Annotated in this window: 48 protein-coding genes (2 of these 48 cut by a window edge); 22 read left to right on the top strand and 26 right to left on the bottom strand. The window is 69.6% G+C overall.

The features are described from left to right. The 6 genes from ACGF7Y_RS14075 to mftA form a co-directional block, all read right to left on the bottom strand. Positions 1–5,209 carry the 5' portion of a non-ribosomal peptide synthase/polyketide synthase gene (locus ACGF7Y_RS14075; RefSeq protein ID WP_393233373.1) on the bottom strand. Its footprint begins 12,590 nt before the window's first position, so the window shows 5,209 of its 17,799 coding nt (coding positions 1–5,209); the start codon lies at positions 5,207–5,209; the stop codon falls past the left edge of the window. Between the two features lie 478 nt (positions 5,210–5,687). Further along, positions 5,688–7,055 (bottom strand): GAF domain-containing protein, encoded by a 1,368-nt coding sequence (locus ACGF7Y_RS14070; RefSeq protein ID WP_357122328.1) that lies wholly within the window; start codon positions 7,053–7,055, stop codon positions 5,688–5,690. Positions 7,056–7,179: 124 nt separating this feature from the next. Continuing rightward, positions 7,180–8,631, bottom strand: a complete 1,452-nt coding sequence (gene mftG / locus ACGF7Y_RS14065; protein WP_393233370.1) for a mycofactocin system GMC family oxidoreductase MftG — start codon at positions 8,629–8,631, stop codon at positions 7,180–7,182. A 55-nt stretch (positions 8,632–8,686) separates the two neighbouring features. Next, on the bottom strand, positions 8,687–10,087 hold the full coding sequence (gene mftF / locus ACGF7Y_RS14060) for a mycofactocin biosynthesis glycosyltransferase MftF (RefSeq protein WP_040870178.1): 1,401 nt from the start codon (positions 10,085–10,087) through the stop codon (positions 8,687–8,689). Positions 10,088–10,318: 231 nt separating this feature from the next. Further along, positions 10,319–11,860: a mycofactocin radical SAM maturase gene (gene mftC / locus ACGF7Y_RS14055; RefSeq protein WP_393233368.1), complete on the bottom strand. Its 1,542-nt coding sequence runs from the start codon at positions 11,858–11,860 to the stop codon at positions 10,319–10,321. A gap of 16 nt (positions 11,861–11,876) precedes the next feature. Continuing rightward, positions 11,877–11,975 carry a mycofactocin precursor MftA gene (gene mftA, locus ACGF7Y_RS14050; RefSeq protein WP_157107015.1) on the bottom strand — a complete coding sequence of 33 codons (99 nt, stop codon included), beginning with the start codon at positions 11,973–11,975 and terminating at the stop codon, positions 11,877–11,879. A 401-nt stretch (positions 11,976–12,376) separates the two neighbouring features. Between mftA and mftR2 the strand changes: the two genes are divergently transcribed. Next, positions 12,377–13,015, top strand: coding sequence for a mycofactocin system transcriptional regulator MftR2 (gene mftR2 / locus ACGF7Y_RS14045; RefSeq protein ID WP_393233365.1), 639 nt, complete (start codon positions 12,377–12,379; stop codon positions 13,013–13,015). 61 nt (positions 13,016–13,076) lie between these two features. Beyond that, positions 13,077–14,132: a 2Fe-2S iron-sulfur cluster-binding protein gene (locus tag ACGF7Y_RS14040; RefSeq protein ID WP_393233363.1), complete on the top strand. Its 1,056-nt coding sequence runs from the start codon at positions 13,077–13,079 to the stop codon at positions 14,130–14,132. Positions 14,133–14,202: 70 nt separating this feature from the next. On the opposite strand, the gene ACGF7Y_RS14035 is transcribed toward ACGF7Y_RS14040, so the two are convergent. The 3 genes from ACGF7Y_RS14035 to ACGF7Y_RS14025 form a co-directional block, all read right to left on the bottom strand. Next, positions 14,203–14,940, bottom strand: a complete 738-nt coding sequence (locus ACGF7Y_RS14035; RefSeq protein ID WP_393233361.1) for a DNA alkylation repair protein — start codon at positions 14,938–14,940, stop codon at positions 14,203–14,205. Positions 14,941–15,366: 426 nt separating this feature from the next. Next, positions 15,367–16,128, bottom strand: coding sequence for a glutamate racemase (locus ACGF7Y_RS14030; protein WP_040870185.1), 762 nt, complete (start codon positions 16,126–16,128; stop codon positions 15,367–15,369). 416 nt (positions 16,129–16,544) lie between these two features. Beyond that, positions 16,545–17,741 carry an NAD(P)/FAD-dependent oxidoreductase gene (locus ACGF7Y_RS14025; RefSeq protein WP_393233358.1) on the bottom strand — a complete coding sequence of 399 codons (1,197 nt, stop codon included), beginning with the start codon at positions 17,739–17,741 and terminating at the stop codon, positions 16,545–16,547. 217 nt (positions 17,742–17,958) lie between these two features. Between ACGF7Y_RS14025 and ACGF7Y_RS14020 the strand changes: the two genes are divergently transcribed. From ACGF7Y_RS14020 to ACGF7Y_RS14000, 5 genes are all read left to right on the top strand, one after another. Next, positions 17,959–18,315 (top strand): SPW repeat protein, encoded by a 357-nt coding sequence (locus ACGF7Y_RS14020; protein WP_040870186.1) that lies wholly within the window; start codon positions 17,959–17,961, stop codon positions 18,313–18,315. 5 nt (positions 18,316–18,320) lie between these two features. Next, positions 18,321–18,944, top strand: coding sequence for a TetR/AcrR family transcriptional regulator (locus ACGF7Y_RS14015; protein WP_357122355.1), 624 nt, complete (start codon positions 18,321–18,323; stop codon positions 18,942–18,944). A gap of 88 nt (positions 18,945–19,032) precedes the next feature. Continuing rightward, positions 19,033–19,989 (top strand): type IV toxin-antitoxin system AbiEi family antitoxin domain-containing protein, encoded by a 957-nt coding sequence (locus ACGF7Y_RS14010; protein WP_393233355.1) that lies wholly within the window; start codon positions 19,033–19,035, stop codon positions 19,987–19,989. Between the two features lie 267 nt (positions 19,990–20,256). Beyond that, positions 20,257–21,267 (top strand): adenylate/guanylate cyclase domain-containing protein, encoded by a 1,011-nt coding sequence (locus ACGF7Y_RS14005; RefSeq protein WP_393233352.1) that lies wholly within the window; start codon positions 20,257–20,259, stop codon positions 21,265–21,267. A gap of 48 nt (positions 21,268–21,315) precedes the next feature. Beyond that, positions 21,316–22,083 (top strand): RluA family pseudouridine synthase, encoded by a 768-nt coding sequence (locus ACGF7Y_RS14000; RefSeq protein ID WP_393233350.1) that lies wholly within the window; start codon positions 21,316–21,318, stop codon positions 22,081–22,083. Positions 22,084–22,280: 197 nt separating this feature from the next. Here ACGF7Y_RS14000 and ACGF7Y_RS13995 read toward each other — a convergent pair whose 3' ends face one another. Beyond that, complete coding sequence (locus ACGF7Y_RS13995; protein WP_393233348.1) at positions 22,281–22,883, bottom strand: TIGR03086 family metal-binding protein; 603 nt, start codon at positions 22,881–22,883, stop codon at positions 22,281–22,283. 51 nt (positions 22,884–22,934) lie between these two features. Between ACGF7Y_RS13995 and ACGF7Y_RS13990 the strand changes: the two genes are divergently transcribed. From ACGF7Y_RS13990 to ACGF7Y_RS13980, 3 genes are all read left to right on the top strand, one after another. Next, on the top strand, positions 22,935–23,372 hold the full coding sequence (locus ACGF7Y_RS13990) for a MarR family winged helix-turn-helix transcriptional regulator (protein WP_393233345.1): 438 nt from the start codon (positions 22,935–22,937) through the stop codon (positions 23,370–23,372). Between the two features lie 168 nt (positions 23,373–23,540). Further along, positions 23,541–24,326, top strand: a complete 786-nt coding sequence (locus tag ACGF7Y_RS13985; RefSeq protein WP_393233343.1) for a metallophosphoesterase — start codon at positions 23,541–23,543, stop codon at positions 24,324–24,326. Between the two features lie 67 nt (positions 24,327–24,393). Beyond that, entirely contained in the window at positions 24,394–25,071 is a 678-nt protein-coding gene (locus ACGF7Y_RS13980; RefSeq protein ID WP_357122378.1) for a phosphodiesterase, read from the top strand. Here the strand turns inward: ACGF7Y_RS13980 and ACGF7Y_RS13975 are convergent. After that, positions 25,068–26,129, bottom strand: a complete 1,062-nt coding sequence (locus ACGF7Y_RS13975) for an AraC family transcriptional regulator (RefSeq protein ID WP_393233339.1) — start codon at positions 26,127–26,129, stop codon at positions 25,068–25,070. The genes ACGF7Y_RS13980 and ACGF7Y_RS13975 overlap by 4 nt on opposite strands. Positions 26,130–26,214: 85 nt before the next feature. Between ACGF7Y_RS13975 and ACGF7Y_RS13970 the strand changes: the two genes are divergently transcribed. The 4 genes from ACGF7Y_RS13970 (at position 26,215) to ACGF7Y_RS13955 (ending at position 31,942) form a co-directional block, all read left to right on the top strand. Continuing rightward, on the top strand, positions 26,215–27,681 hold the full coding sequence (locus ACGF7Y_RS13970) for a flavin-containing monooxygenase (protein WP_393233336.1): 1,467 nt from the start codon (positions 26,215–26,217) through the stop codon (positions 27,679–27,681). Positions 27,682–27,756: 75 nt separating this feature from the next. Continuing rightward, entirely contained in the window at positions 27,757–29,874 is a 2,118-nt protein-coding gene (locus ACGF7Y_RS13965) for an ATP-binding cassette domain-containing protein (protein ID WP_393233333.1), read from the top strand. Then, the gene (locus ACGF7Y_RS13960) at positions 29,874–30,611 is read left to right on the top strand and encodes an energy-coupling factor transporter transmembrane component T family protein (protein WP_393233330.1); all 738 of its coding nucleotides are present in this window, start codon (positions 29,874–29,876) and stop codon (positions 30,609–30,611) included. The genes ACGF7Y_RS13965 and ACGF7Y_RS13960 overlap by 1 nt, the downstream gene beginning before the upstream one ends. Before the next feature lie 593 nt (positions 30,612–31,204). After that, positions 31,205–31,942 carry an ammonium transporter gene (locus tag ACGF7Y_RS13955; protein WP_393233327.1) on the top strand — a complete coding sequence of 246 codons (738 nt, stop codon included), beginning with the start codon at positions 31,205–31,207 and terminating at the stop codon, positions 31,940–31,942. Positions 31,943–32,118: 176 nt separating this feature from the next. Here ACGF7Y_RS13955 and ACGF7Y_RS13950 read toward each other — a convergent pair whose 3' ends face one another. After that, positions 32,119–33,375, bottom strand: coding sequence for a lipase family protein (locus tag ACGF7Y_RS13950; RefSeq protein WP_393233325.1), 1,257 nt, complete (start codon positions 33,373–33,375; stop codon positions 32,119–32,121). A 250-nt stretch (positions 33,376–33,625) separates the two neighbouring features. Here ACGF7Y_RS13950 and ACGF7Y_RS13945 point away from each other — a divergent pair, with 250 nt between their 5' ends. After that, on the top strand, positions 33,626–34,270 hold the full coding sequence (locus ACGF7Y_RS13945; RefSeq protein WP_393233322.1) for a cysteine hydrolase family protein: 645 nt from the start codon (positions 33,626–33,628) through the stop codon (positions 34,268–34,270). Between the two features lie 42 nt (positions 34,271–34,312). Here the strand turns inward: ACGF7Y_RS13945 and ACGF7Y_RS13940 are convergent, their stop codons facing one another. Genes ACGF7Y_RS13940 through ACGF7Y_RS13920 form a run of 5 tightly spaced genes read right to left on the bottom strand, consistent with a single transcriptional unit; the run spans position 34,313 to position 38,999 of the window. Further along, the gene (locus ACGF7Y_RS13940; RefSeq protein WP_245549109.1) at positions 34,313–34,489 is read right to left on the bottom strand and encodes an antitoxin; all 177 of its coding nucleotides are present in this window, start codon (positions 34,487–34,489) and stop codon (positions 34,313–34,315) included. A 43-nt stretch (positions 34,490–34,532) separates the two neighbouring features. Further along, positions 34,533–36,836, bottom strand: coding sequence for an ATP-dependent DNA ligase (locus ACGF7Y_RS13935; RefSeq protein ID WP_393233320.1), 2,304 nt, complete (start codon positions 36,834–36,836; stop codon positions 34,533–34,535). A 47-nt stretch (positions 36,837–36,883) separates the two neighbouring features. After that, positions 36,884–37,090: an antitoxin gene (locus tag ACGF7Y_RS13930; RefSeq protein ID WP_062968466.1), complete on the bottom strand. Its 207-nt coding sequence runs from the start codon at positions 37,088–37,090 to the stop codon at positions 36,884–36,886. Between the two features lie 38 nt (positions 37,091–37,128). Beyond that, positions 37,129–38,271, bottom strand: a complete 1,143-nt coding sequence (locus ACGF7Y_RS13925) for an MBL fold metallo-hydrolase (RefSeq protein ID WP_393233974.1) — start codon at positions 38,269–38,271, stop codon at positions 37,129–37,131. Next, a complete protein-coding gene (locus ACGF7Y_RS13920) occupies positions 38,271–38,999 on the bottom strand; it encodes an enoyl-CoA hydratase (protein WP_393233318.1) in 729 nt (242 codons plus the stop codon). The genes ACGF7Y_RS13925 and ACGF7Y_RS13920 overlap by 1 nt, the downstream gene beginning before the upstream one ends. An 89-nt stretch (positions 39,000–39,088) precedes the next feature. Here ACGF7Y_RS13920 and ACGF7Y_RS13915 point away from each other — a divergent pair, with 89 nt between their 5' ends. Then, positions 39,089–40,192, top strand: coding sequence for an NAD(P)-binding domain-containing protein (locus ACGF7Y_RS13915; RefSeq protein ID WP_393233316.1), 1,104 nt, complete (start codon positions 39,089–39,091; stop codon positions 40,190–40,192). Positions 40,193–40,213: 21 nt separating this feature from the next. Here the strand turns inward: ACGF7Y_RS13915 and ACGF7Y_RS13910 are convergent, their stop codons facing one another. The 6 genes from ACGF7Y_RS13910 to ACGF7Y_RS13885 all read right to left on the bottom strand — a co-directional run bounded on the left by ACGF7Y_RS13910 (position 40,214) and on the right by ACGF7Y_RS13885 (position 48,168). Next, complete coding sequence (locus ACGF7Y_RS13910) at positions 40,214–41,071, bottom strand: aldo/keto reductase (protein ID WP_393233314.1); 858 nt, start codon at positions 41,069–41,071, stop codon at positions 40,214–40,216. An 82-nt stretch (positions 41,072–41,153) separates the two neighbouring features. Beyond that, positions 41,154–42,749 carry a carboxyl transferase domain-containing protein gene (locus tag ACGF7Y_RS13905; RefSeq protein WP_393233311.1) on the bottom strand — a complete coding sequence of 532 codons (1,596 nt, stop codon included), beginning with the start codon at positions 42,747–42,749 and terminating at the stop codon, positions 41,154–41,156. A gap of 51 nt (positions 42,750–42,800) precedes the next feature. Beyond that, entirely contained in the window at positions 42,801–43,403 is a 603-nt protein-coding gene (locus ACGF7Y_RS13900) for an ATP/GTP-binding protein (protein ID WP_174186021.1), read from the bottom strand. Continuing rightward, positions 43,384–43,758 (bottom strand): DUF742 domain-containing protein, encoded by a 375-nt coding sequence (locus ACGF7Y_RS13895; protein WP_014981573.1) that lies wholly within the window; start codon positions 43,756–43,758, stop codon positions 43,384–43,386. Before ACGF7Y_RS13895 ends, ACGF7Y_RS13900 begins: the two co-directional genes overlap by 20 nt. Positions 43,759–43,765: 7 nt before the next feature. Next, the gene (locus ACGF7Y_RS13890) at positions 43,766–44,179 is read right to left on the bottom strand and encodes a roadblock/LC7 domain-containing protein (protein ID WP_011207200.1); all 414 of its coding nucleotides are present in this window, start codon (positions 44,177–44,179) and stop codon (positions 43,766–43,768) included. Then, the gene (locus tag ACGF7Y_RS13885) at positions 44,176–48,168 is read right to left on the bottom strand and encodes an ATP-binding protein (RefSeq protein ID WP_393233308.1); all 3,993 of its coding nucleotides are present in this window, start codon (positions 48,166–48,168) and stop codon (positions 44,176–44,178) included. The genes ACGF7Y_RS13890 and ACGF7Y_RS13885 overlap by 4 nt, the downstream gene beginning before the upstream one ends. Before the next feature lie 320 nt (positions 48,169–48,488). On the opposite strand from ACGF7Y_RS13885, the gene ACGF7Y_RS13880 reads away from it, so the two are divergent. The 6 genes from ACGF7Y_RS13880 to ACGF7Y_RS13855 all read left to right on the top strand — a co-directional run bounded on the left by ACGF7Y_RS13880 (position 48,489) and on the right by ACGF7Y_RS13855 (position 55,223). Next, positions 48,489–50,552, top strand: coding sequence for an AMP-binding protein (locus tag ACGF7Y_RS13880; RefSeq protein WP_393233305.1), 2,064 nt, complete (start codon positions 48,489–48,491; stop codon positions 50,550–50,552). 124 nt (positions 50,553–50,676) lie between these two features. Then, complete coding sequence (locus ACGF7Y_RS13875; RefSeq protein ID WP_393233302.1) at positions 50,677–51,063, top strand: hemophore-related protein; 387 nt, start codon at positions 50,677–50,679, stop codon at positions 51,061–51,063. 138 nt (positions 51,064–51,201) lie between these two features. Then, a complete protein-coding gene (locus tag ACGF7Y_RS13870) occupies positions 51,202–51,906 on the top strand; it encodes a response regulator transcription factor (RefSeq protein ID WP_393233300.1) in 705 nt (234 codons plus the stop codon). Beyond that, entirely contained in the window at positions 51,903–53,273 is a 1,371-nt protein-coding gene (locus ACGF7Y_RS13865; protein WP_393233299.1) for a sensor histidine kinase, read from the top strand. Before ACGF7Y_RS13870 ends, ACGF7Y_RS13865 begins: the two co-directional genes overlap by 4 nt. Before the next feature lie 301 nt (positions 53,274–53,574). Beyond that, complete coding sequence (locus tag ACGF7Y_RS13860; RefSeq protein WP_393233296.1) at positions 53,575–53,985, top strand: nuclear transport factor 2 family protein; 411 nt, start codon at positions 53,575–53,577, stop codon at positions 53,983–53,985. 68 nt (positions 53,986–54,053) lie between these two features. Beyond that, positions 54,054–55,223, top strand: coding sequence for a YhgE/Pip domain-containing protein (locus tag ACGF7Y_RS13855; protein ID WP_393233293.1), 1,170 nt, complete (start codon positions 54,054–54,056; stop codon positions 55,221–55,223). 88 nt (positions 55,224–55,311) lie between these two features. On the opposite strand, the gene ACGF7Y_RS13850 is transcribed toward ACGF7Y_RS13855, so the two are convergent. The 3 genes from ACGF7Y_RS13850 to ACGF7Y_RS13840 all read right to left on the bottom strand — a co-directional run. After that, on the bottom strand, positions 55,312–55,671 hold the full coding sequence (locus ACGF7Y_RS13850) for an FKBP-type peptidyl-prolyl cis-trans isomerase (RefSeq protein WP_062968485.1): 360 nt from the start codon (positions 55,669–55,671) through the stop codon (positions 55,312–55,314). Between the two features lie 37 nt (positions 55,672–55,708). After that, positions 55,709–57,022, bottom strand: coding sequence for a citrate synthase (locus ACGF7Y_RS13845; RefSeq protein ID WP_084467116.1), 1,314 nt, complete (start codon positions 57,020–57,022; stop codon positions 55,709–55,711). Between the two features lie 181 nt (positions 57,023–57,203). Next, positions 57,204–57,671, bottom strand: partial view of an MFS transporter gene (locus ACGF7Y_RS13840; RefSeq protein WP_393233290.1) — the final stretch only. The gene runs 813 nt beyond the window's last position; only the last 468 of its 1,281 coding nucleotides appear in the window; its start codon lies off the right edge, out of view — the gene reads right to left on this strand; it ends in the stop codon at positions 57,204–57,206.

The raw sequence follows: 57,671 nt of genomic DNA, 5'->3' as shown, positions 1-57,671 counted from the left end.
CTTTGGGACGGCCGGTGGACCCCGAGGTGAAGATGACGTACGCCGCGCCGGACGGGTGCGAGGGAGCCAGGCGGTGTGCGTCGGTGACCGGGGCGTCGGAGTAGTCCGCGAGATCCGGGGAATCGGCGGCGATGATCGGTGTCGCGGGGCGCTCCGCGAGCGCGCACCGATCCGCGAGTTCCGCCCCCAGGTCGTCACCGGAACGCGCGAGCACGCAAACCGGGCGCGCCTCCGCGATCACCTGCGCGATCCGGGCCGCGGGCTGGTCGGGGTCCACCGGCACGTACCCGCCGCCCGCGGTCAGCACCGCGTACGCGGCCACCACGAAGTCGGCCGAACGCCGCATGCCCAGTACGACCGTCCGCTCCGGGCCGACGCCAGCGACGATCAGCCTGCGCGCCAATCGGTTGACCGCGCCCGCGAACTCCGCGTAGGTCAGCCGCCGTCCATCGTCCAGTACCGCGACCGCGTCCGGGGTGCGCCGCACCTGCGCCTCGAAGGCGGTGAGCAAGGTCTCCGCCGGATCTCGGGCGCCCGCCTCGGCCTGCCCCGCCGCGAGGGCGCGCGCTTGCTCCGCGTGGTCGAGAAGGGGCAGGTCGCCTACCGCGATCCCGGGATCGGCGGTGGCCGCCCACAGGAAGCGGATCAGCGCGCGAGCGTAGCCGGCGATGGTGGCTTCGTCGAACAGATCCGTGGCGTAACAGAATTCCGCGGGAACCCCCGCCGGTGCCGAACCTTCCCCGAGTCCGGCGCCGGCGGAGTTCTCGGTGACCGTGAGCTGGAGATCCAGCTTGGTCACTCCGGTGTCCAGGGTACTGGTGGCGACCGACAGTTCGGGCAGTTCGAAGGCGATTGGCTCGGCATTGTCGAAGGCGAGCAGCACTTGGAACAGCGGGTGACGCGCCTGCGAGCGCGGCGGATCCAGCGCGGCGACCACCTGCTCGAACGGCAGCTCGGCATGCCCGAAGGCGGCGAGGTCCTGTTCCCTGACCCGCGCCAGCAGGGCGGAGAACGGCTCGGCGACGTCGACCCGGGTGCGCAGTGCCAGGGTGTTGACGAACATGCCGATGAGGTCGTCGAGGGCGCGCTCGCCACGACCGGCGACCGGGGTGCCGATCACGATGTCTCCGCTGCCGGACAGTCGCGACAGCAGCGCGGCCAGCGCGGCGTGCGTCAGCATGAAGGTCGAGATGCCTTGTGCGCGGGCGAGTTCGCTCATCCGAGCGGCCAGTTCGCCGGGTAGCTCGAAGCCGAACACCGCGCCCCGGCCGGAGGCGACCGCCGGGCGGGGGCGATCGGCGGGCAGGTCGAGCTGGTCGGGCGCGCCCGTCAGCGTCCCGGTCCAGAACGACAGCTGGGTGGCCGCGAACGGATCGTCCGGGGAGCCGAGCAGTTCGTGCTGCCAGAGGCTGTAGTCGGCGTACTGGACCGGTAGCGGGGCCCAGGCGGGGGCGAGGCCGCCGCGGCGCGCCGCGTACGCGCTCATCACGTCGCGGGCGAGCACGCGCAGCGACAGACCGTCGGCGGCGATGTGGTGCAGGACCAGCGCGAGCGCGTAACCGCCGTCGTCCACCGCGAAGATCCGGGCGCGAAGAGGAATCTCGCGTTCCAGGTCGAAGCCCTGCGCGGCGACCGCGCTCAGCCGCACGTCGAGCTCGGCGGCGCCGATCGCCTCCGGCGCGCCCGCCACCTCCGCCACCGACAACACGACCTGCCGTGCGGCCGGGCCGCCGCTGTCGCCGGGCAGCAGCGCGGGGAAGATCGTGCGCAGCACCTCGTGCCGGATGACCACGTCCTCGAGCGCCTGCCGCAGGGCGGTGACGTCCACCGCGCCGCGCAGGCGCACCACGAACGGCATGTTGTAGCTCGCGGCGGATCGCTCGAACCGGTTGAGGAACCAGATGCGCTGCTGCGCCGGAGAGAGCGGAACCAGCGGCGGCCGTGGCCGTGCCCGCAGCTGCGCGACCAAGGACGCGCCGCCGGATCCACCGGCCCGCTCGACGAGTGCGGCGAGTTCGGCCACCGTGCAGGCGGCGAACACGTCGCGGACTCCGAGCGGGCAGTTCAGGTCGGCGGACAGCCGGGCGGCGACCTGCGTGGCCACCAGACTGTTTCCGCCGAGTGCGAAGAAGTCGTCGTCGCGACCGACCAGCTTGTTACCGAGCACTTCGGCGAACACCCGCGCGACCGCGAGCTCCACGGCGGTGGCGGGCGCGTTGTAGCCGGTCGAAGTCCTGCTGGGAGCGGGTAGCGCGCGGCGATCCAACTTCCCCGAGGCGTTCACCGGCAGTGTGTCGAGCACCACGTAGGCGGCGGGCACCATATATCCGGGCAGCGCCTCGGCCGCCGCGGCGCGCAGCCGGTCCATGCGCACCGCACCCGGCTCCGCTTCCACGACGTAGGCCACCAACTGCTCGCCGACGCCCGCGTCGTCACGCAGTACGACCGCCGCGCGGTCCACCGCGTCCACCCGGCCGAGCACGGCCTCGATCTCGCCGAGCTCGATGCGCAGGCCGCGCAGCTTCACCTGGAAGTCGGTGCGTCCGAGATACTCCAGTTCGCCGTGGGGAGTCCACCGCACCAGGTCACCGGTGCGATACATCCGCCCGCCCGCCCGCGCGGGCCGGCCGCCGAACGGGTCGGCCACGAACCGCGCCGCGGTCAGCTCCGGTCGCGCGACGTAGCCCCGGGCGAGCTGTACCCCCGACAGATACAGCTCACCCGGCGCCCCGACCGGTACCGGCCGCAGCCGCGAATCGAGGACGTAGAGCCTGGTGTTGAACACCGGCGCGCCGATCGGCACCGAGAGGGTATCGGTGTCGGTGACTTCATGGAAGGTGACGTCTACCGCCGCTTCCGTGGGACCATACAGATTGTGCAGGCGCGCGCCGGTCAGGGCGCGCAGCCGCTGGGCGAGCGGGGCGGGCAGCGCCTCCCCGGAGGCGAACACCGTGCGCAGCGACGTACGGTACGCCTCATGCCGGTCCGCGAGGAAGGCCGCGAGCATGGACGGCACGAAATGTGCTGTGGTGACGCCGAATTCGTCGATCGCGCGGCGCAGATAAGCGGGATCGCGGTGCCCGTCCGGCTGGGCGAGCACCAGCGTCGCGCCGATCTGCAGCGGCCAGAAGAATTCCCACACCGACACGTCGAACGTTGCCGGAGTCTTCTGCAGCACAACGTCTTTCGCGGATAGTCGATAGGTCTGCTGCATCCACACCAACCGGTTCACGATCGCCCGGTGGGTGATCGTGACCCCCTTGGGCAGACCGGTCGATCCCGAGGTGAAGATCACATACGCCGGATGCTCGGGTCGCAGGGCAGCGACGCGTTCCCGGTCCCACACCGGCGCGGCGGCGACGGCTTCATCGACCCGGTCCACCCGCAGCACCGGCAGGCCGGTCGATACGGGCGGATGAGCGTTCCCCGCGGTCAACACGCAGGCCGGACGGGCCGTGGCCAGGATGTGCGCGGTGCGCTCCGGCGGGTGATCCGGGTCCAGCGGCAGGTAGGCGCCGCCCGCCGCGAGCACCGCGTACATGGCGATCACCAGTTCCGGCGAGCGCGGCAGGTGCAGCGCCACCACCGTTTCGGGTCCGACACCCAGCGCGATCAGCGCGCGCGCTAGCCGGTGGCTGCGCTCCGCGAGTGCACGGTAGGTCAGGTCCGGCGCACCGGCGGACCGCAGCGCCACCGCGCTCGGCGTGCGGGCCGCCTGCGCCTCGAACATCGACACCAGCGTCGCCGTGGGAGCCGAGCCCGCCGAGCGGCCCGGCAGTCGCGCTTCCACGTCGAAACCCGTCTCGTTCCAGATCCGGGTGCTGACCTCGAGTTCCAGCTCGGTCGCGACGTCGACGGCGGCGAGCGCGGTATCCGGCTCGGTGGCGACCAGGCGCTCCAGGTAGCGCAGGAACCGGGCGTGCTGCCGTGCGGTGTCGTCGGCGGTGTACAGGTGCGGGTTGGCCTCGAAGTCGACGTGCACCCGGTCCCGGTCGCCGTAATAGACATTGAGGCCGAGATCTTCCACCGGGCCGGTGGACAGCACGTGGTAGCGCCCCACGGTCGCGCCGAGGGTGAGATCGCTGCGGAACAGCATGATGTTGGCCAGCGGCCCGAACAACCCGCGGTGCGCGAGACCGGCGACGTGCTCGGCGTCGCGCTGGATGTCCTCGTGCCGGTAGCGCTGGTGGCGCAGCGCGCCCGCGACCTCGACGCGGGTGGCGCGCAGCAATTCGCCCCAGCTTCCGCCGACGGGTAACCGCAGCGGCACGATGTTCGACAGCATGCCCGCCGAGCGCCGCAGCGCCGCGGTGGTGCGCGCGGTCACCGGCAGGCTCAGCACCGCCTCGTCCCGGTCGGTCAGCCGTCCGAGGTAGGCGGCGAACGCCGCGAGCAGCACCACCGCGATCGTCGAATCCTGGCTCGCGGCAAGGGAGCCGATCCGCTCGACCAGCTCAGGGGCGAGCGCTCGCCCGGCGATCCGGTTGGTCGCGCAGCGCGGCGCGCAGCGACCGGCGAGGCTGGTCGCGCCGTCCAGCCCGGCCACCCGCCCCGCCCAGTGCGCGCGATCGGACTCGAAACGGGGGCTTTCCCGGTAGGCGAGTTCGGCCTGGGTCAGCGAGGCGAGCGTCCCGGGCCGCACGGCCTCGGGTTCGGCGCCGAGCACCCGGGCGGTGTACAGCTCGGCCGCGCGCATGGTGTTGGTCAGCGCGCCGTAGCCGTCCAGCACGATGTGGTGGACCCGCAGGTACCAGAAGTACCGGCGCTCGGCGACGCGCAGCACAGCGCCCGCGAACAGCCGGTCGGCGCGCAGGTCGACCGGCGAACTCGCGTCCGCGCGCATCCAGTCGTGCGCGGCGGCCACCGGGTCGGCCTGGTCGCGCAGGTCGATCAATGGGATGTCGACCGAGAGCCCGAAGTCGACGTACTGGTGCGGGACGCCGCCGGATTCGCCGAGCCGCACCAGCGCCGACTCGTACTCGCGCGCCGCCTCGACCGAGACCTCCTGCAACAGAGCGGCATCCAGCTCACCGCGCACGTCCACGTACTGCGCGACGTTGATCGGCACGTCCGGCTCGAGCAGCTGTGCGTACCAGACGCCGAGCTGGGCGGGCGCCAGGGCGAACGGCTCGGATGCGGCCCGGGACGGCTTCGGCTCGACGGAACGCTGCGGCAACGCGCTGTACCCACCCAACTCCGTATCGTGCACCAGAGCCTCCTACTCGGCGAAAGAACCGCTGTCCGAACGCTTTTGGGCAGCACGAACAAGCCGCTACACCCGGCTGCCCAGTCCGGGCGCATGGCGTGAACACCACGTGCGATTCGATGAGAAGCGCGAACGATGCGAAGGGCATCGCGCGGAATTCGGCAGATTTACGCGAGATCGGCGACCGGGTGGTCACCGCCGCGGCGAGCGTCGCGTCCGCCGACGTGCTCGCCTAGCGTTCGATCGATCCTCCAACGTCATCGCCGTGGAGCGGACGCCACGGTTATGTCAGCTACGTCACACGGTCGTCATCCGTGCAGTGCGAACATTAGGCGCTTCGGTAATAAAAAGGAACTATTTGCACTAAAAACTTCTGGACAGACGTCCAATGCGGCTACCAGCGGCGGAAGTCCAGGACAGACCTGGGCGCGCGACCGCGTTCGATCACGGCGAAGCGTTCACACACCGATGGCTGTGCAGATTATGAGCCGAAACGTTGCATTCGCGTTGCATCGGCGCCGAGGCGGCGATCCAGCACCCGAATCTTGGCCTCGATCTGCGCATACAGCGGCGAGTCACGATCCACCGTGGCCCGGTAGGCCGCCCATGCCGCGGCGTCGTCGCGCCCCTCCGGGCAAGCGGTCCACCGGCGCAGCGCGGCGGCGTCTCCCGATCCCAGCACCGCGGTGCGCAATCGCACCCGCAGTTCGTCGCGAATGTCGATGATCCCCGGCGCGGTCGAACGCGGCAGTACCGGCCCGGCATAGAGCCGTAATGCGGAATCGACATCACCGGAGTCGAGCGCGGCGCGCAGCGCCTCCACATCGGTTGCGACCGGAACGCAGAGACGGTAAGGCCGGGAGCCGAACACGGTCGGGCCGACCACCGCCCGCAACCGGGACACGGCCGCGCGAATGGTGCCGTTGTCCAGATCGGTGTCGTCGAGCAGCAGCGCGAGATGATCGGCGCCGAGCCCCTCCGGATGTTCGGCCAGCAGCAACAGGATCTCGGCATGCCGCTGCGACAAGGGCACCCGATCGTCCGCGACGCTCAATTGCGGCTGCCCGAGGCCGAGCACGTCGAGCGCGAGCCTGCCCGCCGGGTGCGGCGGCGCCGGGTCGCGTCGGCCGCGACCCGTTCCGCGCTCCCCGGACCGCATCGCGGTGAGCAGCAAGTCCATTTCCGCGGCGGTGGCGGTGGCCTTGACCAGCGCGAGGATCTCCGGTTTGGCCACGCGGACGCCGCCCGCGATCATCAGCACGCCGACCAGCCTTCCGTCCGGATCGTGCACCGGCGCCGCCGCGCCGGTGAGCTGGTGCATCCGGTGCAGGAAATGTTCCGGACCGTGGATCCAGGCGGCGCGCCCGGTGCGCACCACCAGGCCGACCGCATTCGTGCCGATCCGGCGCTCGCTCAGATCGTCGCCTGCGCGCAGGCCGATCTCCGCGGCGGCCGCGACCTGCTCGGCGCCGCCGTGCACCGAGAGCACCCGGCCGAACTGATCGGCGACCACGACGATCAAACCCGTTCTGGCCGTGTCCTGTACGAGCAATTTGTCGATCAGCGGCATCAGGGCGGCAATCGGATGGGCCTGGAGATAGCGCTGCAAATCGGCCCCGCGCAAGCCGCGACCGTCGACCGCGTCCATCGGATCGATTCCGCCGCGCACGCTGCGCAGCCAGGACTCCAGCACGGCGGGGCGCAACAAACCGGCGAGCCGGGCAAGTTGATCGCCGCCCGCGCTGAGATATCCGTGCGCCTGCGCGGCGTAGACTTCGAGCGCACCGAGTTGGGCGCCCGGCTCGACGCCCGGCCGTGGGGGTCGCCCACCTGCGATGTTGCTGACCATTTGCCTTTCTTTCCGCCCCAAACTGTACCGGCGCATACAGGGCGGCACCGACCGATGTTCGGGTTTGTCCGCCAGGTCACACCCGAAGCCGACCCCGGCAAATTGTGACCTAACCGTCTTTCACTTATGAGACCAGATGCGCGGCCGCCTTTTCCGCGATCATCATGGTTGTGGCCTGCGGCCCACGCCCCAGCGACACCGGTACGACGGACAGATCCACTATCGACAACCCGGTTACTCCGTGCACCCGGCACAGCTCGTCCACCACAGCCGCCGCGTCGTTTTCCCGGCCCATTCGGCAGGTGCCGGATAAATGTTGCGAAGTGGCGAGATTCGCGCGTAACCAAACGTCGAGATCCCCGGTCCGCGGAATCGGATCGACCGCCCGCGCGTTCATCCGGCGCAGCAGCTCACCCGCGGTCGCCACCGCTTCGCACAGCCGGGCACGATCCGCCTCCGCGGCGAGGTATCGGTAATCGATAAGCGGCGCGACGCCCGGTTCGGCCGACCGCAAGCGGAGCGTCCCGGAGGACCGCGGGCGCATCAGCGCGACGCCGAGCCTGCGCACCCCGGGGGTGAAGGACACGGCGTACGGGCGGATTTCGACATCACCGACCTCGAGCACGGCCTCCAGCGGGACGGCCGGAGGTTCGGCCAGGTCGAGCAGGTAGGAGATCCCCACTTCCGGATGGTCGCCGAGCCGGGCGCCGACCGGCGCGGCGTGCACGACCGGGATGCCGAGCGGTCGAAGCTGCCGCGGGTCGCCGATGCCCGAACGCAGCAGCAGCGCGGCCGACTCGATCGCACCCGCGCAGAGCACGATGCGGTCGGCCCATTCGACGCCGCTCTCGCCGTCGCGGAGCCACTCGACGCCGACCGCCCGCGTCCCGTCGAAACGGATGCGCGTGACCAACGTTTCTCCGCGCACCGTCAAGTTCGGGCGGGCCAGAGCGGGCAGCAGATAGCCGATGGCCGGGCCGATCCGCCTGCCGTGGTCGCAATTGCACGGCACGACGCCGACACCCTCGCCGCTGTCGGGGGCATTGAGATCGGGCACCTCGGCGAACCCGGCGGCGAGGCAGGCGTCCGTGAACACCGCACTGACCGGGGCGGGATCCGCGGTGCGCGCCACCGGAATCGGGCCCTCGTCACCGTGCCAAGGTCGATCGCCGAAGTCCAGGTCGCGCTCGGTCCGGCAGTAGAACGGCAGCACCGCGTCCAACGACCAGGTGTCCGAGCCGCCGAGCACCCGGCTCCAGTCCTCGAAGTCCGCCGCCGTGGCACGGACGAAGTAGCCGCCGTTGACCGCGCCGGACCCGCCGATCACCTTGCCGCGCACGATGGTTCCCGGCACGGGCGGATCCTCGGCGAGAACGACCTCGTAGCGCCACAGCCATCCCACTTCCGGACCGATCGGCAACGCCGCCGCGTCCAGCAACTCGGCGGGCATCGCGTCGAGGCCCGTCCACAGCGGACCGGCCTCGAGCAGCCGCACCGCGTGCGCCGGATCGGCGCTCAACCGCTCCGCGAGGACACACCCGGCGGTACCGCCCCCCACGATGAGTGTGTCGGCCATTCGGACTCCCGTTCAGTAGCCAAGATCCAGGGTCGTCGCGGGTCGTACGAGTCGATCAGCGCGAGGGCGTGGTGGGTTTCAGCGCTTCCACGCTGCGCGCGCGGAACGCGCCGAGCCACAGGCCGGTGCCGTAGGCGATGTCGTCGAGACGCTTGTAGGCCACGTAGCGCACGGGATCGAGGCCGCCCGCGTCCCGGTGGGTGAACCAGTCGGCCAGGCCGTCGGCGAGGGCCATGGTGATCGCGATGCGCCGGACGCGCCGCGACAGCACCATCGCCACCAGCGTGATCGGCCAGTAGTGTCTGCACATCGCCGACGCCATACGCCAGAGCCCGGCGAAGAAGCCGCGCGCCAGATAGATCGCGGCGATCCGGGTGGGGTTGTCCAGTTCGGCGAAGACGCGCCGCAATCGGGCCAGCGCGGTGATCAGGGTGCCGATGCCGCCGAGCAGCCCCCACTTGGTCAGCGTGGCGAACAGGAACGCGGCCAGCAACGTCCAGGACGGCACCGACAGCGGTGACACCGTGCCCGCGTGCCGATCGCCCAGCGGTGCGGCGCCGGTGCCGTAGAACAGCTTCCGGCCGAACCAGGCGCGGAAGCGGACCCGGTGGTCGTGGGCCACGTGCGCCGCGGGCTCGTAGCGCAGCCGCCAGCCCGCCCGCTCCAGCCGCCAGCACAGGTCGACGTCCTCGGCGACGTGCATGGACTCGTCGAAACCGCCCTGTTCCAGCAGTGCCCTGCGCCGCGCCAGCAGCGCGGCGCTCGGCACGTAGGACACCAGCCCGCCCGAGTGCACGGCCGCCTCGCGCCTGCCCAGGTCGAGCGAGGAGCGGGTGTGCTCGTAGCGCGCCAGCGCGTTGGACTCCGGGTCCAGCGCGACGATCCGAGGGGCCACCAGCGCCACCCCCGGGTCGCTGAAGTGGCCGAGCATCACCTCCAGCCATCCGCTGCGCGGCACCACGTCGGAGTCCAGGAACGCGACGAAGTCGGTTGTCGCCGCGCGCAAGCCGGCGTTGCGCGCGGCCGCGGGACCCTGCTTGCGGTCGTGCCGCAGCACGGTCACCCGGCAGCGGGTACCTCGGTTGCGCGGGATCCGGACCGGCTGGTCGGACCCGTCGTCGACCACGATGACGTTGTGCCCGCGCAACGCGGCGAGCAGGCGGGCCAGACCCTCGGCGTTGTTGTGCAGCGGCACGATGACGGTGACGTCCTCCGGCGACGGCAGCAGCCGGGGGCGGGGATTGGCCACTCCGGAGTCGAGCAGCCGTCTGGCAACGACAGCGGACTTCGGGCCGGTCACCTCGAGGTACCCGTCGCCGATCATCTCGGCGGCCTCCGGGGCAAGTCGCAGCAACCTGGCCGGCGAACCGCCGATCAGAACCCGCCCGCCGGAGTATGCGCGTACCCGGGGATCGATCCGCACCCCGAATCCATCGGGCAGGCGATCATGGCGCATTCCTGGCATGCTAGGCGGACTTTCGCGGCCAGACATCAACAGTCCGGAAAAAACGGCAGATTTCCGGGCGAAACCGGCCCGCCACCGGAAGCGGCCCGCGCCACACCCGATGCCGAGAGTTCGCCGGCAGCCGTTTCCCAGCATCCGGCAACGCGACGGCTATCGCCCGGTCGCGGACCGGACGATAGCCATGACCGCACTGCTAGCACACTTTTGGCAAACCTCATTGCCTCAGGCCAGCGGACTCTCGTCGCAAGCCCGCGACGGACGGCGTTCCGGCGCGAAGCCGGCCGGGCGCGTCGCGCTCAACGTCAACGGGACCGGTGTACTCTTGCGCCCGCCCGCGCGAGGGGCGACCCGGCGGGAATGGTCGACCGACGAACGCGGGATCATCCGCGCGGTGTCGGCCAGCGCCGCCTCGCCGTAGCCCTGGACGCACTCCGGATCCGGACCGTCGGCGGGCAACCCGGTGAAGAACTTCGCCGCCATGCAGCCGCCCCGGCAGGCGTCGTAGTGGCTGCACGACGCGCACGCGCCGCCGCCGCTGGGCTCGCGCAGCTCCCCGAACAGGTCCGAGGACCGCCACACGGCGCCGAAACCGCCGTCGGCCACGACGTTTCCGGCACGGAATCGATCGTGGATGGCGAACGGGCAGGCATAGACGTCACCGACCGGATCGACCAGGCAGACCACCCGGCCCGCGCCGCACATGTTCAAGCCCGGCAGCGTCTGACCGAACGCCGAGAGATGGAAGAACGAGTCGCCGGTGAGCACACCCTCCCCGTTGCGCAGCAGCCAGTCGTAGAGCACCCGCTGCTGATCGGGCGTCGGGTGCAGCTCGTCCCAAACGTCCGCACCCCGCCCCGACGGCCGCAACCTGGTCAGTCGCAAGGTGGCGCCGTACCTTTCGGCGATGGCGCGGAACTCGTCGAGCTGTCCGATGTTGTGCCTGGTCGCCACCACCGACAGTTTCGCGTCCCGGAAACCCGCCGCGGCGAGGTTCTCCAGCGCGCGAATGGCCATGGCGTAGGAGCCGGGCCCGCGCACGGCGTCGTTGACCGCGGCGTCGGCGCCGTCCAGCGACACCTGCACGTCGACGTAGTCGCTGGCCGCCAGCCGGGCCGCGACCTCGGGCGTGATCCGCACCCCGTTGGTGGAGAATTTCACGCCCACGTGGTGCGCGGTCGCGTAGTCGACCAGCTCCCAGAAGTCCGGGCGCACCGTGGGCTCGCCGCCGCCGATGTTCACGTAGAACACCTGCATGCGCTCGAACTCGTCGATCAGCGCCTTGCACTGCTCGGTGCTCAACTCGCGCAGGTCCCGGCGGCCCGAGGAGGACAGGCAGTGCACGCAGGAGAGGTTGCAGGCGTAGGTGAGCTCCCAGGTCAGGCAGATCGGCGCGGCCAAGCCGGACTCGAAGCGATCAACCAGGCGCACCGCCCCACCGGACGCGACAGCCCCCGCCACGGGAGCAGCGTTCGTGATCGCCGCCGGCATCGGCGCGCCTTCCGGCGCACCGATGATCATGTCCGAATCGGCGAGCTGGGTCAGCGCGTCGACATAGACGCCCGCGCCCGCCTCCGGCACCCCTGCCGCGTGCAAGGCGGTGCGGGCCGACGCGTGCTCCGGCAGCGAGCGGACGATCTCGACGATCCGCGGACTCTTCAGGAAGGACAGCTTGCGCGTGCCGAAGTGGTAGAGCAGCGCGCCGAACGGCTCCGGGCGCAGCGCCACACGCGGGTGCAACTGCCAGCGGGTATCGAGATCGAGCATCGTGGTCCGCCGCCCGTCAGTAGACGCCGCACATGCCGTCGATGGACACCTCTTCGATGAGGCTCTCCTCGACCAGCGGCGCCTCTTCGGCCGACCGCGCGGCGGCGGTCTCCATCCGTCCGGTGTTGTCGGTGTCGGCGTGTCCGTTGGACCCGTATTCCGGCATGGCTACCTCCGCGAGGACGATCCGTGTGCGAACTGCTCGGTGCAGTTCGTGCTCACACAATAACGTCATCAACTGACAAAAGAACAGGTTTCAGTCACCGAAATCCGCGCGGCCCGAGATTCCGGCCGCCGCTCGACCCGCGCGACCGGCCCGTTCGCCGCCCGCCGAGTGCAACAGGCGGCGACGGGAGCGATACCCGGCGCTCTAGACTGCGGATGGCAAGCAGCGGAACAGAATGTGACGGGCAGCACAAGCCCGCGGCGGTAGAGGTGGCATGGGAGTCGGACGAATGCAGGCGAACGGGGGCGGCGGCACACAGTGGTGTGAACATCAGGCCTGGAGGCGGAAGCTTGCGTAACCACGGAGGACCCGCGAGCACCACGAGCCGAACGCTGTCGGAGTCCGAGATCGTCGAGGCCGCGCTGCGGGTGGTGCGCGAAGACGGCGTGGAGAAATTGTCGATGCGGCGACTATCCCGCGAACTCGGCGTCTCTCCGATGGCGCCCTACTACTACGTCGCCGACAAACGCGAGCTGCTGGACCTCGTCGCCAGCGCGGCGCTGACCGGAGTGCGCACGCCACCGGCCGAATCCGGGTCGTGGCAGCATCGGCTGCGCGACCTGGTCGACCAGATCGACGAGAAGCTGCGCAAGCATCCCGGCCTCGGCGACATCCTCATCGAGCAGATGCTCGGCAAACAGCTGGACCTGATCGCCGCGATCATGGACATCCTCGACGACGCGGGCTTCGGCGACCGCAACATCCTGGCCGCCTACGCGACCATCCACACCTACTTGTTCGGCCGCAGCCGGGTGAACCCGCGCGACCGCTCCGCCCCCGCCGACGTCACACTGCCTCCCGTGGTCGAGCGGGCCACGCGGCACATCGGCGACCTGCGCGGACGCTACTCCTACGACTTCGGCATGGAGGTGCTGATCGCCGGGCTGGAGGCCCAGCTTGTCCGCCGGGCGACGCCCGACGTACGATGAAACTGAAACACGTTCTAGTTTTTGCGTCGCGGGTAGCCCGTGCCAGGTTCGAGAGGACGACATGACGACTGTCGAGGTTCCACACGGCTCGCGCTCGGTCGTGCTGCGGGTGTCCGCGGTCATCACCGAGACGGCCGACACCCGCTCGCTGGTCTTCGACGTTCCCGACGAGCTGGCCGAGAAGTTCCGCTACCAGCCGGGACAGTTCCTCACCCTGCGCATCCCCAGCGACCGGACCGGCTCGGTGGCGCGGTGCTACTCGCTGGCCAGCTCGCCGCACACCGACGACCGCCCGAAGGTGACCGTCAAGCGGACCGAGGGCGGCTACGGGTCGAACTGGGTGTGCGACAACGTGAAAGAGGGCGACCGGATCGAGGTGCTGCCGCCCTCGGGCGTCTTCACCCCGAAGGACCTGGACGACGATCTGCTGCTGTTCGGCGCCGGCAGCGGCATCACGCCGGTGATGTCCATCCTGAAGTCGGCACTGGCCCGCGGCACCGGCCGCATCGTGCTGGTCTACGCCAACCGCGACCACGAGTCGGTGATCTTCGCCGGTGAGCTGCGCGATCTGGCGGACAAGCACCCGCAGCGGCTCACCGTGATCCACTGGCTGGAGTATCTACAGGGCTTGCCGACGGCCGACGCGCTGGCCACCCTGGTGGCCCCCTATCGCGGCTACGACGCGTTCATGTGCGGCCCGAAGCCGTTCATGGACCGGGTACACGACGCGCTCGCGCAATTGGGCGTGCCGCGCACCCGCACGCACGCCGAGGTGTTCAACTCGCTGGCCGGGGACCCGTTCGCCGACCAGGCGCCGGTCGAGGTCTCCGACGAGGAGGCGGCCGCCGCGGCGACGGTCGAGGTCGAGTTGGACGGCGAAGTCCACCAGCTGAAATGGCCGCGCAAGCAGACGCTGGTGGACATCATGCTGGCCAAGGGATTGGACGTGCCCTATTCCTGCCAGGAAGGCGAATGCGGTTCGTGCGCGTGCACGGTGCTGGAGGGCAAGGTCGAAATGGACAACGCCGAAATCCTCGACCCGGAGGATATCGAGAACGGTTACATTCTCGGCTGCCAGGCGCATCCGGTGACCGACCACCTGAAGATCCAGTTCTGAACGATCCGCCATTTCGAACGCAATTTTGCGTTCGCCCGAAATGGCGCCATTAGCCGATCGATTGCGCCGACTATCGCGCGCGGTATTCGGCGCGCACTTCGGGCGGTAGATGTTCGGTCGCGTAGCTCAACGCGGTGCGTCCCATGACCGGGGCGTGCCGGTCGAGGAATCCGGTCAGCAGGCTCCGGTCGACGCGCTTGCCGACTTCGCGCAGCATCCAGCCCACCGCCTTCTGGATCAGATCGCGCCGATCGCCGAGTAGCAGCTCGCTCAGCGCGAAGGTGGTCGAGGCATCACCCGCCTTGATGAAGGCGAAGGTGGACAGCAGCGCTACCCGCCGCTCCCAGAGCGACTCGGACCGCGCCAACCGGAACAGCAGGTCACGCGGTTTGTCCAGCAGCCACGGGCCGACGATGTTCTCCGCGGACACGTCCACGAGATCCCAGTTGTTCACCCGGCCGCGCCGCACGGCCGCCAGATACAGCTCCACGATGGCGGCGCGCGCGGCGTCGTCGAAGGAGCGCGGCCGGGACGCCGCGGCGAAGCGCGCGTTCAGGATGACCAGCGCCACGAACCGGTCCTCGTGCACGTCGCTGTCGAGCAGCTCGTCGACCTCGTCCAACGGAAGCGCCGCGAAGCGTTTCGCGACACCACGGCTCACCGGGACCCGCACGCCGAGGAACACGTCACCCTCGCCGTACTCACCGGGCCCGGATTTGAAGAACCGCTGCAAGTGCGTCGCGTCGGCCGGATTCGCCAGTTCCCGCAAAGCCGTCCGCACGTCGGCCGCGGTCACCGAGTCGCTCATCGAACCACGCTCCTGTTCCGAATGCTCTGTGCGCCCAACGCGGCCCCGTCCGTCGGCGCGGGCCCGGTCGCCGATGCCACCCCATCCGTCGGCGCGGCCCCAATCACCGATGCCGCCCCAATCGTCAACGGCGCCCCGCCGCTCGGCTCCGCCCCAGTCGTCGGCGCGGCCCCAGCAGTCAATGCCGCCCCGGTCGTCGGCGCGGCCCCGTCCCTCGGCGTGGCCCCAGTCGCCAACGCGACCCCAGCCGTCAATGCCGCCCCGGTCGTCGGCGCGGCCCCGTCCCTCGACGCGGCCCCAGCCGTCAATGACGCCCCAATCGCCAACGCCGCCCCGTCCCTCGACGCGGCCCCAGCCACCAACGCCGACCCAGCCGTCAACGCGGCGCCAATCGTCAACGCGGCGAGCGCGATGCCGGACCGCGGTTCATCCCTGCGCGCCCAGCACACGCCCCGACTCGAAGGCGGCCGCGCTGGCGGGCAGCGCACCGGGGCGTCCGCTGTTCAGCACCCGGACCTCGCCGTTGCCGGTGCTCGGGCGGCCCAGCGCCTCGATACGCCGGATCGTCTGCGCCGCAACGGCTTGCGCACTGTCGAACAGACGGACCCCGTTCGGCAGCGCGGCGACGATCGCGTCGGTCACCAGGGGGTAGTGCGTGCAACCGAGCACCACGCCTTCGACGTCCGGCGGAGTCCGCGCGGCGGCGCCCGCGATCGCGTCGTGCGCGGCGGCCAGATCGCCGCGGTCGATCGCGTCCGCCAATCCGTGGCATGCCACGCCCACCACGTCGGCCTCCCCGCCGAATTTGGCGATCAGATCGGCCTGATACCGGCTCGCCGTGGTCGCCGCCGTGGCCCAGACCGCCACCGATCGGCACACGGCCGCCGCGGGCTTGATCGCGGGTACGGTGCCGATCACCGGCACGTCGGGCCCGACGTCGGCGCGCACGTGCTCCAGCGCCGTGACGCTGGCGGTGTTGCACGGCAGGACGATCACCTCGGCCCCGGAACGAAGCGAGGTCCGCGCGGCGTTCACCACCCGCTCGACCACCCAGTCCTCCGGCTTCGGCCCCCACGGCGCGCCGTCCGGGTCCAGTTGCAGCAGCAGATCCACATCCGGCCGCAACTTGCGCAACCAAGCGGAGGTGGGCAGCAACCCCAGACCCGAGTCGATGAGCGCGACGATCACCGCACCACCGTATTACAGCCCCGTGACAGCACCGCACGCCGTTCGAGGCCAGGCGAACGTCTCCCACGGCAACGGCGGGCTCACCGCCGACGACGCGGTGCCGCCGGATGCTGCACGGATTCGCCCGCGCACGCCACGCGAAGTCCGGTCCGCGACAGAGTGGTGTGCTCGCCCGGGCGCGAGGGCCGACGACGCGACTGGTTCGTCCGGCCCTGGCGCTCATCTCCCGCTGCCGGCCTGGCTCTGGCCCATGGATCCGGCCCATGGATCCGGCCGAGGGCATGGCATCACCGAGGGTTCCGGGCCAGGACGCGGGCAGGCCGGTGCGGAACTCGCCGGAGGTCTGCCGTGGTCGAGTCACGCGCAGCAGGCGTGTTTCGCCAGAGCCCGGCATCGCGCCAGAGCCCGGCGCGAGGTCAGCTGGGCGCCAGCAGTTCGGTCACCGGAGCGCCCGCGGCGATCTTGGCGCGCGCCTTCATCACCTGGGCGGTCGTGCCCGCGCCGACGACGCCGGTGAGGTTGCCGCCCTGGGAGTAATAGGCGAGGAACTTGCGGCCGTCGTCGGAGACGATGTGCACCTCGTCGGTCGCGCCGGGGGTGCCGAGGGCCTGGATCTTGACGTCGTACTGGTCGCTCCAGAAATACGGGACGCGGGCGGCCGTGGGCGGTTGCGCCCCCAGCAGCGCGCAGGCGACCAATTTGGCCTGCTCGCCCGCGTTGGTCCAGTGTTCGACGCGTTTGCGCGAGCCGGTGTCGTGCAGCCAGGCCGCCACATCGCCCACCGCCCACACGCCTTCGGCCGAGGTGCGCCCCACCTCGTCGGCGAGCACGCCGCCACCGGCCGACGGCTCCGCCAGAGCGATCCCCGAATCGCTCAGCCACTCGGTCGCCGGCCGCGAGCCGACACCGATCACGACGAGATCGGCGGCGATCTCACCACCGTCGGACAGCCGGGCGCCGCGCACCCGCCCCGCGTCGTCGCCGAGCAGCGTGTCCACGCCGATGCCGCAGCGCAGATCGACCCCTTCCGCGCGGTGCATCCGCGCCACCAGTTCGCCCACTTCGCTGCCCAGCACCGAGGCCAGTGGCGTCGCCTGCGGTTCGACCAGCACGACATCCACCCCCTTCGCCCGGAAACTCGCCGCGAGTTCGCAGCCGATGAATCCGGCGCCGACGACGAGCGCCGTCCGGGCGCCGCTTAGGTCGGCGCGCAGGGCGACAGCGTCGGAATGACCGCGCAGCACGTGCACGCCGGCGAGATCGGGCAGGCCGGGAAGGCGGCGCGGGCGCAGGCCGGTGGCGATGATCAGCTGGTCGTAGTCCAGCGTCGTCCCGTCGGCGAGGCGGACGCGGCGCGCGCCGGTGTCGACGCCGACGGCTTCGGTGCCCGCACGCAGATCGATCTGCTTCTCGGTGAAGAACTCGCTCGGCCGCAATGTGGTGTCGTCGGTCTCGCCGCGCACGAACTGCTTGGACAGCGGCGGCCGGTCGTAGGGCAACCGCGGCTCGTCACCGATGAGCACGAGGTCACCGGCGTAGCCCGCGCGGCGCAGTTCCTCCGCGGTGCGCAGGCCGGCGAGGCCTGCTCCGACGATCACGATCGGCGCGGTCATGCGGCCATCCCTTCCTTGGAACCCGGCAGCCGATCCCACGGAACCGGCGGTGCGACGAAGCCCACCCTAACCTCTGCTTGGTGCATCGCCCTGTGACGACCATCACGCGTCAATGGTCGGGCAACAGCCGCGCAATCGTGTTCGTTCCGATATTGATCGGGCGGTCAATCAGAGCTATACCGGGGAAAGCACACACTCCCAGCCTCAGGAGGTACCCATGTTCACCGAGAGCCGCGCGCAAGATTTCCTGGCTGTCGTGCTCGGAGCCTTCGCCGCGCTGTCCCCCCTCTGGGTGGACACCAACGACAACGCCATGTGGTCGCTGATCGTGCTCGGCGTGCTCATCGCTCTCACCGGTCTGGCACAGATGGCCCGCCCCGACATGGCGGCGGCGGACTACGTGATGGGCCTGTGCGGCGCACTGCTGTTCCTCTCCCCGTGGGTCATGGACTTCACGGAGTACCGCAGCGCATCCTGGACCGCATGGGTAGTCGGCGTGGTGACGGCGGTGGTCGCGGTAGCGGCGCTGCCGACGGTGTCGGGACGTCTGCACGACATGGCTCCGCATCACTGACGCAGATGCCAGGAACCCGGCGGGCCGGGCGTCGCCGCAGCGCGAAAGCCGACGGCGACGCGCGGCAACTCATCCTCGACGCCGCGGAGAAACTCTTCGCGGCACAGGGATACGACGCCACCGCGACGGCGGCCATCGCCGCCGCGGCAGGCGTCCCCAAAGGACTCGTCTTCTATTACTTCCCGACCAAGGACTCGATCCTGTCCGCCTTGATGTCCGAACGGGTGCCCGCCCAGCCGATCGATGACATCGGCACGGTGGTGGCCCCGGGAGATCCGGCGACCAGCCTGGTCAACCTCGATGCCGCCCTGAACCTGCGCGACCACCACTCGTCGGTGCTGCGGGTGATCCTGTGGCGGGAAGCAGACACCCATCCCGACGTGCGACGGCAACTGCGCCGCCTGCGCGATCAACTGCTGGAGGTCACCACGAAGGTGCTGCAGGCGAGCGCCCCCGCCCCGGTGCGCCCGGGCACCCTGCGCGCGTGCGCGGCGGCCTGGGTCTCGGCGATGTTCGCCATCGCCAGCACCGACCGGCTGCACGCGCTCGACGGCCTGCCACTGCCCACCGCCGAGGAAGTGCTGAACGTAGCGCAGGTGGTCGCGGCCGGGATGACTCAGATGGGGTGATCCCCGGAGTTGTCCACAGCTGGTGTGTTATCCACATTCACCGCCGCGGCGGGTATTCCGGGGGCGCCGGACGATCACGATCGTCGGTATGGAAGCACCGCAACTGATCTCACGCCGGCAAGCACTGGCCGCCGGGCTGTCCGACAAGGCGCTGCACCGGCTGTGCAGAACCGGGCAATGGCAGCGCCTGCGCGCCGGGCACTATCTGAACTCGCCGGGCTCCGGTCTCGGCGAGACCGGCAGGCATCTGCTGATGACGCTGGCGACCGCGGAGTCCACGTCCGACTCCGCCATCACGAGCCACTGTTCGGCCGCGGTTCTGCACGGCCTGGCGATCTGGGGCATTGCGCTCGACCGCGTCCACCTGACCAGGAATCGGATCAACGGCGGCCGGCTGAGCAGACGGGTCGTGGTCCATTCGGCGCAGGTCGAACCCGATGAAATCACCCTGGTCGATGACATACGAGTGACCACCCCGGCGCGGACGGTCCTCGATATCGCTCGCTCGGAAGGGTTCGAACAGTCGGTCGCGGTCGGGGATTCCGCGCTGCGCCAAGGGCTGACGACCACGACCGAATTGCGCGAACACCTTCGCCGCGCCCGGCACCGGCCCGGCTGCCGCCGAGCCGCCCTCGTCCTCGATTTCCTGGACGGCCGCAGCGAGGACGTCGGCGAATCCCGCAGCCGGATCCTGCTGCACCAGGCCGGTCTCCCCGCTCCCCAGGTGCAGGCCCGGGTCTTCTCCGACGACGAGATCTGCGTCGGCCGCGTGGATTTCCTGTTCCCGGATCTCGGCGTGATCGGCGAGTTCGACGGAACGATCGACCGTCGAGCCACACCCCGCGGCCCGGTGCCCGCCGCACAGATCATCACAGCGGAGCAGCAGCGCGAAGCCCGGCTCCGCGCCCTCGGCTGGGTGGTGGTCCGCTGGCGCTGGGACGACCTTTCGGCTCCCACCCGCCTGACCGAACGCTTCCGCGCGGCCGTTCGCGCGGCCGCCGGCAAGCGTCGCGCCGGCTACTGGACCCCCACCCCCAAGCCATGAGCAGCCCTCCCACCGGACCGATGGGTCGAGGATCTGCGCCGCACCTTCCGCGGGCGCACGCCCTCCACGCCCGACATCAGGAACTGAGCGAAATCGACGCGCCTGGCATGCGGGCACCGGCGGATCGACCGCACCGCACTTCGGCGGCAGTTCCAGGTGTCACCGAGATGTGCCTGCCGGCAGCGCGGGACCGAAGACGGCGCGGTGAGTATGTGAACTGCCCCAAGGAAAGCCGGCGCGCCGGATTCGACCCGTAAGGTACCGATCATGGTGCCCACCGAGAGGTCCGAGTTGGTGCGATCGGTCGTCGAGTCCTACCTGCTCGACGGAGCGCGCCGGTACAACCGCACCGAGGTCGCCGAGCAGTCGGGGACGACGACGGCGCTCACCAAGCGATTGTGGATCGCGCTCGGTTTTCCGTCGAGCATCGGCGACGAAGCGGTCGACTACGCCGACGCCGACGTCGCGGCGGTGCGCGACTTCGAGCAGCTGAACGTGTTGTCCTCGGCCGACACCAAGCAACAGTCGGCGACCGTGCGCACGCTCGGCCAGGGCATGGCGCGCCTGGCGGAATGGCAGGTCGACCTGGTGCTGGCGGAGATCGAGGAGCGGATCGCCCGAGCCGAGCCCGATGCCGACCCCGAGGAGGCGGTGCGCACCGCCACCCAGGGCGCCATCGCCACGCTGGAGCAGTTGAACATCTACGCCTGGCGGCGCCATCTCGCCGCGGCGCTGTCGCGCTCACTCGACCCGGGTACCAGCGCCGGTGAGACGGTGCGTGAACTGGCCGTCGGTTTCGCCGACATGGTCGGCTACACCAGGCTGACCAGGCATCTGCATCCCGACGAGCTGTCCATGCTGCTGGAGGCGTTCGAATCCACCACCACAGCCGCCATCACCGAGAACGGCGGATGGGTGATCAAGAACGTGGGCGACGAAGTCATGTTCGCCACCGAAACCGCCACCGAGGCCGCCCGCATCGCCCTGGCCATCCAGGAGTCCACCATGATGGTCGGCGGCACCCCGGACCTGCGGGTCGCTGTCGCCTACGGCCCGGTCCTGCAACGCTTCGGGGACCTGTACGGCTCGGTCGTGAACATCGCCTCCAGACTCACCGGCGTCGCCCGGCCGGGCACCGTCCTGATCGATGACCACGCCGCCGCCGCGCTGGAGGGCGATCCGGCATTCGCCATCAAGCACCTGCGCAGCGTCCGGGTGCGCGGCTTCAACCGCCTGCGCCCGCACCTGCTGCGCCGCAACGGCAAGAACGGCAGGTAGCCGAGACCGCGTGCCGCCCGCCGCGGACGGCCGCCCTAGGCTCGTCCGGTGGACAAGGACTGGTCACAGCTGCGCGCCCGTTGCCTCGTCGAGGAGGACGCGGCGATCCTGGCCCTGCACAAACCTGCCGGGATCTCCGTCACCGGCGAGCGCCACGACACCGACCTCGTCGAACTGGCCGCCGAAGCGGGGGAAACGCTGTATCCGGTGCACCGGATCGACAAGGTGACATCCGGCCTGATCCTGTTCGCGAAGGAACTGCGCGCGCACGGCGAGCTGACCAGGCAGTTCAACAAGCAGACCGCGGAGAAGGCGTACCTGGCCGTCGTGGCCGCCACCGGACTGCCCGATACCGGCGTATTCGATCTGCCGCTCAGTGTGGGCCGCAAGAACCGGGTGCGGATCGCGGCGCCCCGCGAAAGCATCCGCCACGAGGCGGGCCGCTGGTTCGTCGACGACGCCGACCTGCTGCCCGCCAAGAACTACCCCTCGCTCACCCGGTTCGCGACGGTGCTGCGCGGCGCCACACACACCGTTCTCGCGCTGCGCCCGGTCACCGGCCGCCGCCACCAGATCCGCGTCCACCTGGCCTGGACCGGACACCCGATAGTCGGCGACCCGTTGTTCGACCGCTCCGGCGCCCATGCCCGGACCTACCTCCACTCTTGGCATCTCGGCCTCGCCGCCTCGTGGCGCACCCCGCCGGAACTGATGTTGACCGCCGAGCCGGACCCCGATTTCTGGCGCCCGTTGAACGAACCCGCCGAACCGGCCGCTCTCGAACGCGCTGCCCAATCCCTGCGGACGCTCGGCTAGCGCCACCTTCCCCTCCGCACCGACCACGGCCTCCTCGCCTGAGCGTCGAACCGCCGAACCGCTTCCTCGTGCCTGCCTTCTCCGTGCCTGGTCTCAGGCTGTGCGTGGGTGCGCGATTCGTCCACAGTCATCCTCAGGCAATCGCCCGGAGGCACACAGCCGGGACAGGCTGCCGCGCGGAGGTCCGCGGCGGCAGGTCAGTTCGGCCAGTTCGGTGAGCGGCCGAGGAGCAGGAGGATCTGGTCGAGGGTCGGGGTTTCCTCCGGAACGGACAGTGCCGGGGCGAAGGCTGCGCCGGGGGCGGTGCGTTCGGGCCCGTCGGGGACTGCGAGGGCGATGCGCAGCGCCGCTTCGGCCACGTCGGGATCGAGGGTGATGGTTTCGCCGATCGAGCGCGCTACATCCCAGGCGTGGACGACGCTGTCCACGAGGTGGAAGCCGATCGCGAAGTGCGCCGGGATGCCGCGATCGGGCAGGACTTCCGGCAGCAGCAGTGCGCGCTCGAAGACGTCCTCTGCGGCAAAGCCCGCGAGCACGTCGTCGGCCGAGGCGCGATAGTCGGCGACCGGATCGTCGGACGCGCGAACGGCCCACACATCGGGATCGCCGCTGCCCCGCGCGGCGGCGGCGAAGCCGTGATTCTGCGCGATCATGTGTTCCAGCAGGTCACGAAGGCGCCACCCGGCGCAGGGTGTTCCGGAATCCAGTTGATCGGGACGCACGCGGGCCACGGCCTCCACGCTCGCTCGAACCGACCGAGCGTGCTGGTCGCGCAATTCTTTCAGGGAATCAGTAATCATGAGCTTATCGTAAGCTCAAGCTTATGATTTTCCAAGCAGTATCGTCGGTCCATGTCCAACGCTCGTCCCGATCTGGCCGCGATGATCGTGCCGCTCGTGCGGGCGCTCATCGCCGCGGAGACACCCATCCTGGAGCGCCACGAACTATCCATGTGGGGCTACTCCGTTCTGCTCGGCCTGGATGCGGAACCGGTCTACACCCAGGCGGCGCTGGCCAAGGCGATCGGCGCGGACAAGACCCGCATCATCGGCGTGCTGGACGAGTTGCAGCGCCGAGGCCTGATCACGCGCGAACCGGACCCGTCCGACCGGCGGGTCAACCTGGTGTCGCTGACCGACGAGGGCCGCGCCCTCCGCGACCGCGTCCAGCGCGACATCCAAACCGGCGAGGAGAAACTGCTGGAGCGGCTCCCCGCCCAGGACCGCCGAGTGTTCGTGCGCGCCCTGCGCACCCTCTCCGTGGCGGTATCCGAGCAGTCCAAAGCCTGACCGCCAACCTCACACCTTGTGTCCTGGGACACATATCGCCGAGCGCCGTTCGCATGGTGGCGAGCGTCATGACGACTCGTAATGCGCAGGTCAACTAGCCTGATGACGTGCGGCAGCCGCAGCGCGCGCACACTCTGACGCAATGCAGCGAACCCCTAGCGAAAGCGAATGCCGATGATCCTGGTGGCTCAGGTCAGCGACACCCATTTCGATCTCGGCGCCCGCAACGCCCAGCGTGTCCAGCGGGTGATGGAGTTCTTCGCCGGGTTGCGCCACAAGCCCGACGCCATCCTCGTGACCGGCGACATCACCGATTCCGGCAAAGCCGAGCAGTACGCGGAGGCCAAGCTCGCGTTCGACACCGAGATCCCGGTGTACGCCCTCCCCGGCAACCACGACGACCGCGCGGGCTTCCGTACCGCCTTACTCGGCGAGCCCGCCTCCGACGCCCCCATCAACCGCTCGCACCGAATCGGTGATCTCACCCTCGCGCTCTTGGATTCGAGCGTTCCCGGGGAGCCCGGCGGACGACTCGCCGAGGAGACCTACCGTTGGCTGAGCGGCGTACTCGACGCCGCGCCCCCGGCCAAACCGATCCTGCTCGCCCTGCACCACCCGCCCGCGCACCTGTACAGCCCGATCGTCGACGGGATCTCCCTCGCCGATCCCCAGCGGCTCGCCGACCTGGTGGCCGGTGACGACCGGATCGTCGCCGTACTCACCGGGCACGCGCATTCCGCCGCGACGACCACGTTCGGCGGACGCCCGCTGCTGGTCGGCCCGAGCACCGCGTCGGTGCTCAGCGGCGAGTGGGAACTCGACCTGCCCGACCACGTCATGGACTACGCGCCGGACCCGACGATCTCGCTGCACGTCATCGGCGACGATCACCGACTCACCACCCATTTCCGGACCGTTCCGATGGGCGGCCGGATCGGCGTGCAACCGGCTTGAGAGCGGTTTACCCGGCACCAGCCGGGGCAATCGGGAGGCACGAGACGCCTACCCGGGAGGATGCACCATGGTCGACCTGCCAGCCGCAGTGGTGAAGAGCGCGTTCGCGACCGGAGCGCGGATCCGGCATGCCCGGGTGTTCCACCCGAACGGGTTGCACCTGGCCGGTCGTCTGCATGCCGAACCCGAGTTCGAGCCGCTGTTCGGCAGCGGCGAACGCGCGGTGATCGCGCGGCTGTCCAAGGGCGTCGGACTACCGAACGGCCTGCCCGACGTGCTCGGCCTGGCGTTCCGAGTGCTCGACCGGGACGACGAGCCCTGGGACTTCGCGCTGGCCACCACGGGGCAGGGATCGCTGGGCCGGCTGGTGATCACCCCGGCGCGCGGCTGGGCCAGCGCGCGCTACGGATGCCTGATGCCCTATCGGATCAGCAACTCCGCGCCGACCTGGTTCTTCGCCGAGCCGGACGGTGTGCAGCCCGCTTCGGCGTCGCTCGAGGCGATGCAAGCCCATCTGAACGAGGATCTGGTGAGCTTCACCCTCAGCGCGGGCCGTCTCGGCGGACCCACCTGGCGGGTCGCCGAAATCACGCTGCGGCCCGCCGAATCCGCCGAGCACCGCACGGACTACTTCGATCCGATGCTCAACCACCCGGCCGAGGTGGAGTTGTTCCCCAAAGCCATCGGCAAGATTCGCGAACTGGCCTACACGGGCAGCCGCAGCGGCCGTGGTGAAGGGGCTTAGCGCCGGACGACGCGTTCGCGGCGATAGGCGGCCGGGGTGTTACCGGTCCACCGCTTGAAGGCGAAGATGAATGTCGAGGCTTCGGCGTAACCGAGACGGATCGCGACATCGCTCACCGACAGCGGTGTGGCGGTGAGCATTTCCTCGGCCAGAGCACGCCGCACCTCGTCCAGCAACGCCCGATAGCTGGTGCCCGCCGCGTCGAGATGCCTGCGCAGCGTGCGCGTGCTCATGTTGAGATCGTTCGCCACGGCGTCGATGCCGGGCGGCGCGGCGAACCCGTCCGCGCCGCCGCGCGGGACCAAGCGCTCGCGCACCTCGGCTGCGATGCCGGTGCGGGCCCTGCGGCGGTGCACCAACTCCCGGCACTGCGCCAGGCACATCGCCCAGGTGTGCTCGTTGGCCTGCGGCAACGGCTGCTCCAGCAGCATGGGTTCGATGGCGAACAGGTTGCGCGGCATGTCGAACCGCGGGGCCACCAGGGTGACGTCCGCGATCCGATCGGCGTAGCCCGGTGCGGGAAAACGGAATTCGGCCCTGGTCAGCGGCAGGCGCGTGCCGAGCAGATCGCTCATCACCTGATGCATCGCGGTGACGTCGCGTTCGACGAGGAACTGGCGCACATCCGTCGGCACCGACTCGTCGTGCACCACCGCGACGAACTCGTTGTCGCCCCACTCGGCCACCGGTAGGCAGAAGGTGAAGCTGAGGTCCAGGTAGCGCAGCGCGAAGCTGATCGCCTCCCCCAGCGTCGGGCTGCTGACGCAGGCGAAGCCGAAGATGCCGAAGGTGGTGATCCGGTAGCGGCGGCCCACCTCGACGCCCAGCGCGGGACGGCCGGCCAGTTCGCGAACGAGGTTGCGGATGACCGCCAGCTCGGTGTGCGCATCGATCTGCGCGTCCGGATCGCGCAGTTGCTGCTCGGTCAGCGCGGTGCCGTGCAGCATGCGCGCCGCGGGCACGCCGTGTTCGGCCGCGTAGCCGACCATCAGCGCCACGCTGGCCACGCCGCGCGGAAAGTTCCAATCGCGGATATCCGGATCCTGTACCCGCTCCACGCGGACATTATGGCCGAATTTCTCTATGCGACGGCACGGCGGCTCCTACAGTGGAGACAACTACGGTCGGAGTGAGGAGTGTCACATGACAACGCGCGGTCGGCCGTCGATCCTCATCATCGGCGCGGGCTTCGGCGGCATCGGCATGGCGATCGAGTTGCGCCGCAACGACTTCGACGACATCACCGTGCTGGAACGGGCCGCCGACCTCGGCGGGGTGTGGCGGGAGAACACCTACCCCGGTGCGGCCTGCGACGTCCCCTCACCGCTGTACTCGTATTCGTTCGAACCCAAGCCGGACTGGCCGCAGCGGTACTCGGGGCGTGCCGCCATCCACGCCTACCTGCGCGGCGTCGCCGAGCGGCACGGCGTGCTGTCGGCGATCCGCTTCGGCACCAGCGTCACCGACGCCGAATTCGACGACGCCACCGGCCGGTGGACCGTCCGCACCGCCGACGGGGACAGCCGCGTCGTGGACGTGCTGATCTCGGCGGTGGGTCAGCTGTCGCGCCCGTCCCTGCCCGCCATACCCGGCATCGACACCTTCGCGGGACCGTCGTTCCATTCGGCCGAGTGGAACCACGACGTCGACCTCCGCGGCAAACGCGTCGCCTGCGTCGGCACCGGAGCGAGCGCTGTCCAGTACATTCCCGAGATCCAGCCCGAGGTCGGCCATCTCACGCTTTTCCAGCGCACACCGGCCTGGGTGATCCCCAAGTTCGACACCGACTACTCGCCGATCCAGCACAACCTGTTCGCGCGGATGCCCGGCGCGCTGCTGGCCGAACGATTCGGGTGGTGGTCGATCGCGGAGTTCGTCTCGCTCGGACTGGTCGAAGTCCCCGCCATCGCCCGGTGGGTGGCCCGCATCGCCTCCCGGCACCTGGCCGAGCAGGTCGAGGATGCGCAGCTACGCGCGAAACTCACCCCGGACTACCCGATCGGGTGCAAACGCGCGCTGTTCTCCAACGACTACTACCCCGCGCTCACCCAGCCGAACGTGCGGGTGGAGACCACCGCGATCAGCGAGATCACTCCGCGGGGCGTACGCACCGCCGACGGTGCGACGCACGAGGTGGACGTGATCATCTACGGCACCGGCTTCAAGGGCACGGAGTTCCTGTGGCCGATGGAGGTCTATGGTCGCGGGGGGCGCAGGCTGGCCGACGCCTGGGCCGACGGCGCGCACGCGTACTACGGCATCGCGGTGCCCGACTTCCCGAACCTCTTCCTGGTCTACGGGCCGAACACCAACCTCGGCGTCGGCTCGATCATCTACATGATCGAGTCGCAGACCCGCTACATCCGTCAGGCGGTGCGGTGGCTCGCCGACCACCCCGGCCACTGTGTCGACGTCCGGGCGGACCTGGAGGAGGACTACAACGTCACGCTCCAGCAACGACTGGCCCGCACCCCGTGGAACTTCTGCGCGAGCTGGTACCGCAATTCCGCGGGCCGCATCACCAACAACTGGCCCGGCTCGCAGACCAGCTACCGCCGCCGCACCCGGCGCTTCGATCCCCGGCACTACACCCTCGACCCGGTCTCGTGACGAATCGCACGGCCGCCGGCCCCGCTCGGATTCGACTCGACGCGGCACCGCCCGCCGGGCTGGCAGACTTGTGCTGTGAATGAACTGGCCCGTCCGGGCGCGTCGGAGCAGCGCGGGCCGCTGCGTCCGATCGAGCTGGCCACCGGCGCCGTGCTCGGTGGAGCCACCGTCGGGCTGGTGACCATCGGATCGGTGATCCCGTTCGCCGGCGCGCTGCAGTTGGTCGCGGCGGTCCCGATCGGGCTGATCGCGCACCGCTTCCGGCCGCGCGCCCTGATCACCGCGACCATCGCCGCCACGCTGGTCACCTTCGTGGCGGGCGGTATGGCGGCGGCGACGGTGCTGGTCGCCTCGGCCACCATGGGCGGCATCATCGGCACCGTCAAGCGGCGCGGCGGCGGGCTCGTCGCGGTGCTGGGACTCTCGCTGCTCACCGGGCTGGTGTGGGCCGCGCTCGCTGTCGGTTCGCTGCTCGTGCTGTCGAGCGCGCGCCAGTTGGTCTTCGACAACATCCGCAACGGCGCGCGCGGCTTGCAGGATCTCGCCGCCCAGGTGGGCGTGACTCCGCTCGGGCGGGTCGTGGCGGAACTGGCCGATGCCGTGCTGCGCTCGTGGTGGGTGTGGCTGGGCGGCGGCGTCGCGCTCGGCATGATGGCCACCGGGGTGTGCTCCTGGTATGTCCTGGGCTCGGTGCTGGACCGGCTCGACTGGCTGCCCGGGCGGGACCGGCTCGACGCACCGCTCGACGACCGGCCCGTCGCGCCGCTGCCGGTCACGCTGGAACGCGCCGGCTTCCGCTACCCCGGAGCCGGTCGCGACGCGCTCAGCGACGTCGACCTCACCGTCGAGGTCGGGGAATTCGTCGCCGTGGTGGGGCACAACGGCTCGGGCAAGTCCACGCTGACCCGGTTGCTGGCCGGCCTGCCGCCCACCTCGGGGTCGGTGCGGCGCCCCGGCTCGGCCGGACTGGGGCGACTGGGCGGCACGGCGCTGGTGTTGCAGCGACCGGAGAGCCAGACCCTCGGCGTGCTCGTCGCCGACGACGTGGTGTGGGGATTGTCCGCGGACCTGGCCGCCGAGGTGGACGTGGAAGGACTGCTGAGCGAGGTCGGTCTCGCCGGGATGGGCGGCAAGGAGACCGCGACGCTCTCCGGCGGTCAGCAGCAGCGCCTGGCGGTCGCGGCGGCACTGGCCCGGCGGCCCGCCCTGCTGATCGCCGACGAAGCGACCTCCATGATCGATCCGGACGGACGCGGGGAACTGGTGGAACTGCTCGCGGGCCTGCCGAAACGCCACCCGATGGCGGTGGTCCTGGTGACCCACCACGAAGCCGATGCCGCGGCCGCGGACCGGGTCGTGCACCTGTCGGGTGGACGGACGGTCGCGCACCTGCCCGCGTGGCCCCGTCCGGCCCGCGCCGCGCGCCGCGGGCCGATGGGCGAACCGGTCCTCGAACTGCGCGATGTCCGGCACACCTACAACCGCGCGACGCCGTGGGAGGCACCCGCGCTGCACGGCGTCGACCTGTCCGTCCGGCAGGGCGAAGCGCTGCTCGTCGTCGGCGGGAACGGCTCGGGCAAGTCCACCCTGGCCTGGATCATGGCCGGCCTGATCGAACCGAGTTCCGGCCGGTGCGAACTGCGCGGGAAGCCGGTCGGCAAGCAGATCGGCGGGGTCGGGCTCGCGTTTCAGCATTCCCGCCTGCAATTGCAGAAGCAGACCGTCGGCGCGGAGATCGCGGACTGGGGCGGACGCGCCACCGGCTCCGGCGCGGTCGGGCGCGCGCTGGACGCGGTCGGGCTGGACCGGTCGCTGGCCGCACGCTCGATCGAGGAACTCAGCGGCGGACAGGCCAAACGGGTGGTGCTCGCCGCGATCGTGGCCAGCCATCCCCAAGTGGTCGTACTCGACGAACCGCTGGCCGGACTCGACCCCGAGGGCCGAGCCGACATCGTGGAACTGCTCGCCCGGCTCCGGGATGCCGGTTTGACGCTGATCGTCATCTCGCACGACGTGGCCGACATGGCGGCGGTGTGCGACCGCACGGTGCACCTGCGATCGGGACGCATCCTGAGCGCGGAATCCGCGTGGGCGGCCACGCCGGTGCCGAGCAAGGCGGCCGCGCGAGCCGACTCCGGAGCGCTGCACGCGCCCGGTGAATCGGCCTGGCGGTTCGAGCAGGGAGGTCGATGATGAGCACCGTTCTGCTGCGTCAAGTGCCGGTCGCCAGTCCGGTGCACCGGCTGTGGGCGGGCACCAAGATCATCGGCGTCTTCCTGATCAGCCTGGTGTTGATGTTCCTGCCGTCCTGGCCGGTGCTCGCCGTGATGACGGGGTTCCTGGTGATCGTGGGCGTCGTCGCCCGGCTGCCGCTCGGCACGCTGCCGCGCCCGCCTTGGTGGTTCTGGGCGCTGTTCGTCGTCGGCGGCCTGCTCACCGTCCCCGTCGGCGGTGCGGCGGTGCTGCGCTACGCGCAGATCGCGATGTTCACCCTGATCCTGGTGACCGCTTCGTTCCTGATCGCGTGGACCACACCGATGGGTGACGTCGCGCCCGCCCTCGCCAAACTGGGCGCGCCGTTGCGCAGGCTCAGAATGCCGGTGGACGAATGGGCTGTCGTCGTCGCGCTCACCCTCCGCGGTCTGCCGTTGCTCATGGAGGAGATCCGGGTGCTGCGCGCCGCCCGTCGCCTCCGCCCCAAGGACCGTATGCTCGCCCGCGCGGTCGACAACCCGCTCATCGACATCCTCACCGCGGCCATGGCGGTGGCCACCCGGCGGGCCGGTGAACTGGGTGAGGCGATCACCGCACGCGGTGGCACCGGGCAACTCACCGCCCATCCCAACGCTCCCGGCCTGCGCGACGCTCTCGCTCTCGTGCTCGTGTTCGGCGTCTGCCTCGGCTCCCTCGCACTGCACTTGCTGCTCTGATACGCGCGAGAGAAGTGACGGGTGCGAGCCGAACGGGTGAAGAACCGGGTCTCGGTTGGTCGCGGCCCCTGATGGTTCGCGGGGCGGAATTCCGGGCCCCGGATTCGCTGAATATTTGCAGACCGTCTGGCGTCACTCGAGGTAAGGCCCGGTCGATGCCACGGAAAGCACTGTCGGCAGTTCACGTACCACGCTTCGGCGGGAACGGCAGCCGTCGCCCCAGCCAGTGGGGCCCGCCCGCCCGCCCACGCCACGACTCGGCCGCCCGGATCACGGCCACGCCGCGCCCCGCCCCTCGCACGCGCCCCGCGCCTCGCGAAAGACACTGCCGTGCTGGAGATTACACCTGGCGCACAACCGCCTGCGCATGCTTCGGATGCAATGCTTCGATTCGAAGATCGCACCCCACCGCCCGAATGAAGCCCGACCGGACCCATTCGAACGCCCGTATTGCTCGATCAATAAATAGCGGAGAGCTATAACACCGCCACTGGACAAAGACGGAAGATTACCCTCTGAATTCGTGTCCCAAACCCCTTCGGCCACAGTACAGTTATCACTCGGAAGTAACTGTCTTTTGGATCACATCACGGATGTACACGCCGATGGGGGAAGGAAATTCGGCGTGCGCCGCGTTCTCTATTGCTCGAAGCCTGATGAAGATTGGAAACCGAGAAATGATTCTGCGGAAAGTCACTGCCGCTGTCGTGCCACTGGTCGCCGCGCTCACGGTGGGGTCCGGTGTCGCGCACGCGGAACCGGGCGCGACAGCGGTTCCGGACATCGGCTACCAAGCCGAGCTGATCGGGAACAAGGTCGTCACGACGCTCACCGCGGGCACGTTCGAGGTGCGCGGCGACGCCGTCGACATCAAGGACGCGGCGGGTGCGGTCGCGGTCACGCTGCCGCTCGCCTTCCGGCAGGACGGGCTCGAATACCCCATGTCCCACGTGGTGCGGGACGCGGGCCGGGTGCTGGAGCTGACCGTCGTCAAGGACACGGCGCAGGCGCGCCCCGCGGCCACGCCGGTCGCGTCGCCGTTCGAGAACCAGCGCGCGATGGACGCCTTCCTGTCGCAGTTCGGCATCGCCACCGCGGTCGGCGGATTCATCGGCACGGTGATCGGAGCGCTCGTCGGTCTGACGGGCCTCATCGGCGGACCCGTCGGTATCGCCACTGTGCTCGCCGGCGCGGGTATCGGCGGCGTCATCGGCACCATCGTCGTCGGTGGACCGGCCCTGATCATCGCCGGTATCGATCTGATCAGCACGCTGGCCGCCCCGCCCGGCAGCACCAAGTGGATGGACACCACCGGGCGTTCGCAGAACTGACCGGTGCCCCTGGCGCTACGCGCACCGAATCGACCGCGATTCGGTGCGCTTTCGTCTGTGCGGGCCGTTGGTGGTTCGCCGGAAGCGGCCGCCGAGACCAACGCCGCCCTCACGCAACCACGCTGGTCGACGGATACGGTGCGCCGACCAGCGCCCACGATCAGCCGGTCGTCCATTCACCGCTCCCGGCATCCGGCGGCCACCGGCAGACCCGCGAACCGATCGCCCAGAAAGTTCATCGCTCCCGGCGCTTCACCGATCGCCGCCGGGTTGTGGGTGGGCAGCATCGAATGCACCGAGGTGATAGCCGCTCCCTGCGCGCAGTACCGGCCGACCAGGTCGGTGAAGCCCGCCACGGGGATCACGTCGTCGGTGCGGCTGTGGTACAGGTACATCGGCGTCTCCGGCGCACTGCCGCCGAGTTCCTGGGCGTCGGTCGCGGCGCGGAAAGCCGGATGCGACAGCAGATCCGGAACGACGGCGAAGTCGTCGACCCGCGCGCCGACGTACTTCGGTACCAGGTCGGACCCGCACATGGCGGCATTCTCGGCCAGCGCCGCGCGCCCCCGATCGTTGAGCAACGCCAGCACGCCGTTGCCGGGATCGTTGCGCGCGATGGCGAACAGGATCAGCAACGCCAGCCCGGCCTGCACGGTGCCGTCCGCCTCGCGCGCTATGGCGGGCCAGTCCGCCGGAACGCCACCCGAGGTGATGCCCGCGAACCGGACGTCCGGCGCGTACCACGGCTGCATCTGCGCCGCCCACAGCGTGGCGAACGCGCCGCCCGAATAGCCCCAGGCGCCGACGGGCGTCGCGGGCCCGAGCCCGGCCTGCGGAAGATCACGGGCCGCCCGGATGCCGTCCAGGACGCCGCGTCCGGAGTTCACCCCGTCCAGGAACCTGGACCGCGGACCCTCGTAGTCGCCGGCCACCACCGCCCACCCGCGCCGCAGTGCCTCCGCCATGAACGGCGTGTCGATGAGGGTGTTCACCGCGCCGCTGTCCCAGCCGCCGCGCAGCGCGAACGACGGCGCGCACCGCGTGCCGAGACTGTCCTCGGGCACCTGATACGACAGCAGGGGCCGGGCGCCCGGGCCGAACCACGGCAGCATCGGGACCATGACGGTCGCCACGTCGGCCACGGGATCGTCGCTCGCGTCGGTGCTGCGATACTTCACCTGCCATGCCGAAACAGGCAGGGGGAGGCCGAACAACGCGATCGGGCGGGAATCCAGCACGGCGCCGTTGTGGTAGCGCTCGAGGTCCGCGGGGGCCGCGTAGAACGGGTCCTGGTCCGGCGGGGGTAGCTCGGCGTGTGCCGCCGGGACGGCGGCAAGAGCGATCAGCGCGGACAGCGCGATCCCCAGGATCGCGGTGCGCACCGGGTGGTTGCTCGCCTGCGCGGTGACAGGCGCTGCGTGCACATCCTTCATCAGGGCCTCCCCAGTCCCGGCGAGGCGGTGAGTGTCCCGGTGCGGTCGGCACCGGTTCACCTGGCCTCCAGACCTCAACGGTACTGCCGGGCGGACGGACCCGGCAACGGGCGATCGCAGGTCACACCCACCGCCGCCGCTGTCCGCAGGGCTGGCTACAGTGTTGGCCAAAACATCCCTGGCGCAATCGAATAGCTGTCTGGCGTCACCCCGCCCCCAGCGCGAGCGCAACGAAGAGGAGTAGCCGAGCATGCGGCATGGCAACGGACTGGACATCCCCGAGGGACTCGCCGACCTGTGCGCGCCCGACCGGATGGCGGTGATCGTCTACGACATGCAGGTCGGCGTGCTCAGTCAGTTGCCGGACGGCCCGGAGATCATCGAGCGGGTGGTTCGGGTGGTCGACGCGGCGCGCTCGGGTGGCTACCCGGTGATCTTCCTGCGCCATTTCTTCCTGCCGCAGCGGCTGAGCGGAGCATTCGCGCTGCGCATGGCCATGAGCTGGCAGCAGGTGGATTCGGTGGACGAGGTGCGCTTCATCCTCCAGCGCGACACCCCGGCCTTCGAGCTGGTTCCCGAGCTGCGGCCGCGCGCGGACGAGGTGGTGTTCGACAAGACGTCGATGTCGGCCTTCGAAGGGACTCCGCTGGCCTCGATGCTGCGCGATCTGCGCATCGGCACCTACGCGATCGCGGGCGTCGCCCTGGAGATCGGCATCGCGCCCACGGTCACGCATTCCACCGATCTCGGATTCGTCCCGGTGGTGATCAGCGACGCGGTCGGCGGCCGGGACAAGGAGGCCATGGCTCGGGCCTACGCGGATTTCGAATTCCAGGGCCACGCGCTGGTGACCGACATCGCCACCATCACCCCGCTGCTCGCGGGCGGCAACTGACCCGGAACGGGACCCGGCCACGGACCGGGTCCCGTTCGACGCTCACTTCTCCCGCAGGGCTTTCTTGGCCGCGTCCTGGGCGGCGTCGACCTGGCTCGTGAACTTGTCGCCCGTCTTCTCGTCGACGAGGTCGCCCGCCTTGTCGATGACCGCGTCCAGCTTGTCCGCGTTCTTCTGGGCCAGGTCCATCGCCTTACCCGCCAGGTTCTTGAAGTCCACCGTGCACTCCTCGTTTCGCGCTGGGAACAACCGCGAGACAACCCTACCCAGCGCCAAGCCAAGCCGGATGCCACAACCGGCCCGCCTCGGTCCAGTTCATGAACCGCACGCTGCCACCGAGTTTCGGCGTCACCCACACTGCCTCCTTGCGTTCCTCGGCGGTGAGGTCGTTGTCGAACGGCGAGGTCTTGCGCTCCAGCTTGCGCAGCCGCGCGGCCAGCTCCCGCATGGCCGAGTCGTCGAACCCGGTGCCGACCCGTCCGACGTAGACCAGCCTGCCGTCGTGCGGAATACCGACCAGCAGCGATTTGAACTCTCGCGCCGTGCTGCGCCGCCACCCACCGATCAGCACCTGCTGAGTGCGCCAGTTGCGCTGCTTCACCCAGGCATGCCCGCGCTTACCCGGCAGATACACCGAATCCTTGCGTTTCGCGACCACGCCCTCCAGCCCGTGCTCCTGGCTGTAGCGCAAGGCCTCGGCGCCCGAGCCGTCCAGTCGTGGCGGCACCACCATCGACGGCGCGTTCGCGGCGAGCGCCTCCAGCACCCTGCGGCGATCGGAATATCTTTTGCGCAACAGCGACGTGCCGTCCAGGTACAGCACGTCGAACGCGACGAACACCGCCCGCGCCGCGTCGGCTTGCAGCAGGCCGAGGTTCGCGACTCCGTGATCGTCGAAGACGACGGCCTCGCCGTCCAGCACCACCTGATGCCCGGACAATTCCCGCCGCAGCGCCGCGATGCGCGGATAGCGGTCGGTCACGACGTTGCCCGCCCGGCTGTGCAACGTGATCGCGCCGGAGTCGATCTCGGCGATCAGCCGGAAGCCGTCCCACTTCGTCTCGAAGCACCACTCGTCCGCGCCGAGATCGGCGACGTCACCGTGCGTCGCCAGCATCGGCGACAGGCCGCGCGGAAGTGGCGAAGGCCCCTCGGCGGGACGAATGATCCGGCCCGGCGGCTGCCGCTGCCGCACCTGCGGTTCTTCGGCTCCGTTCCCCTCCCGCATCAGATGCATCAGCCATTGGTTGCCGTTGGTCTGGATCAGCGCGTACCGGCCGGTGAGCCGCTTACCGTGGAACCGCACGATGACCTCGTCGTCGCGCCACTTCTCGGTCTCGTAGGTGCCGGAGTCCCAGATCGTCATCTCGCCCGCGCCGTACTCGCCCTTCGGGATGGCTCCGTGGAAGTCGAGATACTCCATCGGATGGTCCTCGGTGTGCACGGCGAGGCGGTTCTGCTCGGGAGAGGTCGGCGGGCCCTTCGGCACCGCCCAGGACACCAGGACCCCGTCGCGCTCCAGCCGCACATCCCAGTGCAGACGCCGCGCGTGATGCTCCTGCACGACGTAGCGGTTGTCCGCGCCCGGCGCGGGTGGCTGCGCGGGAACGGGCTCGGGCGTGCGGGACGGATCCCGCATCGATCGGTACTTCGTCAACGCGTCCGGGCCCGCTACCGCCGCGGACGAGCCGTTTCCCGCGGGCGGCGCATCCAGTTCGGCGAGCAGATCGCCATCCGATCGGTATCTGGCGAGTACTTCGTCGAACCGCAGATGCCGCAGTCTCTTCCGGTTCTCGATCTCTTTCCAGGTGCGTGGAGCGGCGACGTTCGGCTCCGGCCGCCCCCGCATCGAGTAGGGCGCGATGGTGGTCTTGGCGGCGTTGTTCTGGCTCCAGTCGAGGAAGACCTTGCCGCCGCGAGCCGCCTTCGCCATCGTCGCCGTGACCAGATCCGGGTGCAGCCGTTGCAGATTGGTGGCCACCTGTTTCGCCACGGTGGAGGCGCCGTCCGAATTCAGTTCGCGATCCAGCGGCACGTAGAGGTGGATTCCCTTGCTGCCGCTGGTCACCGGGAACGTGCGCAGACCGATGCCCTCGACCATCTCGCGCACCGCGAGCGCCACCTCGGCGCATTCGGCGAGCCCGACTCCCTCGCCCGGGTCCAGATCGAAGACCAGCCTGGTGGCCGGGCCCATGTCGTCGCCGTCGAAACGCCACTGCGGCACATGCACTTCCAGCGCGGCCTGCTGCGCGAGCCAGGCCAGCCCGGCCTCGGAATCGATCAGGGGATAGACGACCTTGCGATCGGAATGCCGCAGGGTGCGCCGCTGCATCCAGGAGGGGGCGTGCGACGGGAGATTCTTCTCGAAGAAGGACGGTTCGTCTACGCCGTTGGGCCAGCGCTTGCGGGTGACCGCCCGCCCGGCGACATGCGGCAGCATGGCAGGCGAGATCGCCGAATAGTAGGCGATGACTTCGCCTTTGGTGGTTCCGGTGGCCGGGTACAACACCTTGTCGAGGTTGCTCAGGTCAACCTCGATACCACCGAACTCGCGGCGGGCCACCATATCCGAAGTGTAGCGGCGGAGACCCGATCGTGGTCTCCGCCGCTCGCTCAGGCGTGCGGTCCGGACTGGTCCGGCGGGACCACCTTCTTGGCGGCCTCCTTGCCCTTGGCGATCTTGTCGGTGTACTTGCCGTGCGTCTTCTGGTCGATGAAGTCACCGGCCTTGTCCACCGCTGAATTGATCTTGTCGGCGTTCTTGGCCGCCGCGTCCTTACCCTTGTCGACCAGGCCCTTGACCGTATCCGCGAAACTCATCGCCGTGATCCTTCCTGTCGCCAACTAGCAGAAGTCGTTCACTCCACATTCTCCCACCAAGAATCCGCAGGTGGGGCACTCGACGGGTCCACACGCTGCCCGGGCACCGGCACCGCGACCTCGGTGCCCGCCGCCCGCGCCGCTGCCACCATGCGCCGGACCGGCTCGGACCAGCCATGGAAGGCGAGATTGAAGGTGGCCCAGTGAATGGGCACCAGCAATCCGTAACCGGTATTCCCGCCGCACAGGTCGGCGTGTGCCCGGACCGCCTCCTCGGGATTCATGTGCACATCCGGCCAGCGCTCGTCGTAGGCGCCGATCGGCAGCAGCGTCAGGTCGAACGGACCGAGCGCCGCGCCCGCCTCGGCGAACGCCTTGGTGTAGCCGGTGTCGCCGCCGAAGTAGGCGCGCCGCGTCGGCCCGACGATCGACCACGAGGCCCACAACGTGGTGTTGCGCAGCAGGCCGCGCCCGGAGAAATGCCGCGCCTCCGTGCAAGTGAGCACGAGATCCACGCCGTCGCGGTCCCGGCCGAGTTCGGTGAGCGACACCGAACCGCCCCAGTCCAATTCGATGATGCGATCCTCCGGCACACCCCAGTGCCGCAAGTGGGCGCCGATACCGATCGGCACCAGGAACGGCGCGCTCTGGCGTGCCACCAGCTCCCGCACGGTCCACTTGTCCAGGTGGTCGTAATGATCGTGCGAGATGAGCACCGCGTCGATCGGGGGCAGGTCGGCCAGCGGCTGCGGCACCGGATGCATCCGCGCGGGCCCGACCAGCGCCGACGGCGAAACTCGCTCGCTCCACACCGGATCGGTGAGAATGCGGTACCCGTCGACCTCGACCAACGTCGTGGCGTGGCCGTACCAGGTGACGGCGAGCGCGGACGCCGCGGTCGGCTGTTGCGGCGTCCGCAGCGGGATGGGGCCCCGCGGCCTGCCCGCGTTGCGCTGGGTCAACGCCGAGACCAGCAGCGAGGGAGCCGAACCCGCGACCACCTGGCTACTGGGTTCGGTGTTGTGGAACTGCCGGTCGCGATAGGTCGCCGCGCCCACCGCGTACGGCTGGATCGCCGAGATCGAAGCGCCCATCGCCGAAGGGATGTCCCATACCGCCCGGACCACCCAGGTGATGCCGAGCGTGCCCGCCGCGGCGCCCGCGATGCGTCTGATGTCCATCATCGCCCCACGAATTTCGCCGCGCGCTTTTCCTGCCTGGCCAAACGACCCTCCTTGGCATCCTCGCTCGCCCACGCGGCCTCCAGCGCGGCGCGCTGCTGCGCGGTTTCCGGATCACGCGTTCCGTCATCATTGAGCACCAGCTTCATGTGCCGCAGGGACAGCGGAGCCAATGCCGCGATCTGCTTGCCCCATGCCTGCGCGTCGGACGCCGTACCGATCCGGTTGGCGAACCCGAAGGCGTAAGCGTCGGCGGCCGATATCTGTTCGGCGCCCAGCAGCACCGTGCGCGCCGGACCGCCGCCGATCAAGACGACCAGCCTGCGCACGGTCCACCGATCCACGCTGATGCCCAGTTTCGCCGCGGGAATGGCGATGTACGCCTCCGGCGAGACCACCCGCAGGTCCGAAGCGAGCGCCAGTTGCACGCCCGCCCCGATCGCGGCGCCGTTGATCGCCGAAATCACCGGGATCGGCACGGATTCGATGGTGTGCAGCGTTTCCAGCCACTCGGACAGGAAATCGCCGGAATACACCCCGGACAGATCGGCGCCCGCGCTGAAGACCGGGCCGCGCCCGGTCAACACGATGACTCGCGCCTGGTCGGCGACAGCGGCGAGCACGGCCTCGCGCAGCAGCGCCACGAGTTCGTAATTGAGCGCGTTGCGGCGCTCTTCCCGCTGAAGTTCGATGGTGACCACGTCACCGTCCCGGCTGACCCCGAGCATGCGACCTCCCCGACTGAACGGTCCGTCTGATCTCTTCACTCTGCCACAGGGGACCAACCATTCCACGCCGGGCGATACGATCACCGGCTGTGCCGACCGACTTCGACATATTGGTGATCGGCGCTGGTCAGGCGGGACTGTCGGCCGGTTACCACCTCCAGCGCCTCGGGCTGCGGCCCGAACGGCACTTCCTGCTCGTCGATCGCTCCCCCGGGCCCGGCGGCGCGTGGCAGTTCCGCTGGCCCTCCCTCACCTTGGACACGGTCAACCGGGTGCACGACCTGCCCGGCATGTCGTTCGCCGAGACCTTGCCGCCGGGTTCGTCGTCCGCGCCCGCGGCATCCGCTGTCCCGCACTACTACGAGCTGTACGAGAAGCGGTTCGACCTGCGCGTTCACCGCCGGGTATCGGTCACCGTGGTCTGTGATCGCACCGAGGAAGGCGACCCGGCCGAACGCGGCGCGGTGCTCGGCGCGGAGACCGACGCGGCCGGCCTCATCCGGGTTCGCGGCCTGATCAACTGCACCGGCACCTGGGAGAATCCGTTCGTTCCGCACTATCCCGGAGCGCAGACGTTCACCGGTCGCCAGCTGCACACCCACGACTACCACAGTGCCGTGGAATTCGCGGGCAAGCACGTCGTGGTGGTCGGCGGCGGCATATCGGCCGTTCAGCTGCTCGACGAGATCTCCCAGGTCACCACGACGACCTGGGTCACGAGAACACCGCCGCGCTTCCGCGAGGGGCCGTTCACCGAAGAGGCGGGGCGAGCCGCGGTCGCGCTGGTCGAGGACCGGGTCCGGCGCGGGCTGCCGCCGGGATCGGTGGTCTCGGTCACCGGTCTGCCGCTCGACGACCGGTTACGAGCGGCACGAGCTCGCGGCGCGCTCACCCGACTGCCGATGTTCGAGCGCATCGAGCCCGGCGGCGTGCGGTGGGCCGACGGAACCTTTCAGCAGGCGGAGGTGATCCTGTGGGCCACCGGCTTCCGCAGCGCCCTCGACCACCTCGCGCCGCTGCGACTGCGCGGGCCCGGCGGCGGCATCACCATGTCGGGACGGCTGGCCACCCGGGTAGCCGCCGATCCGCGCATCCATCTGATCGGCTACGGGCCGTCGGCCAGCACCGTGGGCGCCAATCGCGCGGGGCGCACGGCGGCGCTGGAGCTCACCCGGCATCTCGGACTGCGCTGACGGTGCGCGCGGCCCGAGTCGTCAGTCGATCAGTCCGAGCGTGAGCGTATCCGGGTCCCCGCCGATGCGCGAACCGCTGTCCAGGCCGTTGATCGCGTCCATCTGCGCCGCGGTCAGCTCGAAGCCGAACACGTCGAAGTTCTCCGCGATCCGCGACGGCGTCACCGACTTCGGGATGACGACGTTGCCCAGTTGCAGATGCCAGCGGATGATCACCTGCGCAGGCGTGCGACCGACCTCCGCGGCCACCTGGGCGATGGTGGCGTCGTCGAGCAGTGTGCCCTGTCCGAGCGGACTCCACGCCTCGGTCGCGATCGCGTTGGCGGCGTGGAACTCACGCAGTTCGCGCTGCGCCAAGCTGGGGTGCAGCTCGATCTGGTTCACCACCGGGATCTCCCCGGTCTCGGCGATGAGCCGCTGGATGTGCGCGACCGTGAAGTTCGAAACGCCGATCGACCGCACTCGGCCCTGCGACTTCAGCGCCTGGAAGGCGCGGAAGGTGTCCACGAAGCGGTCGGCCACGGCCACCGGCCAGTGGATGAGGTAGAGGTCGAGGTAGTCGAGGCCGAGCCGCTGCATGCTGGCGTCGAACGCGCGCAGCGTCGAGTCGTAGCCCTGGTCGGAGTTCCACAGCTTGGTGGTGACGTAGATCTCGTCGCGGGGCAGGCCGTATTCCCGGATCGCCCGGCCGGTACCCTCCTCGTTTCCGTAGATCGCGGCGGTGTCGATGCTGCGGTAGCCAACCTCGAGCGCGGTGGTGACGACCGAGAAGACGTCCTCGGCGGGTACCTGGAATACGCCGAAGCCGAGCTGCGGGATCACGTTCCCGTCGTTCAGCACGATCGAGGGAACGGTGCTGGTCTCGCTTTTGAAGGTCACATTCCGACGGTAGAAGTGTGGCGGCGAACCGTCAATCACGCGCTCTGGTGTGTTGGCCTGCAATTTGCTGGTAAACCGGCGGTCAGCCCGTCATACCGGGCACACCGAGCCGCCGGTACCGCGCTTGCCGCGCCGCGAGCAACTCCGGTTCCTGCCGTGCGCACAAGGTCGCCAGTTCGTGCGCGATCGCCGCGACCATCCGCCGGGCGAAGTCCACCGGTTCGTCCGCCGCGTCGGGGAACTCCGGCACGATCCGGTCCACCACGCCGTCGTCCAGCAGGTCGGCGGCACCGATCCGTTGTGTCGCGGCCAACTCCGCAGCATGGTCGGTGTCGCGGAAGACGATGGCGCTCGCTCCTTCCGGCGGCAGCGGGGCGAGCCACGCGTGCGTGGCGGCGAGCACCCGGTCGGCGGGCAGCAGCGCCAGCGCGCCGCCGCCGGTGCCCTGGCCGAGCAGCACCGAGACGGTCGGGGTGTCCAGCGTCACCAGATCGGCGATGCAGCGGGCGATCTCGGGTGCCAGTCCGCGCTCCTCCGCCTCCTTCGACAGCGCCGCGCCCACCGTGTCGATGACCAGCACCAGCGGCAGCCGCAACTCCCGAGCAAGCGCCATACTGCGCCGCGCCTCACGCAGCGCCGCCGGGCCCATGGTGTTCTCGCCCTGCTGACCGCGCCGGTCGTGCCCGAACACCACGCACGGCCTGCCCCGGAAACGACCGAGGGCGAGCAGGGCGGTGCGATCGGCCTCGCCCTGACCGGTGCCACTGAGCGGAACTCGTTGCGTCACATGACGTAAGAGCTCCCGGATGCCCGGACGCTCTGGGCGGCGGGAGATCAGGACCGACTGCCACACCCGATCGTCCGAAGCACGGCTTCGCCCTTCGTCCAGCCGAAGTCGTTCTGCTTCAACACTTTCGGAACCCTGAGCATGGTCCGGCGCGACCGAGCCCTGTGATTGCGGCGCGATACGCTCGAAATTCACCTGCGCCGCAGCGGAATCGGGCAGCTCGATGCCGCTGAACACGCTCAGTGCGCGATGGGCGATGCGGCGGAAGACCGGGATGGTCAGGACGCCGTCGATGACGCCGCGGCGATACAAGTTCTCCGCGGTCTGCACGCCTTCCGGAAAAGGCCTGCCGTACAACGCTTGATAGACCCGAGGACCGAGAAACCCGATGAGCGCTCCGGGCTCGGCGAACGTGATGTGACCCAACGAGCCCCAGGAAGCGAAAACGCCGCCCATCGTCGGGTTGCGGAGGTAGACCACGTAGGGGTGACCCGCCGACTTGTGGGCCGCCACCGCACCGGCGATCTTCACCATCTGCACGAAGGCGACGGTGCCCTCCTGCATCCTGGTCCCACCGGAGGTCGGCGACGCGACCAGCGGCAGTCCCAGTTCGGTGGCGCGCTCGACCGCCGAGACGATCCGCTCCGCCGCGGCCACGCCGATCGAGCCGGCCAGGAACCCGAACTCGCAGGCGATCACGGCCACGCGGCGACCGCGCAGCAGCCCTTCGCCGGTGAGCACCGATTCGTCGGTACCCGCCGCGACCGCCGCCTTTCGCAAGGCATCGCGGTACTGCGGGGAAGCGGCCACCGTCACCGGCGGCCGGTCCCAGCTGACGAACGAGTCCGTGTCGAGCAGCTGCTCGAGTAATTCTCGCGCCGAGGTACGCACCGGGCGAGCCTATCCGGCTCTACCCGGTGCTCCGGCGAGCCGGTCGAGCACTCAGTAGCCCTGCATCACCTTGCGCAGCGCGTACTCGGTGAGCGCGACCAACGCCTGCTTGGCCGGCTCACGGCGACGCGCGTCGATGGACAGGATCGGCACATCGGCGGGCACGGCGAGCGCCTGCCGGATGTCCTCGATCGGGTACCGCGGCGCGTCGTCGAATTCGTTGAGCGCCACCAGGAAGGGCAGGCCGCGCGCTTCGAAGTAGTCGACGGCCGCGAAGCTGTCCTCCAACCTGCGGGTGTCGACCAGCACGACGGCGCCGATGGCGCCACGGATCAGGTCGTCCCACATGAACCAGAACCGATACTGGCCAGGCGTGCCGAACAGGTACAACACCAGATCGTCGGCGAGACTGATCCGGCCGAAGTCCATCGCCACCGTGGTGGTCGACTTCATCGGAATGCCGGTCAGGTTGTCGATCCCGGCGCTGGCATTGGTCACCAACGCCTCGGTGCGCAGCGGAACGATCTCCGACACAGCACCGACCAACGTGGTCTTCCCGACGCCGAAGCCACCGGCGACCACGATCTTCGCCGATGTCGGCTTGCTGGTACGGGTGTCGACCTGCGCCGTCGAATCAAATACGCCGGAGTCCACTGAGAACCCTTTCGATCAGCTCGCGACGCTCATCGTCGCTGGAATCGTCTTTCAAAGTCGCCGATACGCGTACGTGCCCGGCCTCGATCAAATCGGCCACGAGCACACGGGCCACCCCGATGGGGATGCCCAATCGGGCTGCTACCTCGGCAACGGACGGCGATTCTCTGCACAACTCCACGATTGACGTCTCGATGTTGGTCAGTTCGAACTGCCGCTCGAGGGCGACCGGATGCGATGCGACGAGAGCCTCCAACGCCAACTCGACCGCGGGCCTGGTACGGCCTGCGGTCAGCGAGTACGGGCGTACGAGGCTCGGCTCGGCGCTCCCCACGCGGTGATCTTCTATGTCCATCCCACCATCAGGAACCCATCGTGACGCGTGGCGTGGCCTGAACAGTCTGGCCAACACGCTCGACCAACAGAGCCATCTCGTAACCGACCTGACCGATGTCACACGAAGTGTTGGTCAGCACCGCGAGATAGGAACCGTCGCCGACAGCCATGAGTAGCAGGTAGCCGTGCTCCATCTCCACGACGGACTGGAGCACGGTGCCGCCCTCGAACAGATTCGAGACGCCGACTGACAGGCTGGCCAGACCGGCCGTGACGGCCGAGAGCTGTTCGGCGCGGTCGACGGGCAGCTGGGCACTCGCGGCCATGAGTAGGCCGTCCGCCGAGACCAGGACGGCATGGGCTACGCCAGGAACCTCGTTGGCAAAGTTCGAAACCAGCCAATCCAGCTGACGATTCGTACCACCTAGATCGGGGTTCATCGGTCTCCTTTATCTCCGGTTAGGTTCATTGCTCTCATTGCGCGGCCATCCCGGACGCCCTGCTGGTGACGACTCAAGCTGGACCTGATCGTTTCTGGGTCACGGCGCGGCGCCCGATCCGCCGCACCGCTTACGCCGCCGGGGACAAGCCTTCCGCCCGGATTGCGTTGCGGCAAGCCGGCAGCCGTTTTCGTCTCGGGCTGCGCCTCACTGGCGCGCCGAGCCGCTTGCCAACCTTCGTCACCCGGCGATTCGAAGGAGGCGGCCACCTGGGACCGATCCGCGTTGGGATCCGACAGCCACGCCGACATCATCTCGGCGAAGATCGGCGTTCCGCCCATCGACGCCCCCGACTCGTCCGCGGGCTGCAACCTGGTCTGGAAGAACGAGGCCGTCTTGGCCGGGTTGGACCGGAAGCTGTGCTTGCCTGGATCGCGCCCCGGCGCGGTGGCGGGCTGCTCTTCGCTCGCGGCGTGCTGGCCACGTTGCGGCAGCGCGATACCCGGCGGCACCGGCTGGCGCTGCGGCGCTTGAGCGCCCGGCTGCCGCTGCGGCAGACCGGTCAGCCCGCTCTCGCGCTGCGGCGGACTCGACGGTGCGGGCGGACGCTGCGGCAGACCGTTCACCGCACCCGCCTCACGCTGCGGCAGACCACCCGTCGCGTCACGCTGCGGCAGACCGTTCGAAACCGAATCCCGTTGCGGCAGACCGTTGACAGCGGGCAGCGCGCCGGAGCCCGGCTCGCGCTGCGGCAAGTCGTTGACGGAATCGCGTTGCGGAAGGCGATGGGCACCGGAATCCCGCTGCGGAAGACCGCCGGTGGGTTCGCGCTGCGGCAGCCCACCGGGCGCGGCGTCGCGCTGCGGGAGGTTGGGCGCCGGATGCCGCGGCGGCAGGCCGGTCGAGCCGGGCTCACGCTGCGGCAGACCGCCCAAGGCCGACTCACGCGACGGCAAACCGGTGGAACCCGGCTCACGCGACGGCAGGCCGGTCGATCCCGGCTCACGCTGCGGCAAGCCGCCCAAAGCCGACTCACGCTGCGGCAAGCCACCGGAGGCCGAGTCACGCTGCGGCAGACCGGTGGAACCCGGCTCACGCTGCGGTAAACCACCCAAAGCCGACTCACGCTGCGGCAGACCACCCAAAGCCGACTCACGCGACGGCAAACCGGTCGAACCAGGCTCACGCGACGGCAGGCCGGTCGAACCCGGCTCACGCTGCGGCAAACCACCCAAAGCCGACTCACGCTGCGGCAAGCCACCGGAGGCCGGGTCACGCTGCGGCACACCGTTCGAACCCGGTTGCCGCTGCGGTAGGCCGGTCGGACCCGGCTCGCGCTGCGGCAGACCGGTAGAACCCGGCTCACGCTGCGGAAGGCCACCGGCGGACTCACGCTGCGGCAGACCACCCAAACCGCTTTCCCGCGGCGGCAGACCACCCAGACCGGTCTCGCGCGGGGGCAGACCGCTCGCCGGGTCGCGCTGCGGCAGACCGCCGGAAGCGGCTTCGCGCTGCGGCAGGCCGCTGGACGCGTCCCGCTGCGGCACGCCGTTCGTGCCCGGCTGCCGCTGCGGCAGACCGGTGCTCGGCTGCGGCACACCATTGGCACCCGGCTGACGCAGGGGCAGTTCGCCCGAATGCGGGTCACGCGGCGGCAGGCCCGAACCGGACTGCTCTGCGGGACCACCGGGCTGGCGCGGCGGCGGACCGCCAGGGGTGAGGTTGCGCTTGGGCAGGTTGGCCGCGGCCAGCTTGCCACGCTGCGGACCGCTCGGCGCCTGCTGTCCGGGCGCGGGCCGCAGGCTGGTCGCCGACTGCTGCGCCTCCGAACGCATACCGCTCGACGACATCGCCGAACCCGGCTGCCGCTGCGGCAGTCCGCCGGGGCCGGCGGGGATCGGACCGCTGGGCGTGCCGGTGGGCTTGGCGCCGGCGACCGGAATCGGGCCGCTCACCCCGGGATCGACAGTGACCATGACATTGCCCCCAGGAGTCCGGGTGACGGCCCGCATCTGCATGGACGACGGACGCTGCGGCGCGGCGGCCTGCGGCGAGGGCTGCGGGGTGACGGGCTGCGGCTGCGGGGTGACGGCCTGCGCCGCGCTCGGCTTGCCCGCGACGATCAGTCCGACCGGCACGTGCACGGTCACCGTGACGCCGGGATCACGCGCGGTGTCGAAGGTCGGGCGCAGCCGCACGGTGAGACCGTGCCGCTCGGCGAGCCTGCCGACCACGAACAGACCCATGTGGCGGGCCGTGTCCGGCCCCGGCTCGGCGGTCTGCTCCAAGCGGTGGTTGATGTCGGCCATCTCGGCGGGCGGCATACCGATGCCGCGGTCGGCCACCTCGATGAGCAGGCCCTGATCGTGCGCCTGCGCGAAGGTGAACTTGACGTCGGTCTCCGGCGGCGAGGCGCGCAGCGCGTTGTCCAGCAGCTCGGCGAAAAGGTGCGCGAGGTCGGAGGCGGCGGGTTCCTTCAGCGAACCACGCGGCGTGGCGCCGAGCTTCACGCGCTCGTAGTCCTCGACCTCGGAGATCGCGGCGCGCAGCACGTCGGCGATCTCGACCGGGGCGGACTTGGCGCGGCGCTGCCTGGTACCGGCCAGAATCAGCAGGTTGTCGCCGTTGCGGCGCATGCGGGCGGCGAGGTGGTCGAGCCGGAAGAGGTTTTCCAGCAGGCGCGGGTCCTTCTCGTCGTACTCCATCGCCTCGATGAGGGTGAGCTGATGGTCGACGAGCGACTTCGAGCGCCGCGCCAGGGTCTCGAACATGTCGTTGACCTGCGAACGCATCTTCGCCTGGTCACTCGCCAGGCGCAGCGCCTGGCCGTGGATGTCGTCGACCGCGCGGGCCAGCTGGCCGATCTCCTCGGTGCTGCGCACCGGCATCGGCTCCAGCGGCACCTCTTCCGGCGATGCGCCGTGGCGGAGCTGGGCGACCTCGTGCGGCAGGTCGCTCTCGGCCACGCGCAGCGCGGCCAACCGCAGCCGGTGCAGCGGGACGATCATCGAGCGGGCCACGAAGACCGCGAGCAGGAGGGCGGCGAGGATGGTCGCGATGACGACGGCGGTGTAGGTCCACGCGTCGCGCTGGGCGGTGGTCACCAGCGAGTTCATCGCGTTGTCGATGTCCTTGGTCGCCTTGCCGACGACATGCTCGTAGACCGCGAGGCTGTCGGTCAGCGACTTCTTCAGGTCGCCGACGGGAAGCTGGCCCGCCTGCGCCTGCGGGCTGGTCAACAGCGCGATCCTGGTGTCGATGCCCGCGCGCAGGTCGGCGATCGAGGTGTCGCCGTCGGAGAAGCGATGCGCGAGCACGTTGAGCAGCGCGCGCTCGGTGTTGGAGGCGATGAGGAAGTTCTGGACGCCGGACTGCTGGGAGCGCAGCACCTCGGGGAAGGCGGCGAGCTCGCTGACCAGGGTGGCGCGGGTGTTGAGCGAGTCGACCAGCCGCAGCTTGGCCGCGTCGACGGCGGTGTCGCTGACCTGGCCGACCGTGGTCTCGACGATCCGGACGCTGTCGTTACGGACGCGGTCGATCAGGGCGAGAGTGTCCGACGGAGGGCCGGTGGAGACCGATTTGCCCTGGGCACGCACGCCCTTGGCCTGGGTGAGCATGCTGTCGATGGCCGGGCGCGCGCCGGGCACGCCGTCGAGCTTGGCGACCGCCTTCTCGGCGTTGGCGATGGCCTTGTCGAGATCCGCGAGGTTCTGGTCGGTCACCACGGACTGGTTGGAGCCCAGCGAGATCATCTGCGAGCCCGCGGTGGTGGCGGTCTGGGCGCTGAGCGCGGTGACCGAGGGGATCGCGGCGACATTCTCCGAGATGTCGGCGAGCCGGTTCGATTCCGCGAACTCCGATGAGATCCTGGACACGCCGAGCCCGACCGCGACCGCCAGAGGCACGGCGAGCACCGCCGTCACCTTCCAGCGCAGGTCCCAGTTGCCCAGAGCCCAGCGGCTGCTGCCGGACCTAGCGGCGTCACGCATCTCCCACTCACTTTCCAAACTGGCCTCTACCACGCGCCATCAACCGAACCTCCACATTCGCGTGCTTGGCTCGACAGGTGGAGCTGGCCGAGAGCTGCGGCTGGCCGAGAAATTGCGTCTACGACGGCCCAAATAAGTGACATCAGATTCTAACGGATCAATAACTTCTTGGGTGACTGGGCGTGATGTCGCGATCATTGACCTGCCAGTTCCAGGCAAAACCAAAGGTAGCGGCACCCACCCGGGCGTCGCGTGAAGTCTGCCACAATCAACCAGATCTATCGAGGCGGGCATCGAGGCGAGGCTAGGGAGTCACGGGGTTGAACGTGCGGCACGAGTATCGACCGGCCTATCAGACCAGCTTGGTGGATCCCGCCGAGTTCTGGGCCGGCGCGGCCGAAGCGATCGACTGGGACGTGCCTCCGACGCAGATCGTCGATACCGGCGCCCGGCCGGTGGCCAGGTGGTTTTCCGGGGCTCGCCTCAACACCTCCTTCAACGCGCTCGACCGGCACGTGCACCCCACCGAGCCCGGCGCCCCCGATCTCGCCGATCAGCCCGCCCTGATCTACGACTCGGCCATGATCGGCGCCACCGTCGTCTACACCTACGCCGAGCTGCTCGACGAGGTGGCGCGGTTCGCCGGTGCGATGGCCCGGCTGGGCGTCTCGGCGGGCGATCGGGTGGTGATCTACCTGCCGATGATCCCCGAGGCGGTGATCGCGATGCTGGCCTGCGCTCGCATCGGCGCGGTCCACTCGGTGGTGTTCGGCGGCTTCGCCGCCCCGGAACTGGCCGCCCGCATCGACGACGCGGAGCCGGTGCTGATCATCACCGCCTCCGGCGGGCTGGAACCGGGCAAGAAGATCGAATACCCGCCCATCGTGTTGCGGGCGCTGGATCTCGCCGAGACGACCGCGCCGCGCACGGTGATCGTCAAGCAGCGGCCGCAATTCGACACGATCCCTTTTCCCGCGCCGCAGCCCGCCACCGAGTACCTGCCGAGTTCGGCGCAGACCGTGGCCGCGCAGTGGCTGGACTGGGACGACGCGGTACGCGACGCGCCCGCGGCCGATCCGGTATCGGTCGCCGCCACCGATCCGCTCTACATCCTCTACACCTCCGGCACCACCGGTAAGCCGAAGGGCGTGGTCCGGGACAACGGCGGGCACGCGGTCGCCCTCGCCTGGTCGATGCGCAACATCTACGACATCCACGCGGGCCAGGTGATGTGGGCCGCCTCCGACGTGGGCTGGGTGGTCGGTCACTCCTACATCGTCTACGCGCCGCTGCTGGTGGGAGCCACCACGCTGCTGTACGAAGGCAAGCCGGTCGGAACGCCGGACGCGGGCGCGTACTGGGAAGTGGTCGACAAGCACAAGGTCGAGGTGTTGTTCACCGCCCCGACGGCGCTGCGCGCTATCCGCAAGGCGGACCCTGGGGCGGAGCTGGCCCACCGCCACGACCTGTCCTCACTGCGCGCCCTGTTCTGCGCGGGCGAACGCCTGGATCCGGCCACCTACACCTGGGCCGAGGACACCCTGCTCGCGGGTCGCTCGGACTGCCCCGTCGTGGATCACTGGTGGCAGACCGAGACCGGCTGGCCGATCTGCGCGAACCCGCTCGGCCTGCAACGCCTGCCGATCAAACCGGGCTCGGCCTCGGTACCGATACCCGGCTACCGACTACGTGTGCTCGACTCCTCCGGCAACGCGGTGGCGCCGAACACCGAGGGCAACATCGTCATCGGCCTGCCACTGCCGCCCGGCACGCTGACCGGACTCTGGCGCGACGACGCCCGCTACGAGCGCTCCTATCTCTCCGCCTATCCCGGTCACTACCTCACCGGCGACTCCGGCTACTTCGACGAGGACGGCTACCTGTACGTCCTCGGCCGCAGCGACGACGTGATCAACATGGCCGGGCACCGGCTCTCGGCGGGCAGCATCGAGGCGGCCATCGCGGGGCACGAGGCGGTCGCCGAATGCGCCGTGATCGGGCTGCCCGACGAACTCAAGGGTCACCGGCCGCTGGCCTACGTGGTGCTCAAGTCCGGTGTCGACATCGAGCCGGACCGCCTGCGCGACGAGCTGATCGAGCGGGTGCGCACCCAGGTCGGCGCCATCGCCACACTGCACGACGCCGTCGTCGTGACGGCGCTGCCCAAGACCAGGTCGGGCAAGATCCTGCGTAAGACCATCCGGCAGATCACCTCCGGTGAGACGTTCGAAGTGCCCTCCACCATCGAGGACCCGGGCGTGCTCGCGGCGCTGGAGCAGCAGATCCGCGCGGCGCGTCCCGAGTGGCGGGACCCGGCGCAGGACAACAGCGAGAACACCGATGACGTGGTGGCGCCCGACGTGGATCCGGTTGTGCCGTCCTAGGTTTCCATATCGCCGGTGCAACGTCCTCAGAGTTTCCTCAGAGGATGTTCAGATCGGCGCCAACAGTTCGAAATAGCCTCGAGACCGCCCCGAAACCGAATCGATGATCTGGAGGCAACACATCATGAAACGTTCCGTAGGCCGCTCCGCCGTCGCCGCTCTCGCCGCAGGTGGATTCGCCACGGTCACGTTGTTCCTGAGCCCCGCCATCGCAGGCGCGGGCCCGATGGAATACGCCGAGCCGCTGCTGACCTCGGACTGCTCGTTCGCCCAGGTCGACGCGGCGCTGCACGACAAGGCGCCGCAGCTGGCCGCGGTGCTCGACGCGAACCCGCGCCAGAAGGCCGAGTTGCAGCGCAGGTTCGACCAGCCGGTCGAGCAGCGCCGGGCCGAGTTGCGGCGGGCCATCGACGAGAACCCGGACGCGGTGCGCCAGGCGGAGAACGACCCGCGGACCGCGCAGTTGCGCGACACGATCCGGGTCGTGGCCGAGACCTGCCACAACTACTGATCCCGCGCGGACATGGACGACTCGCCGGGTTTGCTCCGGCACCCCGGCGGGTCGTCGCGCGGGACGTGAACCCGTATCCCGCGTGCCCGACTCGCACAACGCGAGGTTTCACCGGAGGCGGGGAGCAGAATGGATGACGTGACCTCGACTCCGAATCCGACGGTCCTCGTCGTCGACGACGACGAGGACGTGCTCGCCTCGGTCGAGCGCGGGCTGCGGTTGTCCGGCTTCCAAGTCCTGGTGGCCAGGGACGGCGCGCAAGCGCTGCGCAGCGTGAACGAGAACGCGCCCGATGCCATCGTGCTGGACATGAACATGCCCGTGCTCGACGGCGCCGGGGTGGTCACCGCCTTGCGCGCGATGGGCAACGAGGTGCCGATCTGCGTGCTGAGCGCCCGTGCGTCGGTGGACGACCGCATCTCCGGACTGGAGTCCGGCGCCGACGACTACCTGGTCAAACCGTTTGTGCTGAGGGAGTTGGTGGTACGAATCCGGGCGCTGCTGCGCAGACGGTCCGACGTACCCGCCCCCACCACACCGGGCGCGGTCACCGTCGGCCCGCTCGAGGTGGACGTCGCGGGGTATCGCGCGCTGCTGCACGGCCGCGAGATCGAGCTCACCAAGCGGGAATTCGAGTTGTTGTCGACGCTGGCCAGGAACGTAGGCGTGGTGCTGAGCCGGGAGCGTCTGCTGGAACTGGTGTGGGGGTACGACTTCGCCGCCGACACGAACGTGGTGGACGTCTTCGTCGGCTACCTGCGCCGCAAACTCGAGGTGGACGGCACCCCCAGGCTGCTGCACACGATCCGCGGCGTCGGATTCGTGCTCCGAGCACCGAAATGACCGTGCCCGCCGCCGCACCGCCGGAAACCCGTCGGCGCCGATCGTTTTCGCTGCGCACCCGCGTCGCGGGCGCGGCGGCCGCGGGCGCGATCATCATCGTGACCCTCATCAGCCTGATCAGCATTCGTGCCATCGAGCGCAACAACGTGCAGCAGTCCGACCAGCAGCTCGCGGTCGCGGCGCGGATCGTGCTGATCGAGCCGCAGCTCGCGGTCCGGTTCATCAGCCTGACCGGGCTGAACAACGACATGGCCGTGACCGTCCGGGACAACGGCGATGTCGTCGCGAGCACACCCACCGAACTGCCCTCGCAGCCGACCGGCTCCCGCACCGTCGCGGTGAGCGGCACCCCGTACCGGATCCTGACCACCACCGAGAATCAACCCGCGGGCCGGGTGGTCTCTCTCGGCATCCCCGCCGCGGGCGCCGCCGAGGCCACCGCCGAGCAGCAACGGTGGGTGCTCGGCGGCGCTCTGCTGGCCATCGCCGCCGCCGCGGGACTGGGCTGGTTGCTCGCGGGCGCGGCGGTGCGTCCGATCGTGCGGCTCACCCGGCAGGTGGGCGCGCGCAGCGCGTATCCCGATCCCCGCGATCCACAGGCGCGGGTGGAGGGCGCGGGCGTGCACGAGGCCGAGCAACTGGCCGACGCGGTGAACACCATGTTGCAGCGAGTGGATCAGGCGCATGCCCAGACCGCCGCGGCATTGGAGACCGCCCGCGATTTCGCCGCCGTGTCCGCCCACGAGCTGCGCACCCCGCTCACCGCGATGCGCACCGACCTCGAGGTGCTGCGCACCCTCGACCTGGACGAGGCGCAGCGGGCCGAGATCCTCGACGACCTGCAACGCAGCCAGGGCCGCGTGGAGACCACCCTCGCGGCGCTGGAGCGGCTGGCCACCGGCGACCTGACCAACGAGCGTGACCACGTGGCCACCGACGTCGGCGACCTGTGCGACCAGGCCGCACACGACGCCATGCGGCATTTCCCCGGCCTCACCGTGCGCATCGATTCCGACGCCGAACTCGTCACCCGCGGCCTGCCCGCCGGACTGCGGCTGGCGGTGGACAACGCCCTGGCCAACTCGGTCAAACACGGCGGAGCCACCGAGGCCCTGGTCTCCGCGCACCGCGGGCGGGGCGGTCACATCGTGATCTCGATCGACGACAACGGCCGCGGCATCCCGCCGGAGGAGCGCGAAGCCGTCTTCGACCGCTTCTTCCGCGGCAGCCAGGCGAGCAAGGGCGGCTCAGGCCTGGGCTTGGCATTGGTGGCTCAGCAGGCCCAATTGCACGGTGGTCGAGCGTATTTCGATGAAGGCACGCTCGGCGGAATCCGCTTGGTCCTGGATCTGCCCGGCTCTGTCTGATTCGCGGCTGTGTTGTTTTTTCCAGCGCCCGCGGCGCTGGATGTTCGCGGCCCCTTCATGGCTCGCGGGCCGCGAACGGCGCATGCTCGGTCTCGCTTCGCTCGAAACCGGGAGCTGGGCGCTGTGGGTGTGTGACGAGTAAACGCGACACCAAGACCGGACCTGCGAATTCCTCCCACACCACGGCACCAGCCGAGTGTCGGACCGTCGGTGCGGCTATCGCGAAAAGATCATTGGCGTAGCCAACCATTTGAGATATTGTTGGCACATCCAACATTGGATCTTCCAACGAAAGGCCGTCATGTCCACCGATACCCTGCTCGGCGACCGCATCGAGATCGCCGACCTGTTCACTCGCTTCGCCCGCCTGCTCGACGAGAAGCGGTGGGAGGATGCCGGCACTGTCTTCGCCGACGATGTGGAGGTCCATTCGCCGCGAATCCAAGTCCGCGGCATCGACAAGGTCGTGGAATTCATGCGGCAGTCCGAGGTCGAAGGGGAACTCACCCAGCACACGACCACCGACCTGCTGGTGGACGTCGACGGCGACCGGGCCGCGGCCTCCGCGAACTCGTTCATGTACCTCTACCGCGACGGCCAACCGCCGCATCAGACCAGTGGACTGCGCATGGCCTGCACCGTGGTACGCACGCCCTCGGGCTGGCGGCTGCGCGAGACACGGATCATGCTCGCCTGGACGCGCAAGGACTGATCGACCCTTACTCAACCCTCAGAGAAACGCCCAGGGGCGCGCCATAACTCGCGTTTAGGGTCTGCGACGTGATCGAAAAACGGGCCCGCTGGGGCATTCTCGCCGTCGCGCTCCTCTCGGCCGGTGCCCTCGGCGCCGGAATCACCGCCTGTACCGGAAATGATCGGAAGCCGACGGGAATCGCTCTGGTCAACACCGATACCGGGCCCACGGGGGCGCGCGTGGTGAAGGCGCTGCAGGACGCGGGTGGTTACGAATGGACCGCCGCCGCGCCGGGCGAGGCGAGCACCGGCGAGTACGCCGCGGTCATCACGCTGCCCGCCGATCTCACCGAATCGCTGGGCACCCTGGCCGGGCCCGAGCCGAAGCGGGCCGAGGTCACCGTGGACACCGACGAAGACGCCGACGCCGACCTGGTGCACGGCGCGGTGACCGAGGTGACGCATCGGATCGGGGCGGTGGGCGTCGACGCCGCCCTCACCGCCGTCACTCAGGCCAGGGCCCAGCTGTCACAGGTGCGGTTCACCGCCCAGCTGCTCGACGCGGGTGTCGGGGCGGCAGCCGCGGGGGCCGACCAGTTCAGTGCCGGCGCCGACCAGCTGCTCGGCTTCCTCGAGTCCGCCAAATCGGGTTCGGCGCAGCTCACTTCGGCCATCACGCTGCTGAATTCCACCGTCGACGGCGCCGCCGCGCAAGCCGGCCGGCTCGCCGCCGCCCTCGATTCGACCGGCATCACCATCGCACAGGTGGAACGCACGGCGAACACGGTGAGCGGCGGACTGGACCAGATCCTGCCGCTGTTGCGCGCCCTGCCGTTCGCGAACGATCCGGCGCTGGCCGACATCATCGGGAAATTGGACGCGCTGCGGAGCGTGTCCGCGCAGGCGGGCTCCCAGCTGACGGGCCTCGGTTCGCTCGTCGGCGGCGCGGTCGACCCGGATACCGATCTCGGTACTCTGCTTCGCACCGTCGTCGACCGCCTGACCGGTGCGAGCGCGCAACTGTCGGAGGGCGCGAAGCTCGCCGAGGGCCTACCCCAGCTCGCCGAACAGGGCGGCGCCCAGCTTGTCGACGCCATCAGCCGGCTCACCGGCGGGGTGAACCAGTTGCAGAGCATCGTCCACAACCTCAACACCCAGACCGACAAGGCCGTAGCCGCCCTGCCCCAGCGCAGCAGCAGCCAGCAATCCGCACTGGCCTCCGCCCTCACCGACCCCGTCGAGATCGTCCGGCGATAGGCGGATACGACGATGGCCCGTGTTCCTGAGCGGAACACGGGCCACACATCTCACGGTTCGCGGGCGGGCACTGGGCCGCGCCGCCGAATCAGTTGGCGTTCAGCAAGTCGATCACGAAGACCAAGGTCTTGCCGGACAAGCGGTGACCGGCTCCCGCCGGGCCGTAGGCCAGCTCCGGCGGGATGGTCAGCTGACGACGACCGCCGACCTTCATCCCGGGGATGCCGTCCTGCCAGCCCTGGATCAGGCCGCGCAGCGGGAAGGTGATGGACTCACCGCGGTTCCAGGAGGAGTCGAACTCTTCGCCGGATTCGAATTCGACGCCCACGTAGTGCACTTCCACGGTGCCACCGGGCACGGCTTCCTTGCCTTCGCCCTCGATGATGTCCTTGATCACCAGCTCGGTGGGCGCGGGCCCTGCCTGGAACTCGATCTCCGGTTTGGTCATTCGGCTATCCCCTTCGATAGGTGATGGATGGATTTCGTCAACGATTGGTGATCTCGCGGTAGTCGCGGGCGCCGTAGCCGGTGTAGATCTGCCGCGGACGGCCGATCTTCAGCGGTTCGCTGTGCATCTCACGCCAGTGCGCGATCCAGCCGGGAAGCCGGCCCATGGCGAACAGCACGGTGAACATCCGGGTCGGGAAGCCCATCGCCTTGTAGATGACGCCGGTGTAGAAGTCGACGTTCGGGTACAGGCGGCGCTCGATGAAGTAGTCGTCGGTGAGCGCGGCCTCTTCCAGGGCCTGGGCGATGTCGAACAGCTCGTCGTGGCCGCCGAGCTTGCTCAGGATGGCGTCGGCGTGCTTCTTGGCGATCGAGGCGCGCGGGTCGTAGTTGCGGTAGACGCGGTGCCCGAAGCCCATGAGCTTCACCCCGTCTTCCTTGTTCTTGACCTTGCGGATGAACTCCTTGACGTCGCTGCCGCTTGCCTTGATGCTGTCGAGCATCTCCAGCACGGCCTGGTTCGCGCCGCCGTGCAGCGGGCCCCACAGCGCGTTGATGCCGCCGGATACCGAGGTGAACAGGTTGGCGTCGGACGAGCCGACCAGGCGCACGGTCGAGGTGGAGCAGTTCTGCTCGTGGTCGGCGTGCAGGATGAGCAGCATGTCCAGCGCCGCGGCGACCTCGGGGTCCACCTCGTAGGGCTCGGCCGGGAAGCCGAAGGTCATCCGCAGGAAGTTCTCCACCAGGCTCAGCGAGTTGTCCGGGTAGAGGAAGGGCTGGCCCACGGACTTCTTGTAGGAGTAGGCCGCGATGGTGGGCAGCTTGGCCAGCAGCCGGATGGTGGACAGTTCGACCTGTTCGGGGTCGCGCGGGTCCAGCGAGTCCTGGTAGTAGGCCGACAGCGCGTTCACCGCCGAGGACAGCACCGGCATCGGGTGCGCGTTGCGCGGGAAGCCGTCGAAGAACCGCTTCAGGTCCTCGTGCAGCAGGGTGTGCCTGCGGATGCGGTCGGTGAAGTCCTCGAGCTGGGCCTGGGTCGGCAGCTCGCCGTAGATCAGCAGGTAACTGACCTCGATGAAGGTCGAGGCCCCCGCGAGCTGGTCGATCGGGTAGCCGCGGTAGCGCAGGATGCCCGCCTCACCGTCGATGTAGGTGATCGCCGACTTGGTCGGGGCGGTGTTCATGAAACCCGGGTCGTATGTCACGTACCCGGTGCTGGCCAGCAGCTTTCCCAGCTCGATCCCGTCGTTGCCCTCGGCGGCCCTGGTGACCGTCATCGGGAACTCGCCGCCGGGATAGGAAAGGACCGGCTTGGCGTCGTCGTCGACGTTGATGATGTTCTCAGCGGGCACGGAAGGATCCCTCTCAGGCTAGAACCACAGGCACCGGCGCGGTCGGCGCACGATGCGCTTGCCTCAACGCTAGCCGTTCACCGACGCGGACAATACCGGAGGGTAGTCCTGCGGCGGCTCACAAACACATCCCGGCGCGGTGAGGTCCCGCAGGCACGGAGCGGAGCGGTCGCGGTGCACGTCACACGGCGATTTCGGCATGAGCGCGCCCGACACGGTAACGCGTGAAAGCCGGAAACGCGACCGCCGCGAGCACCACTCCCACCACCACGAGCGCGCCTCCACCGGCGGCGGCCACAGCGGTACCCAGGCTCGCCGCCGCGAAACCGTGGGCAACATCACCGACGCGCGGCCCACCCGCGACGACCACGGTGAACACCCCTTGCAGCCGCCCGCGCAGATCGTCGGTGGCCACCGTCTGCAGCATCGTGACCCGCAGCGCGGCCGAGACCATGTCCACCGCGCCACCGAAGGCCGAGCAGGCCAGCGCGATCCACAAGCCCGCGCCGAGGGCGAGGCCGTGGCCGGTGTATCCGACGGCGAGGCCGAAGCCGACCATGGCCAGCCCCCACAGCGCGATGCACACCAGCACGGCGAGGCCCTGCCTGCGGATACGCGGGATCCAGCCGGAGAACACCCCGCCGAGCAC

The organism is Nocardia sp. NPDC047654, from assembly GCF_043205035.1.
Classification (GTDB): Bacteria; Actinomycetota; Actinomycetes; order Mycobacteriales; family Mycobacteriaceae; genus Nocardia.
The sequence above is the reverse complement of the archived record's forward strand: the minus strand, read 5'-3'. Positions and strand labels throughout refer to the sequence as shown.

What these genes read in the sequence shown, in the direction of transcription:
- ACGF7Y_RS14070 (WP_357122328.1), bottom strand. Translation starts at nt 7,055, where the DNA reads ATGGTCAGCAACATCGCAGGTGGGCGACCCCCACGGCCGGGCGTCGAG.
- mftG (WP_393233370.1), bottom strand. Translation starts at nt 8,631, where the DNA reads ATGGCCGACACACTCATCGTGGGGGGCGGTACCGCCGGGTGTGTCCTC.
- mftF (WP_040870178.1), bottom strand. Translation starts at nt 10,087, where the DNA reads ATGCGCCATGATCGCCTGCCCGATGGATTCGGGGTGCGGATCGATCCC.
- mftC (WP_393233368.1), bottom strand. Translation starts at nt 11,860, where the DNA reads ATGCTCGATCTCGATACCCGCTGGCAGTTGCACCCGCGTGTGGCGCTG.
- mftA (WP_157107015.1), bottom strand. Translation starts at nt 11,975, where the DNA reads ATGGAGACCGCCGCCGCGCGGTCGGCCGAAGAGGCGCCGCTGGTCGAG.
- ACGF7Y_RS14040 (WP_393233363.1), top strand. Translation starts at nt 13,077, where the DNA reads ATGACGACTGTCGAGGTTCCACACGGCTCGCGCTCGGTCGTGCTGCGG.
- ACGF7Y_RS14035 (WP_393233361.1), bottom strand. Translation starts at nt 14,940, where the DNA reads ATGAGCGACTCGGTGACCGCGGCCGACGTGCGGACGGCTTTGCGGGAA.
- ACGF7Y_RS14025 (WP_393233358.1), bottom strand. Translation starts at nt 17,741, where the DNA reads ATGACCGCGCCGATCGTGATCGTCGGAGCAGGCCTCGCCGGCCTGCGC.
- ACGF7Y_RS14020 (WP_040870186.1), top strand. Translation starts at nt 17,959, where the DNA reads ATGTTCACCGAGAGCCGCGCGCAAGATTTCCTGGCTGTCGTGCTCGGA.
- ACGF7Y_RS14015 (WP_357122355.1), top strand. Translation starts at nt 18,321, where the DNA reads ATGCCAGGAACCCGGCGGGCCGGGCGTCGCCGCAGCGCGAAAGCCGAC.
- ACGF7Y_RS14010 (WP_393233355.1), top strand. Translation starts at nt 19,033, where the DNA reads ATGGAAGCACCGCAACTGATCTCACGCCGGCAAGCACTGGCCGCCGGG.
- ACGF7Y_RS14005 (WP_393233352.1), top strand. Translation starts at nt 20,257, where the DNA reads ATGGTGCCCACCGAGAGGTCCGAGTTGGTGCGATCGGTCGTCGAGTCC.
- ACGF7Y_RS13995 (WP_393233348.1), bottom strand. Translation starts at nt 22,883, where the DNA reads ATGATTACTGATTCCCTGAAAGAATTGCGCGACCAGCACGCTCGGTCG.
- ACGF7Y_RS13990 (WP_393233345.1), top strand. Translation starts at nt 22,935, where the DNA reads ATGTCCAACGCTCGTCCCGATCTGGCCGCGATGATCGTGCCGCTCGTG.
- ACGF7Y_RS13985 (WP_393233343.1), top strand. Translation starts at nt 23,541, where the DNA reads ATGCCGATGATCCTGGTGGCTCAGGTCAGCGACACCCATTTCGATCTC.
- ACGF7Y_RS13980 (WP_357122378.1), top strand. Translation starts at nt 24,394, where the DNA reads ATGGTCGACCTGCCAGCCGCAGTGGTGAAGAGCGCGTTCGCGACCGGA.
- ACGF7Y_RS13970 (WP_393233336.1), top strand. Translation starts at nt 26,215, where the DNA reads ATGACAACGCGCGGTCGGCCGTCGATCCTCATCATCGGCGCGGGCTTC.
- ACGF7Y_RS13960 (WP_393233330.1), top strand. Translation starts at nt 29,874, where the DNA reads ATGAGCACCGTTCTGCTGCGTCAAGTGCCGGTCGCCAGTCCGGTGCAC.
- ACGF7Y_RS13955 (WP_393233327.1), top strand. Translation starts at nt 31,205, where the DNA reads ATGTACACGCCGATGGGGGAAGGAAATTCGGCGTGCGCCGCGTTCTCT.
- ACGF7Y_RS13950 (WP_393233325.1), bottom strand. Translation starts at nt 33,375, where the DNA reads ATGAAGGATGTGCACGCAGCGCCTGTCACCGCGCAGGCGAGCAACCAC.
- ACGF7Y_RS13945 (WP_393233322.1), top strand. Translation starts at nt 33,626, where the DNA reads ATGCGGCATGGCAACGGACTGGACATCCCCGAGGGACTCGCCGACCTG.
- ACGF7Y_RS13935 (WP_393233320.1), bottom strand. Translation starts at nt 36,836, where the DNA reads ATGGTGGCCCGCCGCGAGTTCGGTGGTATCGAGGTTGACCTGAGCAAC.
- ACGF7Y_RS13930 (WP_062968466.1), bottom strand. Translation starts at nt 37,090, where the DNA reads ATGAGTTTCGCGGATACGGTCAAGGGCCTGGTCGACAAGGGTAAGGAC.
- ACGF7Y_RS13925 (WP_393233974.1), bottom strand. Translation starts at nt 38,271, where the DNA reads ATGGACATCAGACGCATCGCGGGCGCCGCGGCGGGCACGCTCGGCATC.
- ACGF7Y_RS13920 (WP_393233318.1), bottom strand. Translation starts at nt 38,999, where the DNA reads ATGCTCGGGGTCAGCCGGGACGGTGACGTGGTCACCATCGAACTTCAG.
- ACGF7Y_RS13895 (WP_014981573.1), bottom strand. Translation starts at nt 43,758, where the DNA reads ATGGACATAGAAGATCACCGCGTGGGGAGCGCCGAGCCGAGCCTCGTA.
- ACGF7Y_RS13890 (WP_011207200.1), bottom strand. Translation starts at nt 44,179, where the DNA reads ATGAACCCCGATCTAGGTGGTACGAATCGTCAGCTGGATTGGCTGGTT.
- ACGF7Y_RS13885 (WP_393233308.1), bottom strand. Translation starts at nt 48,168, where the DNA reads ATGCGTGACGCCGCTAGGTCCGGCAGCAGCCGCTGGGCTCTGGGCAAC.
- ACGF7Y_RS13875 (WP_393233302.1), top strand. Translation starts at nt 50,677, where the DNA reads ATGAAACGTTCCGTAGGCCGCTCCGCCGTCGCCGCTCTCGCCGCAGGT.
- ACGF7Y_RS13865 (WP_393233299.1), top strand. Translation starts at nt 51,903, where the DNA reads ATGACCGTGCCCGCCGCCGCACCGCCGGAAACCCGTCGGCGCCGATCG.
- ACGF7Y_RS13860 (WP_393233296.1), top strand. Translation starts at nt 53,575, where the DNA reads ATGTCCACCGATACCCTGCTCGGCGACCGCATCGAGATCGCCGACCTG.
- ACGF7Y_RS13850 (WP_062968485.1), bottom strand. Translation starts at nt 55,671, where the DNA reads ATGACCAAACCGGAGATCGAGTTCCAGGCAGGGCCCGCGCCCACCGAG.